Source organism: Lentzea sp. NPDC058436, from assembly GCF_042721515.1.
GTDB lineage: Bacteria > Actinomycetota > Actinomycetes > Mycobacteriales > Pseudonocardiaceae > Lentzea.
The window spans coordinates 1-56797 of the sequence record NZ_JBHXLF010000028.1 but is presented as its reverse complement, the minus strand read 5'-3'; the positions used below and the strand labels follow the sequence as shown (position 1 = coordinate 56797).

The following is a 56797-nucleotide window of genomic DNA, read 5'->3' as shown; positions in this document are numbered from 1 at the left end:
CACCGACCGGGCGCCACCCGATCAGTGATGATCATCAGCAGCCTGGTCCGAATGGCTGTTTACTAAGGCAACCGACATCGTCGAGCTCCGGTCACCGCGTCACGGGAGCTGGCACTGTATGGCGGAACCCGATGAGACCGAATTGCGTCAGATCGGGGACAAGGGGAGGCGAGCGATGTCCGGGTTCGGCGTACAGTCCGGCGATTTGACCAAGGCAGCGGGGACTTACGAGGCAGAGGGATCAGCACTGGTCCAGATGAAGCCCTCGGTCGTGCCGGGCGTGGGAGCCGGGCAGGTGGGCCGCAAGTTCCAGGGTGTCGCCGCCCAGTACAAGACCTTCTTCGACCAGTTCGGCACGAGCCTGGAGAAGTTCGGCAAGGAGGCGACCGGCATCGCCACGCGCCTGAAGGACGTCGCCAAGACGTACGAGTCGAACGAGGCGCAGACCTCGGGTCAGTTCAAGGGGTAACGAGTCGTGGCTGACCAGACCGAGATCAAGAAGCTCCTCGACGACCCGAACGTCACTCCGGAGACCAAGAAGCAGCTCGTGCGCGCCCTCGCCGGCGCCGGCGCTCCCCAGGAAGAGGTCGAGCGCTACGGCAAGGCGAACGGTGTCGACGTCCCCGACGACCCGAGCGTGGGCGACCACGTGGTGGGCGTGGTCCTCGCGCCGCTGACGCTCGGCCTCAGCGAGGGCAACAACATCCGCAAGGAAGCCCAGCACGCCGCCTTCACGATGGAGGGCGACGACGCGGACGACCTCGTCAAGAAGGCGGGCGAGGAACGCGAGCTCGGCGCCACGCAGAAGGTCCTGAACGAGCAGGGCGACGTTCCGAACAGCAACACGCTGCTCGACGCCGGCGCCCCCGGTCTCAGGTTCTTCGAGAAGTTCATCCCCGTCTACGCCAAGGCCGCGCCGGCCTGCGGGCACCAGGGTGCCGCCCCGAACCTCGAGGGCGACATCTACCGCAAGTACGACGAGGTCCGCGACATCGACTTCGCGAAGTTCCGCGAGGACGCGCACAAGATCACCGAGAACGTGAAGAAGGCGGAGGCGCACGACAACGCGCTGGGTTCCGCCTGGAACGGGCTCGGCTCCTGGGAGGGCCCCGCGGCCGAGGCCGCGCGCGGCTACCACGACAAGTTCGCGACCACCTCCAAGACGTTCGTGCAGACCGCGGGCAAGGGGCCCGGTGCGATCACCGGCGGCGTCGCGAACATGCAGAAGCACGTCAAGGAGTTCGCGCAGCAGATCCACGACCAGTACTCGGAGAAGTGCGGCGGTCTGACGGTCGAGGAGGCCGAGACCGCGATCCGCCACGCGAACGGCGACCTCTTCGAGAACGACGGCGGCATCCTCGACTGGCTCGGCGGTGTGCCGAACGCGGTCTTCGGCGGCGTGCTCGGCGCGGTCTGCGGCGGCCCGCTGGGCATGCTCGCCGGCCTGGGCTGGGGCAGTTGGATCTCCAGCACCCGCGAGAACATCATCAACAACGCCAAGGAGAAGCTGAAGGCTCTCTGCCAGGAGTTCGACGGCAAGAAGAAGGCGTTCGACGGCTACTGCCAGGCGGTGCAGACCGGTGTGGACGGCGACTACAAGGCCATGTTCACCGGCATGACCGAGGCGTTCGGCAACGACCCGTTCGGCAAGGTCGGCGACCCGCCCCCGTTCGCGGAGCAGGGCGGCGACCGCAAGAAGGTCGACAACGGCGGCGGTGGTGGCGGCAGCCCGAGTGGCGGCGGCGGTCCCAGCGGCGGTGGTGGCCCGAGCGGTGGCGGCGGTGGTGGCGCGCCGGAGATGCCGAAGCCGGAGAACCCGCTCGACAAGGACGGCGACGGCAAGCCGGACGTCCCCGGTGACACCGACGGTGACGGCAAGCCCGACGACCTCGACGGCGACGGCAAGCCCGACGAGCCGAAGCCGGAGGAGAAGCTCGAGACCGTCACGGTCACGGCCGGCGACAACACGATCAAGGTCACGGAGCCCGACTCGAACGGGCACGTGAAGATGACGATCGACACGCCGAAGGGCGAGCCGAAGACCTACGACCTCGACTTCAGCAAGAACCCCGAGGCCGCCAAGGCCCTCATGGGGCAGAACGGCACGCAGGCCATCACGAACATGGCCAACCAGCTCACCGCCTCGAACCCGACGGCGGGCGGGCAGACGCCGGCCGCGGGTGGCACGCCCGCACCCGGTGGCGGCGCGGCGCCGAACGCGGGCCCGCTCGGGTCGGAGTCGAACCCCATCCCCGTCGAGGTCGGCGAGGACGGCAAGATCCACATCGAGCAGGACGGCGTCAACTTCACCGCCGAGGTCGACACCGAGACCGGTCAGATCAACCTGACCGCCGACGACGGCGACGGCACGCCCGACAAGATCGGCGTCGGCTTCGGCGAGGACGAGAACCCTGCCGCGCAGGGCCCCGGCGGTGGCGGCTCCGACGGTGCCCGGCTGGAGGACGGCCTCCGCACGCCGGAGTCCGACTTCCCGCAGGCGGTCGAGGACGTCAGGACCATGCCGGCCGAGGCCGAGGCCCGGCCGATGCCCGCACCCGCCGAGTTCCAGACGATGCCCGCTCCGGCAGGCGACCAGGTCTGGAGCCCGCCGGGCGAGGCCGCGCCGAACGTGGCCGAGCGCTTCCAGGACTCCATGGCCCGCAGCTACATCGAGGACAACGGCATCATGCCGAGCCTCGGCGAGCCCCGGATCTCCGCGGAGAGCCCGCAGTTCGCCCAGGCCTCGGACAGCACCTCGACGTCCGGCGTCTCGTTCACGAGCGGCAGCGGCGGCGGGGAGTCGGTGCTCGGCGGTTCGAACGCCGACAGCGCGTGGAGCAGCCCGAACTCCAGCGACGGCAACGGCGGCTCGTTCAACACGAACGCGTCCGAGGCGGGCCAGCCGGGTTCCGCGAACCTGCCGTCCATGCAGGACGCCAACGGCCAGGCGCCGTCCGGTGCGTCGTCCGGCGGCATGATGGGCGGCGGCGGGATGATGGGTGGCGGCATGGCGGGTGGCGGAGCCGGTGGCCAGCAGGGCGGCGACTCCGAGCGCGGGGCCAGCCAGTGGCGCACCACGGGCACGTTGTTCGACGAGGACAACAGCAACCCGTTGAGCGCCATGCAGACCACGCTGGGTGAAGACCGAGGAGAGGCCGCCAACCCATGGCGATGATCGGGGAAGTGGACCCGCGCGTCCAGGCGCTGTTCGACGAGAACCTCGCGAAGACGCACCGCGCCACGGCCGAGGTCTCGGCGGAGCTGAAGGCGAACCAGGACAGGGTGGCCGCGGACGTCGCGGCCCGCGAGGACAAGCAGCAGCGCGACCTCTCCGCGGCGCGCGAGGCCGCCGAGAACATCGTCAAGCAGGGCGAGAAGCAGCAGCCGCGCAAGCCGCAGTGGGAACGCCCCGAGCGGGGCGCCGGAGAGATGGCGTTCGGCCCGGAGGACGACGACGGTGGCTACGCGCCGCAGACGTCCGCTCCGCAGGCCGTCGCGCCGCCTCTTCCGCCGCCTCCACCACCGGTCGTGCCGCCTCCGCCGGTGCATCGCCGCCGGCCTGCGCCGGTGGACGACGATGACGACCTGAGCGGCCAGACCTGGCTCAGCTGACGGGAGTGCGCGCCCGGCACCCGTCGTGGTGCCGGTGCGGTCACATCCGGCTCAGCCGACCCGATTCACGACGAGAGGCCCGCACCGACTCCGGTGCGGGCCTCTCGTCGTCAGGTCTGTCGTCAGCGCAGCGCTTCCCGCTGGAACACCAGGTTCGCGTTCTTCAGGTCGCTGTCCAGCAGGTCGTCGTAGGACCGCTCGCCGGTCAGCACCCGCAGCAGGAACGCCGTCACGAACGCGCGCCCCAGCTTCTGCGCCCCCCGCTCGCCGCTGCCGTCCAGCATGAGCTCGCTCCAGTGCCTGCCCTCGGTGAACCCGAGGTGCGAGGCCTTGGGCAGCAACCGCAGCTGCACGGGACCGGCCCACGCCTGCGCGATCGCCTCCGAGTGGCCGACGGGCGGTGCGATGCGGTCCTCACCGGCAGCGAGGTGCAGTCCGGGCGCCCGGACCTCCCGTGCTGCGTCGAGTGCCGAGGGGCGCGTCTCCGTTGCGGCCAAAGTCACAACGGCCCTGACGCGGTCGGAACCCGAGGCCGCCAGCACCGCCGCGCCGCCGCCCATCGAGTGCCCTGCCAGCGCGACCTTGGCAGGGTCGACGCTGATCTCCCCGGTGCCGAGCCGCACGCCGGTGCAGATGTCCAAAGTGGTCAGCAGGTTCGCCGCCAGCACCCGTGACGACAGCAGCGGCCCGCGCTCCACGGCCGGTGCCGCTGCGACCACGCCCCACGAGGCCAGGTGGCGCAAAAGTCCGTGGTAGCGGCGCACGGGCTGCATCCAGCCGTGTCCGAACGCGACAGCGGGCAGGCCGAGGCCGGACTGGGGCGTGAAGATCACGCCCGGCAGGCCGACGAGCGCGAGGTCTCCGCGCAGCACGGGGTGCGGGCCGGGCCTGCTGAGCTGCTCAAGGGCCTGTTTCGCGGTCAGCGTGATCACGCGGCGAGCCATGTGGTGAACCGTAGTCGATCCTGTCGCGCACACCACATCCGAGATTGGTCTACACCACATGTGCGCCTGACCTGCGCAAACGGAGGCCTCTCACTCATTAGGGTTAGTGGCGTGGTCTAGCTAGTCTGTTTCCCGTGTGCGGAATCGTGGGATACGTGGGTCACCAGTCGGCGCTCGACGTCGTGCTGGACGGGTTGAGGCGCCTCGAATACCGGGGTTACGACTCGGCGGGCGTCGCGGTCGTGACAGGCGACGAACTCGCCGTCGAACGCAAGGCCGGGCGGCTGCAGAACCTGGAGACGCTGCTCGACGAGGTGGGCCGCGAGAACTTCGTGGGCACCGTCGGCATGGGTCACACCAGGTGGGCGACGCACGGCGCGCCGATCGACAAGAACTCGCACCCGCACCGCGACACGACGAACCGTGTCGCCGTGGTGCACAACGGCATCATCGAGAACTTCCTCGCGCTGCGCGGCGAGCTGGAGGCCGCCGGCGTCGAGATGGCGTCCGACACGGACACCGAGACGGTCGCGCACCTCGTCTCCTTCGCCTACGCGGAGGGCGACACGAAGGGCGACCTGGTCGCCAGCGTGCGCAAGGTCGTGAACCGCCTGGAGGGCGCGTTCACGCTCGTCTTCACGCACGCCGACGAGCCCGACACCGTCGTCGCCGCGCGCCGCAACTCGCCGCTGGTCGTCGGTGTCGGCGACAACGAGTACTTCGTCGCGAGCGACGTGGCCGCGTTCATCGCGCACACCAAGGAAGCCGTCGAGCTGGGCCAGGACCAGATGGTCGTGCTGACCCGCTCCGGCTACGAGGTCACCGACTTCGAGGGCGAGCCCGCCGAGGCCAAGCCGTTCACGGTCAACTGGGACCTCAGCGCCGCCGAGAAGGGCGGCCACGAGTACTTCATGCTCAAGGAGATCGAGGAGCAGCCGGAGGCGTTGGCGAACACGCTGCGCGGCCACTTCGCGAACGGCCGGATCGTCCTCGACGAGCAGCGGCTGTCCGACCAGGACCTGCGTGACGTCGACAAGGTCTTCGTCATCGCCTGCGGCTCCGCCTACCACTCCGGTCTCGTCGCGAAGTACGCGATCGAGCACTGGACCCGCCTGCCCGTCGAGGTCGAGCTGGCCTCCGAGTTCCGCTACCGCGACCCGGTCCTCGACCGCGACACGCTCGTCGTCGCGGTGTCGCAGTCCGGCGAGACCGCGGACACGCTGGAGGCCGTGCGCCACGCCCGTGCGCAGAAGGCCCGCGTCCTGGCCGTCTGCAACACCAACGGCGCGCAGATCCCGCGCGAGTCCGACGCCGTGCTCTACACGCACGCCGGCCCGGAGATCGGTGTCGCGTCGACGAAGGCGTTCCTCGCCCAGATCGCCGCGAACTACCTGGTGGGCCTGGCCCTGGCGCAGGCGCGCGGCACCAAGTACCCGGACGAGGTCGCCCGCGAGTTCCACGAGCTGGAGGCCATGCCCGCCGCCGTGCAGCGCGTGCTCGGCACCATCGACCAGGTCAAGGCGCTGGGCCGGGAGCTCGCCGACTCGAAGGCCGTGCTGTTCCTCGGCCGCCACGTCGGCTACCCGGTGGCTCTCGAAGGTGCGTTGAAGCTCAAGGAGCTCGCCTACATGCACGCCGAGGGCTTCGCGGCGGGCGAGCTCAAGCACGGCCCGATCGCGCTGATCGAGGAGAACCTCCCGGTCGTCGTGGTCATGCCGTCGCCGAAGGGCCGTGCCGTCCTGCACTCGAAGCTGGTGTCGAACATCAGCGAGATCCAGGCGCGTGGCGCCCGCACGATCGTGATCGCGGAGGAGGGCGACGAGACGGTCCGCCCGTTCGCCGACCACCTGATCGAGATCCCGGCCGTTCCGACGCTGCTGCAGCCGCTCATCTCGACGGTGCCGCTGCAGGTGCTCGCGGCCGAGATCGCGACCGCCCGCGGCTACGACGTGGACAAGCCTCGCAACCTCGCGAAGTCCGTTACCGTCGAGTGAGTGAGAGGCGTCTGGCACACCGAACGCGTCAAGTTCGCTGAAGAGGAGCTCATGGCGGTCGTCCCGCCGGGCTCGCTGATGCGCAAGGCCGCGTTCGGTGTGGCCACCCACGCCCTCAGGCTTCTTGCCGGACGTCGCCGCGTGACGTTGCTCGTGGGTGCGGGCAACAACGGCGGCGACGCCCTGTGGGCCGGCTACTTCCTGCGCCGCCGCGGGGTCGCCGTGTCCGCCGTGCTGCTGAACCCGGCCAAGGCGCACACCGAGGGCCTCGCCGCGTTCCGTCGCGCGGGCGGCCGGATCGTGTCCGAGATCGGCACTCCCGACCTGGTCGTCGACGGCATCATCGGCCTCTCCGCACGTGGCCCGTTGCGGCCGGACGCCGCCGCCCTCGTCTCCTCGGTGACCGCGCCGATCCTGGCGGTGGACCTTCCGTCCGGCATCGACCCGGACACCGGCGAGACCTCCGGACCGTTCGTGCGAGCGCACACCACCGTCACGTTCGGCTGCCTGAAGCCGGTGCACGCGCTGGCCGACTGCGGCGACGTGCACCTGGTCGACATCGGTCTGCGGCCGTCCGACCCCGACTTCGTGCTGCTGGACCGCTCGGACGTTCGCTGGCCGGTGCCCGGCCCGTCCGACGACAAGTACACCCAGGGCGTCACGGGTGTCGCGGCCGGCAGCTCCACCTATCCCGGCGCCGCGGTGCTCTCGACCGGCGCGGCCGTCCTGGCGACGTCCGGCATGGTCCGCTACGCCGGTCCGGCCGCCGACGCCATCCGCGCCCGCTGGCCGGAGACGATCTGCACGGGCTCGATCACCGACGCCGGCCGCGTCCAGGCCTGGGTCGTCGGCCCCGGCATGGGCACCGGCACGTCGTCGGCCGAGGTGCTGCGGTTCGTGCTGGACGCCGGGGTCCCGGTGATCGCCGACGCGGACGCCATCACGTTGCTGGCCTCCCAGCCGTCGCTCTGGGACGCCCGCGACCCCGACGCGCCGCTGGTGCTGACGCCGCACGACCGCGAGTTCGAACGCCTGACCGGTCCGGTCGGCTCCGATCGCGTCGCGGCGGCGCGGAAAGCCGCGCAGCGGTTCAACGCCGTGGTGCTGCTCAAGGGCCACCGGACCGTCGTGGCGGCACCGGACGGACGGGCGCTGGTCAACTCGGCGACGTCGTCGTGGCCCGCGACGGCAGGCTCGGGTGACGTGCTGTCGGGGATCATCGGCGCGCTGCTGGCCGCGGGCCTCGACCCGTTCCTGGCGGCGGGGTACGCGGCGTACGCGCACGTCCTGGCCGCCGAACTGGGCGCGGACGGCGCACCTCTGCCCGCCTCGGGCCTGATGGAGGCCGTCCCCGACGCGATCCGCGCGATCAGGGCCCGTTAGATCGCGGAGAAGCCCGCCGCGAGGTCGCGCCTGCCGGTCAACGCCAGCAGGACGGCCTGACCGCTGCCGGTGACCGCCGCGATGCGCGCGGCCAGCGCGGCCGAGTCGGCGATCGCCTCGACGGGCGGCTCGAACGGCAGGCCGGCCGCGGCGGCGACGTCCATGCCGTGCACGACCAGCTCGAACGTCCTGGTGGGCAACCACCGCGCGAGCCGCATCCCGCCCGCCGACGTGGCGACCAGCGCGTCCGGCTCGGCCGAGGCGACGGCGGCCACGGCACGTTCGGTGAACTGCCGCACCTCGCCCAGTCGTGCGCCCCAGTTCCGCGCATCAACGGTGGAATGAGCGACAACGGCCTGGTAGACGGCCGGATCAACGGTCTTCGCCAGCGCGTAGTACCCCTCCGGCGTGGTGATGTCCTCGGTGCCGGCCCGCCGGCCGAGCGCCTCGACGACGCCGGCCAGCCCGGCGGAGACGGTGTGGCCGACCAGGTCCCGCAGGGCCCACTCGCCGAGACCGGGGCCGTCGAGGCTGTCCGCGGGTAGCGCGTCCACGAGGTCGGCGAAGGCGTGCGCGGTGGCGATGAACGTCCGTTGTGCGGCCATGGCCCCAGCCTGGCCGAGCGAGTGCCGCCGCGGTTCGCGCTTCGCGTTCGGCGAAACGTGACCTGGCGTGCGAGTTGCGCCATAGTCCCTGCTCGCGGCTGTCATGGCACGATGAACAGGTTATGGCTCGTTCAGAAGTTGTCGTCGACCTAGGCGCGCTGCGGCACAACGTCGCCCTGCTCGCCGGTCTCGCGCCGTCCGCGGACACGATGGCCGTCGTCAAGGCGGACGGCTACGGCCACGGCGCGGTCCAGGTCGCCCGCGCGGCCCTCGAAGCCGGCGCGACCTGGCTGGGTTCGTGCAGCACGGAGGAAGCCCTCGCGCTGCGCAGGGCGGGCATCCAGGCGCCGGTCCTCGCGTGGCTCGACGCCCCGGACGAGGACCTGGCCGCAGGGCTCGCCGCCGACGTCGACATGTCCGTGTCGTCGCTGTCGGACCTGCGCCGGATCGAGCAGGCGGCGGAGGAGGCCGATGCCCGGCCGCGCCTGCACCTCAAGATCGACACCGGCCTGAGCCGCAACGGCTGCCAGCCGCGCGACTGGCCCGAGCTGGTCGAGCAGGCGAAGAAGCACGAGGTCGTGGCCATCTGGTCGCACCTCGCGTCCGCCGACGAGATCGGCGACCCGTCCGTGGACCTGCAGGCCAAGCGGTTCGACGACGCCTACGAGGTGGCGCGGGCGCACGGCCTGGACCCGAAGCGGCACATCGCGAACTCCGCGGCCCTGCTGACCAGGCCCGACCTGCACTTCGACCTGGTCAGGCCCGGCATCGCGATCTACGGCCTGAACCCGGTGCCGACCGACCACGACCTGAGGCCGGTCATGAGCTTCCGGTCGCACGTGGCGCTCACGAAACGTATCCCCGCAGGGGAGTCCGTCTCCTACGGGATGACATGGACGGCGCAGACGGACACGACGCTGGCACTGGTGCCTGCGGGGTATGCGGACGGTGTCCCGAGGGCGCTCTCCGGCCGGATGGAGGTGCTCCTGGACGGGAGGCGCCGCCCGGTGGTCGGGCGTGTCTGCATGGACCAGGTCGTCGTGGACTGCGGGGACGACGAGATCGCGGAGGGTGCGGAGGTCGTCCTGTTCGGAGACGGCCGCCGGGGGGAGCCGACGGCGACGGAGTGGGCGGAGCTGACCGGGACGATCGACTACGAGATCGTCTGCGGGATGTACCGGCCGCGGGTGCGGAGGATCTACACGTGAAGCCGGTGTGGAAGGTCGTCGGGTGGGTCGGTGGCGCGGTCGGCGCCGTCGTGGCCGGTGCGGCCGTGGCGCAGACCGCGAAGGTCTCGCACGAGCGCAAGACCGCGTCCGACAGCCTCGCCGACGAACCGCTGGGCCAGCTCAGGCCCGACCGCGAGTCGACGGTGGCGGCGGAGGACGGCGTGCCGATCTCCGTCGAGGAGGTCGATCCCGCGGACGGCGGCGAGCCCGACATCACCGTCGTGCTCGTGCACGGGTTCGCCCTGGACCGCCGTTGCTGGCACTTCCAGCGCCGCGACATCGCCGAGCTGATCGACCCGCGCGTGCACCAGGTGCTCTACGACCAGCGCAGCCACGGCCGTTCCGGGCGTTCGTCGGTCGAGAACAGCACGATCGAGCAGCTCGCGCTCGACCTCGACTCGGTGATCCGCTCGGTCGTGCCGGAGGGCCCGCTGGTGCTCGTCGGGCACTCGATGGGCGGCATGACGATCATGGCGCTGGCCGAGAAGATGCCGGAGCTCTTCGAGGAACGGGTGCGCGGCGTCGCGTTGATCGGCACGGCCGCCGGCGCCGTGGGTGGCGCGGGGCTGCCGAAGTCCGTGCTGTCGCGCTACAACCCGGTGACGCTCGGCGTCGGCCGGCTCGCGGGTGTGCAGCCCGGTCTGGTCGAGTGGGTGCGCAAGAGCGCGAAAAGCCTTACGTGGAGCGGAATCCGCATGGGGGCGTTCGGTGACCGCAAGGTCGCGCCGTCCCTCGTGGACCTGATGGAGCAGATGATCAACGGGACGACGGTGAAGGTCCTCACCGAGTTTCTGGAGACCCTCGGCACGCACGACCGCTACAAGGCGCTGGCCGGACTGCGGCACTGCGAGGTGCTGATCCTGAGCGGCGACGCGGACAAGCTCACGCCGTTCTCGCACGCCGAGCGGATGGCGGAGGAGATGCCGCACGCCACCCTCGTGCGGGCCCCCGGTGCCGGGCACATGGTGATGATGGAGCAGGCTGATCTCGTCAACGACCACCTGGTCGCGCTGATCGAACGGTGCGCGACCGATCGCGGAGAGAGTCGGAAGAAGTGGTGGCGCCGAGCGTGAAGACCGTCGAACTGCCCCTGGTGGAGGACACCGAGGAGTTCGGCCGCAAACTGGGTGAGCTCGTGCGCGCGGGCGACCTGTTGCTGCTCGCCGGTCCGTTGGGGGCCGGGAAGACGGCGTTCGTGCGCGGTCTCGCGCGGGGCATGGGCGTGCGGGGCAGGGTGTCCTCGCCGACGTTCGTCGTCGCCCGCGTCCACGAGCCCGGTGAGGACGGCCGGGGCGTGCGGCTGGTGCACGTCGACGCGTACCGGCTCGGGGGTCACCTGGACGAGTTGGACGACCTCGACCTCGACACGGACCTGGTCGACGCGGTCGTCGCGGTCGAGTGGGGCGAGGGTGTCGCGGAACGCCTGAACGAAGATCATCTTCTGATCCGCCTCGAACGCGGAATCGACGACGTTCGCACAGCTCAGCTCGTTCCGCAGGGCGAATGGGTCGGTCGTCCCCTGCCTGTGTGACGAGGTCTGCCGCATGGGGTGATGTCCATTAAGGACAGAGCGTGACGGGCCGATTGAACACGCATGATCAAGAAGACGCTCTTCGCAACCGCAGTCATCGGTGGCGCGCTGCTCGCGGCCGCTGCTCCCGCTTCCGCCGGTGAGCACGACCGCTCCGGCGGCATCAGCGTTGCCGACAACCTCTGCGCCGCGCCGTGGCAGTGGAACGGCCCGTTCTCGCTGCTGCACGAGGGCCACGCCCCGGGCTACGCCGCGTGCAACGACAACCACACCGGCCACGGCGGCGACGGCATCAGCGTGCTGAACAACGCGTGCGTCGCGCCGTGGCAGTGGAACGGCCCGCTGGAGATCTTCACGGTCGACCACTCGCCGTCCTACGTCGCCTGCAACGGCAACTCGGCAGGCTGATCGACGGGCGTCAGCGGATGGCCGGACGAGCCCGTCGGCCATCCGCTGAAAGTCCTCCCGGGACTGCGCACGATCCGCGGCCGAGCGTCGCGAACCCCGTGACGGGACCGTTCGGAGCGGATGGTTTCGGCGCTTCGCCCGCTGGAACCACCCACCGGATGGTCGGCACGGGCTGGTACTACCCTGGTCAACCGTGCTAGTGCTCGCCGTCGACACGGCCACCCCCGCAGTCACCGCCGGTGTGGTCGAACTCGCGCCAGACTCCCCGCCGCGCCTGCTCGCGAAGCGGGTGACGCTCAACGCCAAGGCGCACGGCGAGCTGCTCACCCCGCACATCAGCGACGCGCTCGCGGAGGCCGGCAGGACGTTCGCCGACCTCGACGCGATCGTCGTCGGCGCCGGACCCGGCCCGTTCACCGGCCTGCGGGTCGGCCTCGCCACCGCCGCCGCTCTCGGCCAGGCGCTCAACCGCCCGGTCTACCCGGTCGCCACCACCGACGCGATCGCCAAGGACGCCGCCAGCGGCCACCCGCTGCTCGTCGCGACCGACGCGCGGCGCAAGGAGGTCTACTGGGCCGCCTACGACGCCGCCGGCCGCCGCACGGACGGGCCGCACGTCGAACGCCCGCAGGACCTCGCCGAGAAGCTGCCCGCGCTGGGCGTGCACCAGGCGACCGGTGAGGGCGCCGAGATCTACTCCGAGGTCCTGGGCCTCGAACTGCTCGACGCCAAGCATCCGAGCCCCGAAGGCCTGGTCGCCGCCGCGGCCGCCGAGGTGCTCGCGAAGGCCCGCCCGGCCGCGCTCACCCCGCTCTACCTGCGCCGTCCCGACGCCGTCGAGCCCACCGGGCGCAAGAGGGTGACCAGGGCATGACCACCGGCACCGTCACGCTCGCGCCGCTGCGGCACGCCGACGTGCCGAAGTGCCACGAGATCGAGCTGGCGCTGTTCCCCGGTGACGACCCGTGGAGCGAGAACGCGTTCCACACCGAGCTCGACAACGGCAACTACTACGTCGGCGCGTACGACGGCGACGAGCTGATCGGCTACGCCGGACTCGCCGCGTCGCAGTACGAGGCCAGCGTGCACACGATCGCCGTCATCGGGCACTGGCAGGGCAGGGGCGTCGGCAAGATGCTGCTGCGCGACCTGCTGACCCGCGTCGACGAGATCGGCGTGCCGGTCTACCTCGAGGTCCGCACGGACAACGAGCCCGCGATCGCGATGTACAAGGCGCACGGCTTCGACCAGCTCGGCCTGCGCCGCCGCTACTACCAGCCGTCGGGTGCCGACGCGTACACGATGGGAAGGCCAGCTCACAGTGTCTGATCGCCTGATTCTCGGCATCGAGAGCTCGTGCGACGAGACGGGCTTCGGGATCGTCCGCCTCGGCCAGGACGGCTCGCTCGAACTGCTCGCCGACGAGGTCGCCTCCAGCGTCGAGGAGCACGCCCGCTTCGGCGGCGTCGTGCCGGAGGTCGCCTCGCGCGCCCACCTCGAAGCGCTGGTCCCGACCCTGCGCCGCGCGCTCGACACCGCGAAGGTCGAGCTCTCCCAGATCCACTCCATCGCCGTCACGGCCGGACCGGGTCTCGCCGGTGCGCTGCTGGTCGGCGTGTCCGCGGCCAAGGCGTACGCGGCCGCGCTCGGCAAGCCGCTCTACGGCGTGAACCACCTCGCGGGCCACGTCGCCGCGGACACGTTGCAGCACGGCCCGTTGCCGCAGCGCTGCCTCGCGCTGCTGGTGTCCGGCGGCCACTCGCAGCTGCTGCTGATCGAGGGCGGCCTGGCGAACTCGATCACCGAGATCGGCTCCACCGTGGACGACGCGGCCGGCGAGGCGTACGACAAGGTCGCGCGCCTGCTCGACCTGCCGTACCCCGGCGGCCCGCCCATCGACAAGCTCGCCAAGCAGGGCAACGGCTGCGCGATCGCGTTCCCGCGCGGCCTCACCGGCCCGCGCGACGCGAAGTACGACTTCTCGTTCTCCGGCCTGAAGACCTCGGTCGCCCGCTGGGTCGAACGCGCCGAGCGCGCAGGCGAGGAGATCCCGCTGGCCGACGTCGCCGCGTCGTTCCAGGAGGCCGTCGCGGACGTGCTGACCGCCAAGGCGATCCGCGCCGCGAAGGACCTGGACGTCGGCACACTGGTCATCTCCGGCGGCGTCGCGGCGAACTCGCGCCTGAGCGGCCTCGCCGCCGAACGCTGCGCCGAGGCGGGCATCGAGCTGCGCGTGCCGAGGCCGCGGCTGTGCACCGACAACGGCGCGATGATCGCGGCGCTCGGCGCCCACCTGGTCGCGGCGGGCGCCAAGCCGTCCCCGATGGACATCTCGACCACGCCGGGCCTGCCAGTCAGCACGGTCCAGATCTTCTAGACGCGGTTCAGCCCGGGTTTCACCAGGTCCAAGCTCCGCTAGGCCTGGTGAAGCCCGGGACTCCGGTCCTCGATCACGAAGGACGCCTTCGTCGTGACGGGAGCTCCGGGCCTCGACACGTAATCGAGGCCGCGGAAGTCCGCCCGCACCTCACGGGCGGTGAAGCGGGTCCGCACGTACCCGCGCCGGTTGTTGAAGTACTTCACGTGCGGGTTCTCCGCGAGCAGCGCGGGAGTCTCCGCGCGGGTCTCCGAGCCGTCCCCGCCGGACGTGATCGACGTCGACACCAGCTCCGTCGCGACCGTGCGCGAAGCCGGGTCGTTCCAGCGCTCCTTCACCTCGGCCGCCCACGCCGCGTGCACGTCACCGGTGAGCACGACGGTGTTGCGCGTGCGTGCGAACCCGGCGACCACGCGGTCGCGGTTCGCGGCGTAGCCGTCCCACGCGTCCATGTTGTTGGTCTCGCCGGCACCGGGCGTGAAGTCGAGCTGCGAGAAGAACACCTGCTGCCCCAGCACGTCCCACCGCGCGTGCGACCGCTTGAGGCCGTCGAGCAGCCACTTCTCCTGCGCGGCACCGGTGATCGTGCGCGTCGGCTCCAGCCGTTCGGGACAGGCCTTCACGCCGTCCCCGCACAGCTGGTCGTCGCGGTACTGCCAGGTGTCGAGCATGTGGAAGTTCGCGAGCCCGCCCCACTGCAGCCGCCGGTAGAGCTGGAGGTCGATCCCGGAAGGCCTGGACCGGATCGGCATGTTCTCGTAGTAGGCCTGGAACGCCGCCGCCCGACGTGCCAGGAAGTTCGGCTGAGGGGTCTGCGGCTTCTCGTAGACCTCGTCCGCCCAGTTGTTGTCGACCTCGTGGTCGTCCCAGACCACGGCCCAGGGCGCCACGGCGTGCGCCTCCTGCAGGTCCAGGTCGGTCTTGTACTGCGCGTGCCGCTGCCGGTAGTTCGCGAGCGTCTCGGTCTCCGGGCCCTCGTGGTCGCGCGGGTTGCCGCCGGGCGCCACGTACGCGCCCTTCGTGTACTCGTACTGGTAGTCGCCGAGGTGCAGCACCAGGTCGGGCTGGTCCTCGGCCAGGCGCCGGTAGGCGGTGAAGTAGCCGTGCTCGAACTGCGAGCAGGAGGCGAACGCCATCGTGAGCCCGCTGCCCAACGCCCACGGTGCCAACGCCGTGCGCGTGCGGCCCACACGCGATACGTGACCCTCTGCGTTGAAGCGGTAGAAGTACTCGCGACCAGGCAGAAGGCCGCGCACGTCCACGTGCACGCTATGACCTTCCTCAGGCCGTGCGTAGGCCTTGCCGCGTTGAACGACGAGCCGGAATCGCTCGTCCAGTGCGATCTCCCACTTCACCTCGACGACGCGCGACGGCATGCCGCCAGCGCCGTCCTCCGCGAGAGGCGTGGGTGCCAGGCGGGTCCACAGGACCACGCTGTCGTAGGTCGGATCGCCGGAGGCGACGCCGAGGGTGAACGGGTCGATGAGCTTCGCCGACCCCGCGCCGACGGTGGTGAGCGCAAGTCCCCCGACGAGGAGAGCGCGTCGCGTCACTTGAGTCATGCGGTCGACCCTCACGCACCAGGGTGGCTGTGAGGTGAACGCTTCACCTAGAGCCTGTGAAGCCCTGGGACGCGGTCCTCCACCGCAAAGGACGCCCTGGTGCGCACCGGCGAACCCGGACGCGTCACGTAGTCCAGCCCGCGGAAGTCCGTGCGCAGCTCATCGGGAGTGAACCGGGTCACCGTGTACCCGCGCCGGTTGTTGAAGTACTTCACGTGCGGGTTCTCGCGCAGCCACAGCGGTGTCTCGGCGTACTCCTCCGAGCCGTCGCCTCCTGCCGTGATCGAGGTCGTCACCAGCTCGGTGGCCAAGGTCTTCGACGACGGGTCGTCCCACCGCTCCTTCACGTCCGCGCCCCACGCCGCGTGCACGTCCCCGGTGAGCACGACCGGGTTCCGCACGTCCGCGAACCCCGCCACGACCCGGTCGCGGTCGGCGACGTAGCCGTCCCACGCGTCCAGCAGGAACTTGTCGACCTCGCCGGGGATGTAGTCGTACTGCGAGAAGAACACCTGCTGCCCGAGCACGTCCCAGCGGGCCCGCGAGCCGCGGAAGCCGTTGAACAGCCACTCCTCCTGCGCGGCGCCGAGCATCGTGCGTTCGGGTTCGAGCCGCTCGGGGCAGAGCTGCAGCCCGTCGCCGCAGGCCTGGTCGGTCCGGTACTGGCGGGTGTCGAGCATGTGGAACGTCGCCAGCGAGCCCCACCCGATCCGCCGGTACAGCCTTGATGACCTGCGCAAAGGCATGTTCTCGTAGTAGGCCTGGATCGCCGCGGCCCTGCGCGCGGGGAAGTTCGGCTGCGGCTTGTCGGGCAGCAGGCCGGCCCAGTTGTTGTCGATCTCGTGGTCGTCCCAGATCACCGACCAGGGCGCCACGGCGTGCGCTTCCTGCAGGTCGGGGTCGGTCTTGTACTGGGCCTGCCGGCGGCGGTACCCGGCGAGCGTGACCGTGGTCGGGCCTTCGACGTGGCGGACGTTGCCGCTCGGGGCGACGTGGATGCCGCTCTCGTACTCGTACGTGTAGTCGCCGAGGTGCAGCACCAGGTCGGGCTCGTCCTCCGCGAGTCTTCGGTAGGCCGTGAAGTAGCCGTGCTCGTACTGCGCGCACGACGCGAAGGCCATCGTCAGCGGTACGTGCAGCGCGCCGGGAGGAGGCGCCGTGCGCGTACGGCCCGTCCGCGAGAGGTGGTTGAGGGCCTTGAAGCGGTAGAAGTACTCGCGGCCGGGCTCCAGGCCGACGAGCTCCACGTGGACGCTGTGCGCCTCTTCGGGTCGCGCGATGGTGGAACCGCGTTGCACGATTCGGGTGAATCGTTCGTCCTGCGCGACCTGCCACAGGACCTCGACCGGACGGGACGGCATGCCTCCCAGACCGTCGTCGGCGAGCGGTTCGACGGCCAGCCGCGTCCACAGGACCACCCCGTCGGGTGCCGGGTCACCCGAGGCCACACCGAGTGTGAAAGGGTCGCCGGGCGGGGCCGAGGCGGTGACCGAGAACGCTGTGACTCCTGCCACGCCTGCGAGCAGCAGCGTTCGGCGCGTCAACGGGGACATGCCCTGAATACGGCTCCCGGATGGTGATCGGTTCGGGGGTCTCGTTGAAGGCTTGGCACTCTCGTGGGTAGAGTGCCAACTGCACGGCACCAGCACCGCCCCGACCCCCGCGACGGCGGGGTGGCAGGAGCCGTTAATTCGAACCTGCCAACGACCCGTGGAGGTCATCCCGGTGAGCGTGAACATCAAGCCGCTCGAGGACAAGATCGTCGTTCAGGCCTCCGAGGCCGAGACGACCACTGCCTCCGGCCTCGTGATCCCGGACACCGCGAAGGAGAAGCCCCAGGAGGGCAAGGTCCTCGCGGTGGGCCCCGGCCGCATCGACGACAAGGGCAACCGCGTCCCGCTGGACGTGGCTGTCGGTGACGTCGTCATCTACTCGAAGTACGGCGGCACCGAGGTCAAGTACAACGGCGAGGAGTACTTGATCCTCTCCGCTCGCGACGTGCTGGCCGTCGTCAACTAACGACGCTCGGCTGTCATGCCTGACGCCCCGGCGCCCCATCCGGGGCTTCCGGGGCGTTTCGCTACCCAGAGAGGCTTCAAGCAATGCCCAAGCAGATCAGCTTCGACGAGGACGCTCGTCGGGCGCTCGAGCGCGGCGTCAACAAGCTCGCCGACACGGTCAAGGTCACCCTTGGCCCGCGTGGGCGACACGTCGTGCTCGACAAGAAGTTCGGTGGCCCGACGGTCACGAACGACGGTGTGACCATCGCTCGCGAGATCGAGCTGGACGACCCGTTCGAGAACCTCGGCGCGCAGCTCGCCAAGTCGGTCGCCACCAAGACCAACGACGTCGCGGGTGACGGCACCACCACCGCCACCGTGCTGGCGCAGGCGCTGGTCAAGGAAGGCCTGCGCAACATCGCCGCGGGCGCCAACCCGACCGCGCTCGGCCGTGGCATCCAGGCCGCCTCCGACGCCGTCGTGGACGCGCTCAAGGGCAAGGCCACCCCGGTCAAGGGCCGCGAGAACATCGCGCAGGTCGGCACGGTCTCGTCGCGTGACGAGTCCATCGGCGCCCTGCTCGGCGAGGCCATCGAGCGCGTCGGCGAGGACGGTGTCATCACCGTCGAGGAGTCGTCCACGCTCGCGACCGAGCTCGTGATCACCGAGGGCGTGCAGTTCGACAAGGGTTACGTGTCGACGCACTTCTCGACCGACCTCGAAGCGCAGGAGGCCGTCTACGAGGACGTCCGCATCCTGCTGCACCGCGAGAAGATCTCGGCGCTCGCCGACGTCCTCCCGATCCTCGAGAAGGTCGCGGAGTCCGGCAAGCCGCTGCTGATCCTCGCCGAGGACGTCGAGGGCGAGGCCCTGTCCACCCTGGTGGTCAACGCCGTCCGCAAGACCCTGAAGGTCGTCGCCGTGAAGGCGCCGTTCTTCGGCGACCGCCGCAAGGCGTTCCTGGACGACCTCGCGGTCGTCACCGGCGGCGAGGTCATCTCCTCGGAGATCGGCCTCAAGCTGTCCGAGACCACGCTCGACCAGCTGGGCACCGCCCGCCGCGTCGTCGTGACCAAGGACGACACCACGATCGTCGACGGTGGCGGCACCAAGGCCGACATCGCCGGCCGCGCGGAGCAGCTCCGTCGCGAGATCGAGGCCACGGACTCCGACTGGGACCGCGAGAAGCTCCAGGAGCGCCTCGCGAAGCTCTCCGGCGGCATCGCCGTGATCAAGGTCGGCGCCGCCACCGAGACCGAGCTCAAGGAGCGCAAGCACCGCATCGAGGACGCGGTCGCCGCTACGAAGGCCGCGGTCGAGGAGGGCATCGTCCCCGGCGGTGGCTCCGCTCTCGTGCACGGCTCCAAGGTGCTCGACGGCGGCCTCGGCCTGACCGGTGACGAGGCCACGGGTGTCGCGCTCGTCGCGAAGGCCCTGTCCGCGCCGCTGTTCTGGATCGCCACCAACGCGGGCCTCGAAGGCGCCGTCGTGGTGAACAAGGTCCGCGAGGGCGAGTGGGGCTTCGGCATCAACGCCGCCAAGCTGGAGTTCGGCGACCTGCTCGAGCAGGGCATCATCGACCCGGTCAAGGTCACGCGTTCCGCCGTGGCGAACGCCGCCTCGATCGCGCGCATGGTGCTCACGACCGAGAGCGCCGTCGTGGAGAAGAAAGCGGAGGAGCCGACCTCGGCCGCCGCCGGCCACGGCCACGGGCACGGCCACTGAGCCTGTTCTTCGAGCTCGAACAAAACCGGCTCGGCACCATTTCGTTTGGTGCCGAGCCGGTTTTGTTGTTCAGACTATTGCCAGTTGTCGCTTTCGTGCCTTGATGATGTGGTCGCGCTCGGATTCCGAGAGTCCACCCCAGATTCCGTACGGTTCCTGCACCGCCAGCGCGTGTTTGCGGCACATCTCCAGCACCGGGCAGGCGAGGCAGACAGCCTTGGCGCGAGCTTCCCGGCGTGATCTCGCCGGGCCCCGTTCACCGTCGGGGTGGAAGAAGAACGCACTGTCCATGCCCCGGCACGAACCGCGCATCTGCCAGTCCCACAGATCTGCGTTGGGACCGGGGAGCCTTCGGGTGTCCGCCATCGAGACCGCCTCCGTGACGACTGCTCCATTCGGCTTAACGATGATCCACCGTAGAACCGCGTCAAAACTTGTTCAAGAGGCTGAAGACCCTTATCAACTGATGGGTGACGGCACGCGTGTTCGATCACTCACCGCCCGGAGTTGCCGACCGGATGAGGTGAACGGAACATGGCTCTCGTGATGACACCACCGGAGATCAAATCGACCGGTAGTCACACGAGTGAGCCCCTTCTCTCAGTGGCCGCGGTGGCCAGGCGACTCGGCGTGGCTCCTGCCACCCTCCGCACCTGGGACCGCCGCTACGGACTCGGGCCGACCGGCCACACCACGGGCAGGCACAGGAAATACGGGCCACCCGACGTCGCCAGACTCGAATTGATGCAGCGCGCACTTCTGCGCGGCGCGTCATCGGCGGAAGCGGCCCGTTTCGCTCTCGACTCGAAATCGTCGATGACGCACGGAGAGGTGCCCGTAGCTCCAACGGGTGGACGTGGCCTGAAATTGCCAGGAGCGTCTCGTTTGGCACGTGGTCTCGGCCGCGCCGCACTGGCGATGGACTCCATCGCCGTCCAGGAGATGCTCGCCGACTCACTGGCCGCAGACGGCGTGACCGCCACCTGGAACGAGGTGGTCCGCCCGGTCCTGACGGCCGTCGCGGCCCGCTGGCAGCTCTCCGGCGCTGGCGTGGAGGTCGAGCACCTGCTGAACGAGTGCGTGCTCGCGGCGTTCGTGCGCGCCACACCTCTGGTCAGCGGCGGGCGCAACCACCGGCCCGTGCTGCTCGCCTGCATGCCGGAGGAGCGGCACAACCTCCCGCTCTACCCGTTGGCAGCAGAGCTCGCGCAACGCGGCATCGTCGTACGGCAACTCGGCGCGGCCCTGCCGATGGACGCACTGGCCGCCGCCGTGCGTCGAACCGCACCCTCCGCGGTGGTGCTGTGGGCGCAGCTCCCGCGGTACGCCGATCCGGGGGTGATCTCCGCGTTGCCGCGGACCCGGCAGCAGGTGCGGGTGTTCGTGGGAGGGCCGGGGTGGCGGCGCGGGGTGGTGACGTCGCCGGCGGAGCGGGTGGAGGACCTGGCGGCGGCGGTGGACGCGGTGGAGGCTGCCGTCACCTGACGCTCCGTTCGTGGCGCTCGTGGCGCTCGTGGCGCGCTTGTGTGGGGTGTGGGCTGCCGTGTGACTGCGTCGCGCCGCTCGCCGTGCGATGTGTCGTGCTGCTGCGCCGCGCCGCTCGCTGCGGAGTGCTGTCGCGCCGTGCGGCTGTCTCGCGCCGTGCGGCCGTGTTGTGCCGCCCGTGTGTGTGGCGCCGTCCTGCACGTCGTGGAGCTCGCCCTGCTCCGGCTCGCGCCGCCCCGAGCCTGGCTGCCCCTCCTGGGCCTGGATGGCCCGCCGCATCCCGCCTGCCGCGCCTTCTCCGCTGCCTTCCCCGCCCTGCCGCCCCGCCCCTCTCCACCACCGCCGCGCCCCCACCCACCCCCACCTGAAGGCAGACTCCACCTCGTGAAGGAAGAGGACCTCCGCCGCGCCGCCTTCGGCGACTCACCCCACCTCGACGTCTGGCCGGCGCTCTCCGCCCAGAGCCCCCGAGCCCGCTGGCTCGCCGCCGTGACCCTGGGCGGCCAGGGCCACTACGCGGCGGCCGCCACGCTCCTGGACGCGCTCCGTCACGACCCCGACCCGGTGATCGCGTCCCTGTCCCTCTCGACTCGCGCGTCCCACCACCGTCAGCTAGGAGCCCACCACCTAGCCCGCCCCCTCGACGGAGCCGCCCTCGCGCGCGTCCAAGAGAACGGTGCGACCGACCCGGATGGGATCGACGCGGCAGGTGCCCGGACCGACGCCCTGCTCGGGCTCGCCGCCGACTCGCTCGGTGCTCAACGCCTGGACGAGGCCCGCAGGTTGCTCGCACGAGTTGAGACGCGGTCGTGGCGCGGTGAGGTCCGCAAGGGCTGGGTGACCGCCGAGATCGCGCTGGCGTCCGGCCTCCCGCAGGACGCGGTGGCCCCCGCGGAGGCGGCGCACAGGAGGGCGACGAGCAGAAAGGCGCTGCGGCACGAGCTCAAGTCGGCACTCGTCCTGGGCACCTCGTTGGTCGTGTGGGGGACACCCGACGGCCTGAATCGCGGGCTTGAACTGGTCGAGTGTGAGCTAAATCACAGCGCCTTGAAAGGGCTCCAACCGTTGATCTGGCCGAGCGCTCTCGTCCTGGCGGGCCATGCCCCCACGAAGGGCGCAGTCGCCATCGACCGGGCGACGGAGGCTCTGAGCTGCGTGTTACGGAGAGCTGATGCCGTCAGCCGTCGGGTCGCCCTTGATTCCCCGTGGGTGCCGAGTGGGCTGCTCCGTTCCGGGGAACCCCCGAACGCAGACCCTCAGACGAACTTCTTGACGGATTAAGCACCGGATCGTGTCAAGGTCCGGCCTCCAGCGTCCGATAGGGGAGATGGAACGTCACTCGGCTGCAGGAAAGGAGTCCCCGTGACCACGGTCCTTATTTGCGACGACCGGCGCAGTGTGCGGGAGGGTCTCACCCGCGTGATGTCGGCTGTCCCCGGGGTTAGCCGCATCGACTGCGTAGCGCACGGTGACGAGTTGTTGGCTCGCTTTTCAAGGCAGCCGGTCGACGTCGTCCTGGTGGGAACCCAGCGCGCCGTCCCGACCGGGGTTGAAGCAACCCGTCGGCTCGTCTCCGCGAATCCGCAGGCAAACGTCATCGTCTTCGGAGCACCCGACGACGCCGGGAGCATCGCCGCGGCGATCGCCGGCGGTGCACGCGGCTACCTGAGGTGGGACGCGTCGCGTCCCGAGCTTGTGGCAGCCCTCGCGCACACGCTCGCCAGCACTTCGGTGCCGGCGCCTCGTCAGCCCTCCGACCCCGGAGTGCAGCTCACGGAGCGTGAGCTCCAGGTGCTGCGGGGCATGAGCCAGGGCAAGAGCAACGGCCAGATCGGCCGCGAGCTCTACCTGTCGGAGGACACGGTGAAGACGCACGCTCGTCGTCTCTTCCGCAAGCTCGGTGTTCGTGACCGCGCTCAGGCGGTCGCGCACGGCTTCCGGCGAGGCCTCGTCCAGTAGGTCGCACTTGCCGCACCGGCCCCGTGTCCTCATATGCCGCATGTGGGGAAGCGGGGCCGGTGGCGTGCGTGAGGCGGCTCACCTGTGCAACTGGTGATCCTCCGGGTCGCGCATTTAGCCCAGCCCGGTGACAATGTCGCCGGGCTGTCAGCCGTTCGGACGTGCTGGCTGTTCACGCGTGGTGTCCATACCCCACCTATGAACAGAACGCCGGAAGACCGGTACGGTGAAGCTGCTGCATCGGGTCGCTGTGAGTGACTCGTGTTGTTTCCTGTCGGTACGCCAACAAGTAACACCAGGGCTGTTGTCTGCGATGACCAACTTGGGGGACGGACTGGACGCCGAAGTGGGCGCGGCCGTCGACGGCGACCGCCAGGCGATCGAACGCCTGCTGGCCTCCATACGTCCTCTGGTGGTGCGGTACTGCCGCGCCCGAGTTGGCAGGCAGGAGCGGAGCTTCGCTTCGGCGGACGATGTGGCCCAGGAGGTGTGTCTCGCGGTGCTCACGGCATTGCCCAGCTACCGCGACCAGGGTCGGCCCTTCCTCGCGTTCGTCTACGGGATCGCGGCGCACAAGGTCGCCGATGCACATCGGTCCGCCGCCAGGAACCGCTCCGAGCCCGTTCCTGAGGTCCCCGACGCGCCGGAGACCGAAGCTGGTCCCGAGCAGCGGGCGATGCAGGGAGAACTCTCCGACCGGATGGCGGTACTGCTGCGCGTCCTGCCGGAGAAGCAGCGGGAGATCCTGCTGTTGAGGGTGGTGGTCGGACTCTCCGCCGAGGAAACTGCCGAGGCGGTCGGTTCGACGCCGGGTGCGGTACGGGTGGCGCAACACCGCGCGCTCGCTCGTCTGCGCAAGTCGCTGGCAGCGGAGGAGGTGGTCTGAGTGGCCGACGAACACGGGAAGGACGACGAGGAAGTGCGCGGACCGGACGACAGAGCCCCGCACGAACCCGTCGCCGACGATCTTTCGGCAGTGCAGGCCGATGACAAGCTGCTGGACGCGCTGGGGTCGGCGACCCCGAACGCGGCCGGCTCACTCGTCGACGACGAGTTGAACGCGTTGCTGCTCGCATGGCGCAACGAGGTGGAGACGGAGCCGTTCGGCGAGCTCGTCGACACCGACACCGCGATCGCCACGATCCAGGCCGCACGCCCGCAGCCGGTGAACAGGCATCGCTTCCTGATCCCGCTGGCGAGCGCCGCCGCGGTCCTGGCCATCGCCTTCACCGGCGTGAGCCTCGTGGCCCGCGACGCACAGCCCGGCGACGCGCTCTGGGGCCTCACACGAGTGCTCTACTCCGAGCACGCGAAATCGATCGAGGCCGCGGCGATCATCAACACCGACCTCGACGCCGCCCGTCTGGCGCTGCGCGAGGGCAACGTCACCGAGGCCCGCGAGAAGCTGGACAAGATCGGGGCCAGCCTCGGTTCGGTGTCCACGGCCGACGGCAAGGCGCAGCTCGAGGAGAAGCACAAGGAGCTGGAGAAGCAGCTCGACACCAACACCTCGACCGCGCCGCCGACCTCGACGACCACGAAGCCGACCAAGCCCCCGAAGTCGTCGGAGCCGTCGACCACCCCGTCGACGTCGTCCACGCCGCCCTCCACGACGGAGCCGTCCACGCCCCCGTCGTCCGAGACCCCGGCACCGCCGACGTCGAACGGCGAGGAGAACCCGCCGCCGCCTCCGCCGCCGGACCCCGGCACGGGTGAGAACCCCGGCTCGACCGGGACCGGGACGAACGGCGAGACCGCCGGGCAGACGACCGGCTCCTGAACCATCTGAGACGCAGTGTGAACGGCCCCTGATCCTTCGAGGTCAGGGGCCGTTCACATGCTCGGGCGTTCACACGTCAGGTGGAATGTGACCGGATCGGGCGACCAGCTGCCCGCGGCCGGGTGCGTCCGACCTCACAGGCCGGGCGCGACGTCAGCGCGCCGACTCGGTCGCCGTCACGCCGTCCGCGTACCCGCGGCAGTACTCCCAGCTCACGTAGGCCCCGGGATTCGGATCGAACGCCGGCTCGTGCGGGCGCATCCGTCCGTCGGCGAGCAGCTGTTCGAGTGAGGCTCGTAACAACGCCCAGTCGTGGTAGTGCGGCTCCTGGCACTCACCGCAGTCCACGACGATGCCTCTGACGCCGCGATGTTCGAGCAACGCCTGGTAGACGGCGAGGTCGCTCAGGTCGCTGACCAGCTCCGTCCGTTCGTCGTCGTCCATCGGGGGATGGTCGTGGTCGGGCTCGCCCAGGGACAACGCGGGGTCCTCTGGGTCGCCTGCGAAGGGGTCTGGTGGCAACGCGTCGTGCGGCACGACCCCGCACGGTACCCGCCGTACCCCCTGACCCGTCCAGATACCATGGGTCGCACCGCCTCCGCCTGCGGAAACCACGCTCGCAGGAGGGGGAGCAAACCGCACGACGGAAGGCATGTCACCCGCTATGACCAGCGAGCTCAACGCTGACGGAGTCCCGGGCAAGTTCGCCATGCTGGGACTGACCTTCGACGACGTGCTCCTGCTGCCTGCCGAGTCCGACGTCGTTCCGAGCGGCGTCGACACGAGCACCAGGATCTCGCGCAACATCACCCTCAAGATTCCGCTGGCCAGCGCCGCCATGGACACGGTCACCGAGGGCCGGATGGCGATCTCGATGGCACGTCAGGGCGGCATCGGCGTGCTGCACCGCAACCTGTCCATCGAGGACCAGGCCCGTCAGGCGGAGACCGTCAAGCGGTCAGAGGCCGGCATGGTCACCGACCCGGTCACCTGCTCGCCCGACGCCACGCTGGCCGAGGTGGACGCGCTGTGCGCGCGGTACCGCATCTCCGGCGTGCCGGTCACGGACGCGAACAACAAGCTGGTGGGCATCATCACGAACCGCGACATGCGGTTCGAGCTTGACCACAGCAAGCGCGTGAGCGAGGTCATGACCAACGGCCCGCTGGTCACCGCGCAGGTCGGCGTGTCGGCCGAGGCCGCGCTGGGCCTGCTGCGCCGCCACAAGGTCGAGAAGCTGCCGATCGTCGACGGCGACGGCAAGCTCAAGGGCCTGATCACGGTCAAGGACTTCGTCAAGACCGAGCAGTACCCGATGGCCACCAAGGACCCGGACGGCCGCCTGCTGTGCGCCGCCGCGGTCGGTGTGGGCGAGGACTCGTTCGTCCGCGCGATGACGCTGGCCGAGGCGGGTGTCGACGTGCTGATGGTCGACACGGCGCACGGCCACTCGCGCGGCGTGCTGGAGATGGTCGCCCGCATCAAGAAGGAGCTCGGCGACTCGACGGACGTCGTCGGCGGCAACGTCGCGACGCGCGCCGGCGCCCAGGCCCTGGTCGACGCGGGCGCGGACGGCGTGAAGGTCGGCGTCGGCCCCGGCTCGATCTGCACCACGCGCGTGGTCGCCGGTGTCGGCGTGCCGCAGATCACCGCGATCTACGAGGCCTCGCTCGCCTGCCGCGCGGCCGGTGTGCCGGTGATCGGTGACGGTGGCATCCAGTACTCCGGCGACATCGCCAAGGCCATCGCGGCCGGCGCGTCCGCCGTGATGCTCGGGTCGCTGCTCGCGGGCACCCAGGAGGCGCCCGGCGACCTGATCCTGGTCAACGGCAAGCAGTTCAAGACGTACCGGGGCATGGGCTCGCTGGCGGCCATGCAGTCCCGCGGCGAGAACAAGTCGTTCTCCAAGGACCGCTACTTCCAGGACGACGTGCTCAACGAGGACAAGCTCGTCCCCGAGGGCATCGAGGGCCGCACGCCGTTCCGCGGCCCGTTGTCGCAGGTCGTGCACCAGCTCAACGGCGGTCTTCGTGCGGCCATGGGCTACACGGGCTCCCGCACGATCACCGAGCTGCAGGACGCGCAGCTCGTGCGGATCACGGCGGCGGGGCTCAAGGAGTCGCACCCGCACGACATCACGATGACCGTCGAGGCTCCGAACTACACCACCCGTTAGGGTGTTCGGGCTGCTTACAGCACGTTCTTAGAGCTCTGGAGAGGAACCACAGGTGCGCGATCTGGTCGAGATCGGCATGGGCCGGACCGCGAGGCGGGCCTACGAGCTGGACGACATCGAGATCATCCCGTCGCGTCGGACGAGGTCGTCGAAGGACGTCTCCACGACGTGGCAGATCGATGCCTACCGCTTCGACATCCCGCTGATCACCCACCCGACCGACGCCATCGTGTCGCCGGGCACGGCGGTCGCGATCGGTGAGCTCGGTGGCCTCGGTGTGCTGAACGCCGAGGGCCTCTGGGCGCGGCACGGCGACGTGGACGAGGCGCTGTTCCGCCTGGTCCAGGCCACCGAGGACAACGAGGACCCTGCCGCCGCGGTCAAGGTGCTGCAGGAGCTGCACGCCGCCCCGCTGCGGATGGACCTGATCGCCGAGGCGGTCAAGCAGGTCCGCGAGTCGGGCGTCACCGTGGCCGTCCGCGTCAGCCCGCAGCGCGCCGCCGAGCTCACGCCGGACCTGCTGGCCGCGGGCGTCGAGATCCTGGTCGTGCAGGGCACGATCATCTCGGCCGAGCACGTCACGCGCGGTGGCGAGCCGCTGAACCTCAAGTCGTTCATCGCGGACCTCGACATCCCGGTGATCGCCGGCGGCGTCGGTGACTACCGCACCGCCATGCACCTGATGCGCACCGGCGCGGCGGGCGTGATCGTCGGCTACGGCTACACGCCCGGCGTCACCACGACCGACCAGGTCCTGGGCATCGGCGTGCCGATGGCCACCGCGATCGCCGACGCCGCGGCCGCGCGCCGCGACTACCTCGACGAGACCGGCGGCCGCTACGTCCACGTCATCGCCGACGGCGGCGTCACGACCTCGGGCGACGTGGCGAAGTCCATCGCCTGCGGTGCCGACGCCGTGATGCTCGGCGAGCCGCTGGCCGCCGCGACCGAGGCGCCGGGCCAGGGCCTGTACTGGACGGCGGCGTCCGCGCACCCGTCCGTGCCGCGCAGCCTCGTCGCCGAGGCGGTGGACCAGGAGCTCGACCTGCGCAAGCTGCTGTTCGGCCCGTCGGCCGACCCGCGCGGCGTGACGAACCTGTTCGGTGCCCTCAAGCGGGCCATGGCCAAGACCGGCTACTCGGACCTCAAGGAGTTCCAGAAGGTCGGCCTGACCATCCGCGGCTAGAGATCGATTCCAGAAAGGGCGCGTTCCGACCGGGACGCGCCCTTCTGCTTTGCTGGGCGCCGTGCCGCTCGTCGAGATCAACTACGCACCCCACGTCCCGCACGCAGTGCTCAGGGAACTCGCGGCGATGCTCCCGCACGCCGTCTCACTCGCCGTGGAGTGCCCCGAGGAGCCGTACGACGGCGACCTCCAGCCCGGCGACGTGGAACTCCGCTTCCGCCCGCGCGGCCCGTTCGACGTGAGCGGCATGGACGTCGTCGTCGAGGTCCGCTCGAAGTGGTTCGAGAGCCGCGAGAAGAACCGCCAGGAGCGCGTCGACGACCTGTGCGCCGCCATCTCCGACGCAACGGGCCTCGCTGACGTGGGCGTATATCTGAGTCTGCCGATCGCCGCTTGGGCCCAAACCTGATCCTGCAACCGAACGGGCACCCCGCGCGTCCACTTGAGCGTGGATTTGGATTCCTTGTTCGGCGACGGCAAGAACAGTGATGTGGACACGATCGACCCGGACGCCGACGTCCCGGAGTTCGAGGACGCTCCCGAGGAGGACGAAGGTGTCGGGGGCATCGGCTGGAAGATGCTGACCCTGTTCGTCTGCGGCGGGCTGGTGATCACCGGGCTGGCCGTGGCGTTCACGGTGTGGGTCATCGAGGGCCTGGTGCTCTGAGTCGAGGGGCGTCTCTCCAACAGGCGGTCGACCTCTGGACCGACTTCATGACCGCGTCTCGCCCGTCTGAACCGATAGGGGACTAGGCGTTACCGGAAGTAACGCCTACTCTCCGGTTCATGGGTGAACTCGCCGGTAACTTCGATGTCGTCATCGTCGGCTCCGGGTTCGGTGGCAGCGTGGCCGCGCTCCGCCTGACCGAGAAGGGCTACCGCGTCGCCGTCCTGGAGGCGGGGCGCCGGTTCGCCGACGACGAGTTCGCCAAGACCAGCTGGGACCTCCGCCGCTACCTGTGGGCGCCGCAGCTCAGGTGCTTCGGCATCCAGCGCATCCACACCCTGCGCAACGTCATGGTGCTCGCCGGTGCGGGGGTCGGTGGTGGCAGCCTCGTGTACGCGAACACGCTGTACCGGCCCCTCAAGCCGTTCTACGAGGACCGGCAGTGGGCGCACATCACCGACTGGCAGGACGAGCTGGAGCCGTTCTACGACCAGGCGAGCCGGATGCTGGGTGTCGTCACGAACCCCACGACGACCCCGAGCGACGTCGTCATGCAGAAGGTCGCGAAGGACATGGGGGTCGAGGACAGCTACCACCCGACGCCCGTCGGGGTGTTCTTCGGCGAGCCCGGCAAACCCGCCGCCGACCCGTACTTCGGGGGCGCGGGGCCGGAGCGGACGGGCTGCACCGAGTGCGGCAGCTGCATGTCCGGGTGCCGGGTCGGCGCGAAGAACACGCTGGTCAAGAACTACCTCTACCTCGCGGAGAAGCTCGGCGCGAAGGTCTTCCCGCTGACCACGGTCACCGAGCTCCACGAGAACGACGGCAAGTGGACCATCGACACGAAGATGACCGGCGGCAAGGCCACGAGGACGTTCACGGCGGACCAGGTCGTGGTGGCCGCCGGCACGTGGGGCACGCAGCAGCTGCTGCACAAGGCCAAGTCGACCACCCTCCCGAAGATCTCGCCCAAGCTCGGCGAGCTCACCCGCACCAACTCCGAGTCGATCATCGGGGCCGCGCGGTACACGGTCGACCCGAAGACCGACTACACGCAGGGCGTTGCGATCACGAGCTCGATCCACCCCGACGAGATCACGCACATCGAACCCGTCCGGTACGGCAAGGGCAGCAACGCCATGGGCATGCTGCAGACCCTCGCCACGGACGGCGCGCTGAGCACGCCGCGCTGGCTGCAGTTCATCAAGCAGGCCATCAGGCACCCGCTCCGCCTGCTACGGCTCCTCAGCGTGCACCGGTGGAGCGAGCGGACCGTGATCCTGCTGGTCATGCAGAGCCTCGACAACTCCATCACCACGTTCCTCAAGCGCGGCAAGCTCACCAGCAAGCAGGGGCACGGCGAGCCGAACCCGGCGTTCATCCCGGCGGGACACGAGGCGAACCTGCTGGCGGCCAAGCACATCGACGGCATGGCGGGCGGCACGTGGGGCGAGCTGTTCAACATCCCGCTGACCGCGCACTTCATCGGCGGCTGCGCGATCGCGTCCGGGCAGGACCAGGGCGTCATCGACCCGTACCACCGGGTGTTCAACTACCCCGGACTGTCCGTTGTGGACGGTTCGGCGATCAGCGCGAACCTCGGTGTGAACCCCAGCCTCACCATCACCGCCCAGGCCGAACGGGCGTTCTCGCTGTGGCCGAACAAGGGTGAACGGGACGAGCGGCCCGCCCAGGACCAGCCCTACAAGCGGATCAACCCGACGAAGCCGAAGAACCCGGCGGTTCCCGATCAAGCTCCAGCCGCTTTGCGGTTGCCGATCGTGAAGGCGTCCTGACACGGTGGAGGCATGGCCAAGAAGCCGTTCGCCTCCAGCGCTGACCTCGCCCCGAAGGACGAGGTCTTCGTCGAGCTCGCCGAGGGCGTCTACACCCTGACCGCCGAAGGCGACCCCAACGTCGCGGCCATCGAGGCCGAGGACTTCCTGATCTGCTTCGAGGCGCGCGCGACCCCCGCGGCCGCGCGCAGGTGGCTCGCGCAGCTGCGCAAGCACACCAAGAAACCGGTCCGGTACCTCGTGCTCAGCCACTACCACGCCGTGCGCACGCTCGGGGCCAGCGCGTTCGACGCGCAGGAGATCGTCGCCCACGAGATGACGCGGGTGTTGATCGCCGAACGCGGGCAGCAGGACTGGGAGAGCGAGTTCGGCCGCATGCCGCGGCTGTTCGAGTCCCCGGAGGAGATCCCCGGCCTGACCTGGCCGACGCTCACGTTCTCCGACCGCATGACGATCCCGCTGGGCGACGAGCGCGGCGACCTGGTGCTGCAGTTCCTCGGACGCGGGCACACGGCCGGCGACATCGTGGCGTGGCTGCCGCAGCAGCGCATCCTGTTCGCGGGCGACCTGGTCGAGTCGCAGGCCGCGCTCTACACCGGTGACGCGTTCCACGACGAGTGGGCGACGTCCACTTTGGACGAGATCGAGGACCTCGGCGCGGAGGTCCTGGTGGGCGGACGCGGCAAGGTCGCCCGTGACCGCATGGAGGTCGAGGCCGCGATCAACCAGAGCAGGCACTTCCTCAACGAACTGCGCCGCACCGTCGGCGGGGTGCACGGAGAGGGCGGCACGCTCAAGCAGGCCTTCGAACTGGCGCACAGCACGCTCGTGGGCCGCTACGGGCGCTGGCCGATCTTCGAGCACTGCCTGCCGTTCGACGTGAAGCGCTACTGGGACGAGTGCGACGGCAAGGACTGGCCGGAGATCTGGACGGCCGAACGCGACCGCGCCGTGTGGGACGCCCTGCAATGACCGTCCTGGTCGTCGGTGCGGGGCCGGTGGGGCTGACCGCCGCGCTGTTCCTCGCGCGAGCCGGCGTCCCGAGCGTCGTCCTGGAGGCCCAGGAGCAGCGCGACAAGGCCGGCAGCCGGTCGATCTGCGTGCAGCGCGACGTGCTGGAGATCCTCGAACGGATCGGCGTCGGGCAGGCCGTCGCCGACGCGGGCGTCACCTGGTACACCGGCCGCACCTACCACCGCGACCGCGAGGTGCTGACCCTGACCTTCCCGGAGGGCAAGGGTTTCCCGCCGTTCGTGAACACCCCGCAGACCGTCGTGGAGCAACTGCTGGAGGAGCGGGTCCGCGCCGAGCCGTTGATCGAGCTCCGCTACGGGCACCCGCTGGAGGCACTGGCCCAGGACGTCGACGGAGTGTCCACTCAGGACGGAATCAGGGCCACCCACTGCATCGCTGCGGACGGCGCGCACTCGAAGGTCCGTCAGCTGCTGGGCATCCCGTTCGAGGGCTTCTCGTTCGACGACAGGTTCATCATCGCCGACGTCCGCGTCGACCTGGACTTCGAGGCGCCCGAACGCCGCTTCTACTTCGACCCGCCCTGGAACCCCGGCCGCCAGGTCCTGCTGCACCCGCAGCCGAAGGGCGTCTGGCGGATCGACTGGCAGGTCGCCGAGGACGTTCAGCTCACCGACGAGCACGTCCGCGCGATCGTGGGCGACAGGCCGTACGAGGTCGTCTGGCAGTCCACCTACCGCTTCCACCAGCGCAGGGCCGCGCGGTTCCGCGACGGGAGGGTCCTGCTCGCGGGCGACGCGGCGCACGTGATGAGCCCGTTCGGCGCCCGCGGCCTGAACTCCGGGATCTGCGACGCCGACAACGCGGCCTGGAAGATCGCCGCCGACCGCCGCGGTGAGGCGGGCCCGCACCTGCTCGCCTCCTACAACACCGAACGCGGTGCCGCCGCCGACGAGAACCTCCGCATCACCGGCGAGACCATGCGGTTCCTCGTCCCGGGCACGCCCGAGGAACGAGAGCACAGGCGGCGCGCGCTCGACACCGGCGAGGGCATCGACTCGGGCAAGCTCTTCACCCCGTTCGCCTACGAGGACGGCGGCGTGTTGATCGCCGGTTCACGCACGGCAGGCCCAGGATTCACTGTCAGGGACGGCCTGTTGATCCGACCGGACGGCCACGTCGCCGGACCGGACGGCGAGGAGACGAGACGGCGTGCACTCGGCTGGTGATCCGCAGAACACCCTGTACGCGCACCGGAAACCGCTCGCGGTGGTGAGGTGCGCGCGGGTCGAGGACGTCCAGGCGGGCCTGGAACGCGCGGCACGCGCAGGCATTCCGGTCGCCGCGCGCAGCGGTGGCCACAGCTACGCGGGTTACTCGTGGCCGGACGGAGGTCTCGTCCTCGACCTCGCGGGGTTGTCGGACGTGCGGGTCAACGGTCGGACGGCGACCATCGGTGCCGGCGCGCGGATGCACGACATCTACGAGGCGCTCGGAGCCGCGGGTCAGGCGTTGCCCGCGGGCACCTGTCGTTCGGTCGGCATCGGCGGACTTGCGCTCGGCGGCGGAATCGGCGTGACCGCGCGCAAGTACGGCCTGACCTGCGACCACCTCGTCGACGCGCGGATCGTCACCCCGGACGGCGTTCTGCGCACGGCCTCGGAGGAGCCGGACCTGCTCTGGGCCTTGAAAGGCGGCGGTGGCGGCAACTTCGGCGTCGTCACGGAGTTCACGTTCCGCACGGATCCGGCACCGGACCTGACCGTGTTCGGCCTCGACTACCCCGAGGGCACGGCGGACGTGGTCGACGCCTGGCAGGAGTGGATCGCGGACGCGCCGGACGAGTTGTGGACGAGCCTGCGCGTCGACTCCGGCCCGAAGTCGGTGCCGAGCGTCAGAGGCGCGTACGTGGGAGCTGCGAAGGACCTGCACCGGCTTCTGGACCGGATGCCGCCCGCCGAGCGCGAAGTCGAGGAGATGACCTACCTGCAGGCGATGCGCCACTACGCGGGACCTGCGGAAACCGGCGAGCCGTACGTGGCGTCGTCGCGGATGTTGCACGCGCCCGTGCCGGGGTCGAAGGTCGCCGCGCTGATGGACGGGCGGCCGCCGTGCATGATCCAGTTCGACTCGTTCGGCGGCGCCATCGAACGGGTCGCGCCCGACGCCACGGCGTTCCCGCATCGCGACGCCACGGCCAGCGCCCAGGTCTACGTGCTCCTGGGCGACCTGACCGAGGCGCGGGCCCGCGCGCTGCTCGCCGGCATCCGCGACGGGCTCGGCGCGGGCACCACCGGGTACGTGAACTACATCGACCCGGAGATGCCCGACTGGCCGACCGCCTACTACGGCCGCAACCTGGTGCGGCTCAAGGAAGTCGCGGACCGGTACGACCCCGATCGCGTGCTGGCGTTCCCGCAGGGCCTGTAGCTGGATTCCTGGCCTAGACCTGGATTCCGGTCAGCACGGTGATGCGTTCCTCGGTGAAGTCCTCCATCGCCGACCGCACGCCCTCGCGTCCGGTACCCGAACCCTTCACTCCGCCGTACGGCATCTGGTCCGCGCGGTAGGACGGCACGTCACCGATGATCACGCCACCGACCTCCAACTCGGCCGCCGCCTCGAACGCCACCTGCACGTCGCGGGTGAACACCCCGGCCTGCAGCCCGTATTTGGAGTCGTTGGCCTGTGCGAACGCGTCCTCGACACCGTCGGCGACCGACACCACGAGCACCGGCCCGAAGATCTCCTCGGTCCAGACCTTGGCGGTCTTCGGCACGTCCACGAGCACGGTCGGCTCGACCGTCGCCCCGGTCCGCTTGCCGCCGAGCAGCACACGGGCGCCGACGTCGGTGGCCATGTGGATCCACTCCTCGACGCGCTTGGCGTTGTCCTCGTCGATCAACGGCCCGACCTCGACCTCGGGGTCGTGCGGATCGCCGGTCTTGAGCGCTCCCACGGCTTCCACGAGCTTCGGGACGAACTCGTCGGCCTTCGAGCGGTCCACGACCACCCGCTGCACGGCGATGCACGACTGCCCGGCCTGGTAGTTGCCGAACGTCGCGATGCGCTGTGCCGCGTGGTCGAGGTCCGTCCAATCAGGACAGATGATCGCGGCCGCGTTGGAGCCCAGTTCCATCACGACGTGCTTGCGCGGCGCGGCGTCCATCAGCGACCAGCCGACCTTCGTGGACCCGGTGAACGAGATGACCGGCAGCCGCTCGTCCTTCACCAGCGCGTCCATGTCCTTGCCGCGCACGGGAAGGATCGAGAACGCGCCCTCCGGCAGGCCGGTCTCGGCGAGGATCTCGCCGAGCAGCAACGCGGACAGCGGCGTTGCCGAGGCGGGCTTCACGATCACCGGCGCACCCACCGCGAGCGCCGGCGCGACCTTGTGCGCCACCAGGTTCAGCGGGAAGTTGAACGGCGCCACCGCCAGCACGGGCCCGCGCGGCACGTGCCGGACGATCGCCATCCGCCCCACGCCACCGGCCTCGGTGTCGAGCCGCTGCAGCCCACCGGTGAACCGGCGCGCCTCCTCGGCGGCGAACCGGAACGTGTTGACCGCGCGCTGCACCTCGATCTCGGCCCACCTGAGCGGTTTGCCGTTCTCGGCGGTGATCGTCTCGGCGATCTCCTCCGCGCGTTCGGCAAGGGCCTTGGAGACCTGCAGCAACGCCTCCGCCCGCACGTGGGCGGGTGTTCGCCGGAACTCCTTGCCCACGGCCGCCGCCGCGGCGATCGCACGTTCCACCTGATCTCTGCCCGGCACGGCCACCGAGGCGACCTCGGTGCCGTCGAACGGGTGGAGAACCTCTAACGCCTGCTCGCCCTGCTCGGGGCGGCCGGCGACCCAGCAGGGCCGGGGTTGCGGGGTGAACGCGTCCATGGGCCCCACGTTAAGCCCTGGTGGCCTGCACGTACCTGATGAGACCCAGGTAGTGGCCGACATGCCCTTCCGCGCGTTGGAGCACGAACGCCGGATGCTCCCGGATCGTCCGGATCATGTCCTCCAACCGGATCAGCACGTGCTCGGGTTCGTACTCGATGCCGTACGTCTCGCAGAACAGCTCCGTGCGCCGTTCGCGGTCGTCCGGCAGCGCCAGCACGAACTGGATCAACGCCCAGCTGACGTCCCACCAGCGCGGACCCGGATGCGCGCTGTCCCAGTCGAAGACGCCCGTCGGCAGGCCGTCCTGGAACACGATGTTGTACGGCGCGAAATCACCGTGCAGCAGCACCTCCACCGGCTCGCGTGCGGGGTGCTGCCAGCCGTCCCGCAACGAGACGAACCGTCTCGTCTCGTCGTGCAGCCGCCGCAGCAGCAGTGCCGACTCGATCAACGCCCTGTCGTCGTCCGGCGGCACGTGGCCAACCTCACCCGGCAGGTAGCTGAGCAGCTCGTGCCCGTCGTCCAGCCCCAGCGGCACCGGCGCGATCCCCAGAGGTGCCAAGCCGCGCAACAACTCGTGCACCCGAGGCGCCCACGGCCCGGCGGGCCTGCGCACCGCGTCACCCACCCTGAACACCTGGTTCAGCCCGCCACCGGTCAGCAGTTCACCGTCCACGCATGAGATCCTTGGCGACGTGTCCGACACCAGCAACCGCCCTGTTCTCGTCGTCGACTTCGGCGCCCAGTACGCGCAGCTGATCGCCCGCCGCGTGCGCGAGGCCCAGGTCTACTCCGAGGTCGTCCCGCACACCGCGAGCGTCAGCGAGATCCTCGACAAGAACCCGCTCGCCATCGTTCTGTCCGGTGGCCCGTCCAGCGTGTACGCGGAGAACGCCCCGCAGGTCGACCCGAAGCTGTTCGAGACCGGCGTCCCGGTCTTCGGCATCTGCTACGGCTTCCAGGCGATGGCACGCGCACTCGGCGGCGCGGTGGAACAGACCGGCACCCGCGAGTACGGCCGCACGGACCTCGGCGTGGCCGGGACGGGTGGCGCGCTGCACGAGGAACTGCCCGGTTCGCACCCGGTGTGGATGAGCCACGGCGACGCCGTCACCAAGGCGCCGGAGGGCTTCACCGTCACCGCGACCAGCGAGGGCGCGCCGGTCGCCGCGTTCGAGGACACCGAGCGCCGCTTCGCCGGCGTCCAGTACCACCCCGAGGTGCACCACTCGCCGCACGGCCAGGAGGTGCTGCGCCGGTTCCTGCACGACATCGCGGGCATCCGTCCGCAGTGGACGACGTCGTCCATCGTGGACGAGCAGGTCACCCGCATCCGCGAGCAGATCGGTGACGGCAAGGCGATCTGCGGCCTGTCCGGCGGCGTCGACTCCGCCGTCGCCGCGGCACTGGTCCAGCGCGCGATCGGCGACCGCCTCACGTGCGTGTTCGTCGACCACGGCCTGCTCCGCTCCGGCGAGCGCGCCCAGGTCGAGCGCGACTACGTGGCCGCCACGGGCATCCGCCTGGTCACGGTCGACGCCCGCGAGCGCTTCCTCGACGCCCTGGCCGGCGTGACGGACCCGGAGGAGAAGCGCAAGATCATCGGCCGCGAGTTCATCCGCGTCTTCGAGCAGGCCGAGCGCGACCTCAAGGCAGAGGGCGACTACAAGTTCCTCGTGCAGGGCACGCTCTACCCGGACGTCGTCGAGTCCGGCGGCGGCGCGGGCACCGCGAACATCAAGTCGCACCACAACGTCGGCGGCCTCCCGGACGACCTCCAGTTCGAACTGGTCGAGCCGCTCCGCGCGCTCTTCAAGGACGAGGTCCGCCGAGTCGGCACCGAACTGGGCCTGCCCGAGACCATCGTGCAGCGCCAGCCGTTCCCCGGCCCGGGCCTCGGCATCCGCATCATCGGCGAGGTCACGCAGGACCGCCTCGACACGCTGCGCCAGGCCGACGCCATCGCCCGCGAGGAGCTGACGGCCGCCGGTCTCGACCGTTCCATCTGGCAGTGCCCGGTCGTGCTGCTCGCGGACGTCCGCAGCGTCGGCGTCCAGGGCGACGGCCGCACGTACGGGCACCCGATCGTGCTGCGCCCGGTGTCGTCCGAGGACGCGATGACCGCGGACTGGACGCGCCTGCCGTACGAGGTGCTGGAGCGGATCTCGACCCGGATCACCAACGAGGTGGCGGAGGTCAACCGCGTGGTGCTGGACGTGACGTCCAAGCCGCCGGGCACCATCGAGTGGGAGTAGAGACGTGAGAAGGGCCCCTGGGAGACCAGGGGCCCTTCGCGTTTCAGGAGTTCTTGCGTCTCAACGAGTTCGTCAGCAGCACCAGGCCGACCAGGATGGCCGTTCCTCCCAGCGCCCACCGCAGGTCGAACCAGAACGTCCCGTTGCTCAGCACGTAGGCCGCCATCAGCCCGCCACCGATCCCGAAGACCAGCCCCAGCGGGTCGATCCGCCTGCGCATCACCGGCTGCTGCTCAGTCACGGAGCACCCTCACCTCTCCGACGCTCGTCAGAACGTCCAGGTCGATCTTCAAGCCACCCTCGCCGTTCGCGCCCAGGTCCGTGCCGTCGACCTGCACGCCGCTGCCGTCCGCCTTCCTGTCGAGGCAGTCGAGTTCACCGATGGAGTCCGCCTCGCACCGGAACGTCACGTCCGCGTTCGCCGGCACGTGCACGATCACCTCACCCAGGTTCGTCTCGACCTGGGTCTTCACCGAGCCGGAGTCCGGGAGTTCACGGAGGTCCAGCACCACGCTGCCGACGCCCAGCTCGTAGCGGGACTTGACCTCGTCGAGCGTTTGCGGTGTCGCGTCGAGGTTTCCCACGTTGGCCGGGCCGTCGAACTTCACCGCGGTCAGGCCGAAGCCGACCACCGACAGCGGTACCAGCAGCCAGATCAGGCCGCGGCCGCCGCCGGTGAACGCGCCGACCAGCAGGCCCGCCGCCAGCACCGCGATCACGAGGCCGATGACGTGCGGCGCGGTGAACCACGGGATCCACGTTCCGGCGATCGCGGACGCAGCTCCCACGAGCAGCGCCACGCCCAGCGTCACGCCGCTCACGCGCGGCTTGCGCGGGCGGGGTGCCGGCGGCTGCGGCCTCGGCGTCGGTTCCGGCAGGTCCCACGCGAACGGCGCAGCCCCCAGCGGGTCCCAGGCCGGTGCCCCCGGCACCGGTGGCGTCGGCGGCGGGTCGGCGAGCGTCGTGGCCGGCTGCAGGTGCCCACGGTTCTTCTGCAGCAGGTAGATGCACGCGACCGACGCGGCGATCGTCACGAAGACCTGGAACCCGCCGCTCCCGAACGTGAACGCGAGCGCGGGGAACATCAGGAAGCCCAGCAGGACCGTCTGGCCCTGGGACACCGAGCTGTGGCCCTTGTTGATCAGTGCTTCGAGCGGCGACACCTGGTCGCCCTCCTCCGGCAGCAGCAGCCAGCCGGCGAGGTACATCGGCAGACCGACGCCACCCGACAGCGCGAGCGCGACGAACGCGATCCTGACGATCACCGGGTCGATCTGGTAGCGCAGGGCGATCCCGGTGGCGACGCCTCCGAGCTTGCGCCCTGCACGGGGCCGCACCGGACGGTGCGCCCAGAACTCTCTGAGCGTGTCCGCCACGCCCTGCATTGCCTTCTCAGTCCCGCTCACGAGAACAAGGTTGCTACGGCAAGCTCTCAGCCACATCAGGGACCAGCCCTGATTCAGGGAACCGGGGTCATCCCTGATGAACAACTCACGAGGACGTGTGACGATCGGATGGTGAGTGCACGGATTGAGCCGATGCGCCGTCGCCGCACCGGCCGGGTGGTCGCGGGCGTCGCGAGCGGACTGGCGGACCACCTCGGCGCGCCCGTCTTCTGGGTGCGCGCGGTGTTCGCCGTGTTCGCGGCGTTCAGCGGGGTAGGGATCATCGCCTACGGGCTGCTCTGGATGTTCGTCCCGCAGTCGGCGGTGGCGGAACCGGAGACCGACAACGACCGCAAGGAGTGGCAGCAGGCCGTCGGCCTGGCGGCGCTCGGCGTCGGCGTCGCGGTGTTCACCGGCCTGCTCGGGGGAGCGTGGAGCGGGTGGATCACCGGGCCGATCGCCGTGGCGCTCATCGGCGCCGCGGTCGTGTGGCGCGAGGCCGACGAGGCGCAGCGGCGCCGCTGGCGGGACGGCGCGTTCTCGCAGGGGAAGGCGGGAGTCGTGCGAACGGTGGCGGGAGGTGCGCTGGTCGTGGCGGGGGTCGCCGCGTTCCTCGTGGTGAACGACTCCATCGCCAACCTCTCCACCGTCGTGCTCTCCGTGATCGCCACGCTGGTCGGCGTGGCCGTGCTGACCGTGCCGCTGTGGATGAGGCTGGTGCGGGACCTCGACACCGAACGCCGTGCGCGCATCCGCACCGAGGAACGCGCCGAGATCGCCGCCCACCTGCACGACTCGGTGCTGCAAACGCTTGCCCTGATCCAGAAGCAGTCCGAGTCGTCGCGGGAGGTCAAGCGACTGGCCCGCGGCCAGGAACGCGAGCTGCGCAGCTGGCTCTACGGCCGTGAGGTCGGGGAGCAGCCGCACTCCATCAGCGTCGCGATCGCCCAGGTCTGCGCGGACGTCGAGGACGACTTCGCCATCGCCGTTTCGCAGGTCGTCGTCGGGGACTGCGAGCTGGAGGACGGCATGTTCGCGCTGGTCCAGGCCTCGAAGGAGGCGATGGTCAACGCGGCCAAGCACGCGGGGGTGGCCGAGGTCAGCGTCTACGCCGAGGTCGAGCCGGAGAAGGTCACGGTGTTCGTGCGCGACCGCGGCAAGGGCTTCGACCCCGAGACCGTGCCCGAGGACCGGCATGGCCTCGCGGGGAGCATCCGGGGGAGAATGACGAGGCACGGCGGGGAGGTGCGACTGCGCACGGCTCCGGGAGAGGGGACCGAGGTGCAGCTCGAGATGCCGAGGAAGCAGGAGGCCAGGACGTGAGCGTGAGGGTGTTCCTGGTGGACGACCACGCGTTGTTCCGCGCGGGGGTGCGTGCCGAGCTCGACTCGATCACCGAGGAGATCGAGGTCGTCGGCGAGGCCGGAAGCGTTGGTGAGGCGGTCGCGGGGATCGCGCACCACAAGCCGGACGTCGTGCTGCTGGACGTGCACATGCCCGACGGCGGCGGCGCCGAGGTGCTGCGGCAGATCCGCACCAAGATCCCCGAGGTCACGTTCCTCGCGCTGTCGGTCTCGGACGCGGCCGAGGACGTCATCAACGTCATCCGCGCCGGTGCCCGTGGCTACGTGACGAAGACGATCTCCAGCCAGGAGCTGGTCAGGGCCGTCGTGCGGGTCTCGGAGGGCGACGCGGTGTTCTCGCCGCGCCTCGCGGGGTTCGTGCTGGACGCGTTCGCCGACCGGCCTGGTGCCGCGCCGATCAGCGACCCCGAGCTCGACCTGCTGACGCCGCGCGAACGCGACGTCCTGCGGCTGCTCGCCCGCGGATACGCTTACAAGGAGATCGCGTCCGAGCTGTTCATCAGCGTGAAGACGGTGGAGACGCACGTGTCGAGCGTCCTGCGGAAGACCCAGCTCTCCAACCGGTACGAGCTCTCCCGCTGGGCGACGGATCGCAGACTGGTCTGAGGGGCTTTGATCAAAAAGGTCGCCCGCGGTGCCACCGAGGTGTTGGCGCCGTGGGTCTGGGTGATTTTGCTGCCGTTCGGTGTTGCAGCCGCGACGGAGAGCATCTGGGGAACGTTGCTGTGGGGGTTCGTCGTCGCGTTGACGGCGTCCGTGATCCCGATGGCCGTCATCGTGCGTGGAGCGCGCAAGGGCAAGTGGGACGGCCACCACGTCACGAACCGCGAGGGCAGGGTCGTCCCGCTGGTCACGGCGGGTGCGTCGCTGGCGGCCGGCACGGTGATCATGTTCCTGGGCGACGCGCCGCGGAACATGCTCGCGCTGGCGGGCAGCATGTTCGCCTCGTTGATCGTCAGCATGGCGATCACGTTCGGGCTGAAGTGGAAGATCTCGCTGCACGCCGCCGTGGCGTGGGCCGCCGTGGTGACGCTGGCGATCGTCTACGGGCCGTGGTGGCTGCTTCTGGCGCTGCCGGCCGCGCTGGTGGCGTGGTCGCGCGTCGAGCTGGGTGACCACACGACGGCGCAGGTGCTGGCGGGGTCGGTGATGGGCGTGGTCGTCGGAGGCGGCAGCTTCTGGCTGCTCAGCTGACCCGCTTGGTGCTGACGATCTTCATCTGGTTGTCGACGTTGCCGACCTCGATGTCGTAGACGCCGTTCTCGGTGACACCGGCCTTCGTGGTGATCAGGCCGATCTTGACCACCCAGTTCGCACCCTCCGACCGGACCTCGCCCGGCCCGGCGAGTGAGACCTCGGAGTAGTCGTTCCACCTCTTGCGGTACTCGCCGATGGGCTCGGTCGCCTTGCCCCTGAGGTTCTCCCACGCCTGGTCGGGGCTCTCCGGCAGCAGGCGGTAGTGCTCCTGGACGAAGTAGTTCGCCTGGTCCGCGGAGTAGTAGACCGCCGGCTGCTGCTGGAACCCACCCTGGTACCGGGGGTTGACGCCGCCTTCGGTACCGCCCCAGTACGCGGCCGCCGCGCCACCACCGATCCCGAGCAGTGCGATGACCGCGAGGATGATCAGGATCCGCTTGTTCGGCGGCTTGAGCCTGGGCTGCTGCTGTGGGATCTGCAAGGGCTGCGACGGCTGCTGCTCGGCGGCCAGCAGGTCGGCGGCCTCCTGCGCGGTCGGCCGGTCCTTGGGGTCCTGCGCGAGCAACCGCACGAGCAACGGCGTGAGCTCGCCCGCGCCCTTGGGATCGCGGATCTGGCCGCTCGCCGCGCGGTAGATGAGGCCGAAGCTGTTGTCGCTGGGCCCGAAGACGGACTCGCCCTCGATGGCCGTGTAGATGGTGGCGCCGAGCGAGAACACGTCGGACGCCTCGTCGGGCTGCTCACCGCGCGCCACCTCGGGAGCGAGGTAGGCGGGGGTGCCCGAGATCATGCCGGTGTCGGTCATCGTGCCGTCGCCGGACGCCTTGGAGATGCCGAAGTCGGTGATCTTGACCGTGCCGTCGTGGCCGATCAGGACGTTGCCGGGCTTGATGTCGCGGTGGACCAGACCGGCGGTGTGCGCCGCCGCCAGCGCCGAGGCGACCTTGGCCCCGATGCTCGCCGCCTGGGCCGGCTTGAGCGGCCCGCGCTCGGCGATCAGCGCCGAGAGGCTGTGCGAGGCGAGGTACTCCATGACGATCCACGGCTGCTCTTCGTCGGTGCTCACGACGTCGAACACGGCGATCGCGTGCTGGTGGTGCAGCCGCGCGGCGTTGCGTGCCTCCCGCATCGCGCGCTGGTGGTCGCCGGTGATGAGCTCCTTGACCGCGACCTCGCGGGCCAGCACCTCGTCGCGTGCTCGCCAGACCACCCCCATCGCACCGCTGCCGATGCGCTCGAGCAGCGTGTAGCGGCCGCCGATGGTTGTCACACCCTGAGACTAGTCAATCGCTCAGACGAGCATCCGGCGTTCCCGCACGCGGGGTGGTGCAGATCGCTTCGAGCCGAGTTCACCGGTGGGGACTTCCGTCTGGAACCCGCTCAGCCTGTTGAGACGTGCCGCCGTCGCTGCCCACGACGCCGAACACCGCGTTCCGGTGGTCTCCGGTGACGAGCTGGTCGGCCACGCTGCCCCGCGTGCCGGCACCTCGTCCCGCGCCCGTACGACCACCGAGGTGGATCGCCAGTGGACTAGTCGATCGTCGAGACCAGCTTCTGCAGCTCGCGGTCGAAGTCGATCCACAGGTCCTCCTCGCCCGGCTGGACGACGTCGTAGGAGGCGTCCAGGAACTCCGCCACGTCCTCGGCGACGGCGCTGAGGATGGCGAAGCCGGTCGGGGCGTTCAGCTCGACCAGGACGCGCTCCGGGTCGTCGGAGGCGGGCCTGACGAGGATGTCGCCCTCACCGGACGGCGTCAGCAGGCCGTCGGCCAGCAGGTCGCGGGCGAACATCCACTCCACGCGGCCGGAGCCCGTGAAGAAGATGACGGCGACCGCGTAGGGGTCCTCCGGGTCGTAGACGAGTTCGGCCTCGACGGGCGCTGGAGGCGCGCCGGGGGCGAGGAGCTGAAAAGTCGTCCGCGTGGTGACCTTCAGGTTTTCGTTGTTCATGTCGATGTCCCTTTCAGGCTGGTCTCCATGTCCGCTCACAAAGAGGAGACGGCCAACCAGCCCGATAAGGACGCGATTCGTCTCGGATCCATCCTATTGGGGGAGACGTGCGTCTCACCGTTCAGCGTTTGACCAGGTCGCGTGTCTCGTTTGGTGAGACGGTCTGACCTGCCGAGACGGACCTCCGCCGGGTCAGTGCGACGCCCAGGAGCACCACCAGCATGCCGGCGACGACCCTTGCGTTGAGTTGCTCCCCGAGGAAGATCGCTCCAAGGAGTACCGAAACCACGGGCAGAAGGTAACCGACGGTAGTCGCCGTCGTGGCTCCCTCGTCGGCGATGACGCGGTAGTTGAGGATGAACGCGACGCCCGTGCCGAAGACGCCCAGGATGATCACGGCGGCGACGCCGACCCAGTGCAGGTGCAGCGGCTGCAGGCCGCCGAACGGCGTCGCGAGGATCAGCATCCCCATCGCGGTGGTCAGCTGCATCGCGGCGAGCTGCGTCGAGGTGGCGCCCGTGCCGACCAGGTAGCGGCCGGCGTAGGAGTAGCCGATGGCGTAGCTCGCGGCGCCGATGAGGCACAGCACGGCGCCCCAGCTCGCGATGCTGTTGGCCGACTGCCACGGCGCGAAGATCAGCAGCACGCCCGCGAAGCCGAGCCCGAGGCCGAGCATCCGGACCAGGTCGCTGATCTTCTCCGACCCGAGCACGAGGCCGATGGCCAGCGCGAACAGCGGCGTCGTCGAGTTGAGCACGCCGGAGACGCCGGAGTCGACGGTCTGGCCGCCGAACGCGAACAGCGTGAACGGGATGGCGCTGCCGAACAGCGCCACGAAGAGCATGTGACCCCAGATCCGGCGGTCGCGCGGCAGGGACATCTTCGCCAGGGCGAGCACGACGAACAGCACGAGCGCTCCGAAGAACGTCCGCACGAGCGAGATCTGCAGGGGCGCGAGACTGCCGAGCGCGAGCTTCATCCACAGGAAGCTGGATCCCCACAGCAGGGCGAGCACGCCCATCCTGATCAACGTTCCGCGTTGGTTCACACGTCAACCATGCGCCCTCCAACACGTGAAAACAATTTAATAGTTGTGGGCAACCTTTAAGCGCAACTGTATGGTCGGAGCATGCTGGACGTGCGACGAATGCAGGTGCTCAGGGCCGTCGTGAGCACGGGTTCCATCACCGCCGCGGCGACGAACCTCGGCTACACCCCGTCCGCCATCTCGCAGCAGGTCGCGGGCCTGGAGAAGCAGGCGGGACTGCCGCTGCTGGAACGCGTCGGCAGGGGCATCAGGCCCACCGCGGCCGGGCGCCTGCTCACCGAGCACGCCGCCCGCCTCGCCGAGCAGCTGGCCGAGGCCGAGAGCGCCCTCACGGCGTTGCGCAACGGCTGCGCGGGCACCCTGCGCGTCCGCTACTTCGCCACGGCCGGTGCGGCTCTCGTGCCGCCCGCGGTGGCGACGTTCCGGGCGGAGCGCTCCGGTGTCGAGCTCGACCTGAAGCTCACCGAGCCGACCGACCCGTTCGTCGAACTGGCGGCGGGACGCGCGGACGTGGCGATCACCGTGCTGGAGCAGGACGCACCCGCGCCCGAGGGAATGATCGCCCGGCACCTGCTCGCCGACCCGTTCTACGCCGTGCTCCCGCGCGGCCACGCCCTGGCCCGCAAACGCGTGCTGGACCTCGCCGAGCTGGCCGACGAGCCGTGGATCGACGGGGACTGCGGCGCGCCAGGACCGTGCGGGGACCTCGTGCGCAACGCGTGCGCAGGCGCTGGGTTCTCACCGAAGGTCGCCGTGGAGAGCGACGACTACACGACGGCACAGGGGTTCGTGGCGGCCGGACTGGGCGTCACGATCATCCCGAGGCTCGGGCTGGGCTTCGCGCACCCCGGCGTCGTCCTGCGCAAGGTGCGCAACCCGGAACCGGTCAGGCACATCCACGTCGTCTACCGCGAGGACGCCGCGTGGAACCCGGCCGTGCTGACGCTGGCAGAGGCTTTGGAGAAGGCCGCGCGGGCGAGTTGACCCGCGCGGGTCCTCAGGCGCTGCCGAACGGCTTGTCGTAGCTCAGCAGGAAGTTCGGCGAGCGCCACTCCAGCGAGACCTGCCGCTGGATCGTCGACTTCGACCCGTCCTTCTTCTCGATCTCGACCGTCACCACGAAGTAGTAGGGCTGCCGCTCTTCGACGTTGGTGACCTTGGCCTTCTTGACGCCGCCCCAGAACGACTTGAAGCCGTCCATGCCGCCGGGGTACTGGCCCTGGAAGTTCCCGTTGCCCATCGCCCAGGCGTCGCCCGGGCTGCTCGGCGCCGTCTGGAAGTAGTCCTCCAGCAGGCCCTTCTTGTCCTCGTCGGTCGGCGTGTCGGTCCACTGACCGGCCTTGCCCGCGGACTTCGGCGGCGTTGACGGGCCCGCGGAGTCGTTGCCCTGCGTCTGCTGGGTCGACGTGTTGGAGCCGGCGTTGTTGTTGCCCGTGCCGTCGTCCCCGCCACCGCTCGAGATCATGCTCGCGAACATGATGCCGATGACCGCCGCGGCCACGATGGCGAGCGCGGTGTAGACCGTCGACTTCTTGCTCTTCGACGACGACAGCGGTGACGGCCTCGGCTGCTTCGGGCGCTGCGAGTACTGGGGCGCGGCGGCCGGGCGGTGGTTCGGCGGCTGCTGCTGCGTCGGCACGGCGCGCGGCGGCGTGTGCAGGTCGACGCGCGTCGCGTTGGGCGGCGGCGCCTGCTGCTGTGCCTGCGGGGGCGTCAGTGCCCTCGTGGCTGCCACCTGCGGCTGCTGGATCGGCGCGCCACGCCACGACGGCGGGTGCGTCGGCGCGACCACGGCGGGCGTGAACGCGGGTGCGGCCTGGCCGTTCGCGACGGCGGCGAGCGCGTCACGGGCCTCGGCCATCGTCGGGCGGTCTTCCGGCTCCGCGCGCAGCAGGCGCATCAGCAGCGCGGTCAGCGGACCGGCGTTGCGCGGCGGGTTGACCTTGCCGGACGCGACCTTGTGCAGCAGCGCGATCGTGTTCTCGCTCAGCCCGAACGGCGGTTCGCCCTCGATCGCGGCGTACAGCGTCGAGCCCAGGGAGAACACGTCCGACGGCGAGCCGGGGTCGTAGCCCTTGGCCACCTCGGGTGCGAGGTAGGCAGGGGTGCCCGCGAGCATGCCCGTCGCGGTGACGGTGACGTCACCGGTCGCGCGGGAGATGCCGAAGTCGGTGATCTTGACCGTGCCGTCGTCGCCGAGCAGCACGTTGCCGGGCTTGATGTCGCGGTGCACGATGCCCGCGTTGTGCGCGGCGGCCAGCGCCGAGGCCACCTGCATGCCGATCGACGCCACGTCGCGCGGAGGCAGCGTGCCTCGCTCGGAGAGCACTGCGGACAGGCTCTTCGAGGGCAGGTACTCCATGATCAGCCACGGCTGGCTGTCGTCCTCGGCAACGTCGTAGACGGCGACGGCGTGCGGGTGCTGCAGCCGGGCCGCGATGCGACCCTCCCGCATGGCCCGTCTCTTCGCCTCGTCCGTGTCAGCTTCGGCCAGTCCGGGCTGCAGGAGGAGTTGCTTGACCGCGACGGTGCGGTGCAGGCGTTCGTCGTGTGCCGTCCAGACGACGCCCATGGCGCCGCTGCCGATCCGCTGGCTCAATCGGTAGCGACCAGCGACCAATCGGCCATCGTCGGTCACAGTTGCTCCCCGCTGTGCGGTCACTTGCTCTCTGTTCAACGGCTGATCACACCTTCGGGTTCAGATCACCCATAGGTGCGGGTACCCACCATACGAGATTTCTACGGCGCAATGATGCTTAGCCCGCCGGAGGCGGTGGCGGCACTGTCGTCGTCGTAGTGGTCGTCGTCGTCGTAGTCGTCGTTGTGCTGGACGGCTTCGAAGGCGGCGGCGTAGTTGTCGTCGTCGTGGTGGTCGTAGTGGTGGTCGTCGTCGTTGTAGACGTCGGTTCCTGCGTTGTCGTTGCCTCAGGCGTGGTTGTCGTCACCTCAGGTGCCGAAGTCGTCGTGGGCACCGTCTGCGACGAACTCGCGGGCGGCACCACCGGGGTCTTCTGCTCCTTGTTGAACACCCCGAGCGCGACCATCAGGCCACCGATGACCAGCAACAACGCCAACACCACCGCCGCGATCACCAGCGGCCTGTTGTTCTCCTGCCCCCTGGGCGGCGCCATCGGCGGCGCGGTCCTCGGAGGCGAGGTGCGGGGCGCCGCCCGGACCACGCGGGTCCGCTCGGGCTCCACGATCGTCGTCGGGTCGGGGCCGGCGATCACCGCGAGCCCGTTGAACGACGGCGAACGGCCGTTCGTGACGGCGTTGAGCACCTCGCGCGCCTGGGCCATGGTCGGCCTGTCGTCCGGCTCGAAGTTGAGCAGGTACAGCAGCGTGTCGGCGAGCGGGTGGTCGACGGTCGGCGGGTTGATCCGCCCGGCCGCGACGGCGTGGAGAACACCGAGAGTGTTCTCGCTCACTCCATAGGGCGGCTCGCCCTCCATCGCGGCGAACAGCGTCGAACCGAGCGAGTAGACGTCGGAGGCCGGCGTCGGGTCCTGGCCGCGCGCGATCTCCGGCGCGAGGTACGCGGGCGTGCCGGCGATCAGGCCGGTCTTGGTGACCGTGATGTCGTCGGACGCGCGCGAGATGCCGAAGTCGGTGATCTTGACGACGCCGTTCTCGGCGATCAGCACGTTGCCGGGCTTCACGTCGCGGTGCACGATCCCCGCCGCGTGGGCAGCGGCCAGCGCCGCCGCGCACTGCGCTCCGATGCTCGCGACCTCGACCGGGTCCATCGGCCCGCCCTCCGCCAGCGCGTCCGCGAGGCTGTAGGACGGCAGGTACTCCATGACCAGGCACGGGACGCCGTCTTCCTCGACGACGTCGTACACGGCGATGGCGTTCGGGTGGTGCAGCTTGGCGGCGATGCGGCCCTCGCGCATGGCGCGCTGGATGGCCTCGTCCTGCTCGGCCTCGTCGAGGCCGGGTGCGAGCAGCAACTGCTTGATCGCCACCTCACGGCCTAGGCGTTCGTCGTGGGCCCGCCAGACGATGCCCATCGCGCCGGAGCCGATGCGGTCGAGGAAGCGGTAGCGGTCGGCGATCAGACGGCCGTCCGAGGTGCCGGACGTCGTCACAAGCCCACCCCGTGGGTGCTCGAAGGCGTGACTGCGGCTGCGGCAGCAGATCCCACGCTCGTGCTCCTCGTGCGGTAGTCAGCGGGTCGTCCGGAATGCCCGCACAGGGTACCTGCCGGGGGCCGTCGCTGAGCTACCTGTCGTACATCAGTTCGCCGGGGCGAAGAAGTCGAATCCGCCGACGACGTCGCCCACGGTGTCGAGCACCGGGTCGAGGACACCGAGGTCCACGCTGACGTCAGCCGGGTTGGACGGCGGGGGAGTCGAGTTGTCCGAGCTGGGCGGCGTGCTGGTGCTGTTGCTCGGCGGGGGCGTGGTGGACGAGCTGGGCGGAGGAGGCGTCTGGCTCGACGGCGGCGTGCTGGTCTCCGTCGACGACGACGGGGGCGTCGAGGTCGAGGTCTCCGAGCTGGGCTGCTGCGTCGGTTCCTGGGTCTGCGTCTGGGTCTGCTGCTGCGTCGGGCGCTGCTGCTGGGTCTGGACGTACGGGGCGACGCGCGTCGTCTCTTCCGTGGTCGGCGCGGCCTCGGTCTCGCTCGTCTCGGACTGCTGCGTCTTGTTCGACGGCAGCTTCACGACGCCTTCGGTGCCGGCGCTCGCGCTGCGGGCCTGGCCGCGCTCGTCGAACCGCACCTCGGCGAGCGGGCGCTCGTCCGGCGAGGACAGCCAAGAGGAGGCGGCGAACGCCACGGAACCGCAGATGATGACGCCACCGCTGGCGGCAGCGGCCAGCTTGCCGACGGTGAAACCGCCGCGCTGGGTGTCGTCGGAACGACCCTCCCTGCGCAGGAGCTCGGTGATGTGCAGCTCCTTCATGGGCTGCTTCTTCTTGCCGCCGGACTTGACCGGCTTGAACTTCACGGTCGGCTCGAAAGCCTCGGGGGTGAAGTCGTCGGTGATCACGGGGATCTCGACGGTCTCCGCCTCGCGGCGGGCGATCAGCTCGGCGACGGACAGCTGCCCGGTCGACTCGGCCGAACCGCTCAACCGCCGACGATGGTCCTCAATCGACACCGCTCGTTCACCCTTCCAAGTTCGCGTTCGCGCACTGGCGGGAACATGGATACCGAATCGTGACCCGAGATGTAACCCCTATGGGGGAATTTTCACGACCGGAGACCGGTTTTCGCGACGAGCGGTCACCGTTCGACTGCGAACGGCGAACCAGTTGGGTGCGACCTAACTTCCGGTGCCTAGCTCCGCTGCGCCGAAAGGACTTCAGTTCCGATGATCCGCGGCTGCGTCGTCTTCGTGAGCCAGAAGATCTGCTCGATCCGCAGCCAGCTCCCGTCCGCCTCCTGCATCGAGACGACCGCCAGCACCGAACCGTCCGGGCGCACCGACGTCTGGTCGACGTTCACGACCTTGACCGTCCCCCACGACCTCACGAAGTCCGCGGGGTTCGCGCCGACCAGGTCCGGCGAGAGCAGCTTGGCCGCGGAGCCGGGCTTGGTCGTCAGCAGCTCGTAGAACTTCTTCACCACGTCCACCTGCGGCAACGGGCCGACCGACACCTCGGGCGTCGACGGCTCTGCGCTCGTCGGTGCCGGAGCGCCGGTCTCCAGCAGCAGTGCGGACGGCTGCGGCATCGGAGCCGCGGCGGCGGCCGGGGTGGTCGGCGCAGGCGGGCGTTCGTTCGGCAGCTGGGCCGAGAGGACGTCGGGACGCAGCGCGCTCGACCCGGACAGCGCGACCGGGCGGTCGGTGACGGGGACGCCGACGTTCGCCGGGCGGTTGCCGGCCAGGATCGCCGCGCCGGCGACGGAGGAGACGAGCACGATCGCGCCGGTGAGCAGGCCCGCGACCTTGGCGGTGCGGCTCGACTTCGTGCGGCGGCGACGGCCGGGTGTGACGGGTATCACCGCGGTGGTCGCGGTCATGTTCTCGGTCGGGCCGAGCAGTGATGTGACCAGAGCGTCGGTGGCGGCCTCCTCGTTGGAGAGGATCCGCATGGGGCCAGGCTGCTGCTTGATCAGCTCGGCCACGCTGATCGAGCCGACGCGGGTGTGTCTCCGGCCGGTCGTCGCGGGACGCTGCACTGCTCTGGTCCTCCGTACTGTCCGTGTGCACCTGAAGACGTACCGTGGCCGTGCATGAAGACGCCAGTGTCTGCGTGGACTTCACCCGTCCGTGGCGACCAGCGGTCTTCAGGGGTTCGCTCGATGGTGCTACTTAGTACGTTCGGTAGGTCCGGCCGCGACCTTTAGCCACTTCAGCCGCCGACCTTCAACCGTTCACCGTTGATCAGCGGCAGGTCGCCGAGCGTGAAGCTGAGCTCGCGCTTCTCGGTGCTCACCGAGCCGTCCTTCTTCGTCACCTGCAGCAGGCTCACCGTGAGGCCCTTGCCGGGATCGACCGCGATCTCCTTCACCTCGATCAGCGAGATGTCGGCCAGCCTGCCTTCGAGCAACGCGTCGGCGTTCGAGCGCACGGTGTCCGTGGTCATGGCGAGCGCCGTGTCCGCGTTCGACGCCATCGCGCTGTAGAAGTGCTCGGTCTGCTGGGCGATCTTGCCCCCGTCGACGACGGGGGCCTGGGTGACCGGCACGGTCGTGATGACCGGCGGGGCCGTCGCGGACGGCTGGGGGTTCGGCGCGGAGGCCTGACCGCTCGTGCCGGGAGCGCTGCTCGACCCGGTGCTCCTGCCGGTGCCGGGTGCGGGCGCGTTCTGACCCGTCCTCGCGGCCGACGGCCTGGTGCCCCCGGTGGCCGACGTGGTCGTGCCGCCCGTGGGCAGCGCGGAGATCATCGGCACGTCCGAGGGGTAACCGGGCAGCCCGACGGTCTCGACGTCACCGCTCCCGCTGACCAGCTTGGCCGCGGCGACGCTCAGGCCGACCAGCACGAGCACCGAAGAGACGACGGCGAACCAGGCCGCCCGCCTCCAGGTCCGCGGCGGCGTGACCGAGGCGGGCACGAGCCCGATGTTGAACTTGCGCAGGCCGTCGGTGTCCTGCAGCGGGTCGATCTGGCGGCGGCGGGGCAGCGGGATGCTGTCGCCCCCGACGAGGGGCCGCGCCCGCGGCGGCTGCGGCCCGTCGTCCAGACGATGTTTGCCCGGCAGTTCGTCCATCCCCGACACCCCTCTGCGACGCAATCAGAGTAGGGCCGTCCGGAGGTACCGAAGCAACCAAAAGGGGGTGTTCAGGACGAGTGACACTCTTTTGTGTGAAGTTGTCAGCGAGGCGGAAGTTGCGCTTGACCGCTGTTGAGCTGCTTGCGCGTGTTCTGCACGCCGTTGAGCGCGACCAGACCGCTGCCGCCCGCGATCAGCGCGCCGATCACGTCGGCGCCGAGCGAGTCGCCGCCGGTGATCAGCAGACCGATCACCGCGCCCGCGGTGGTGATGATCGCGGTCTTCCAGCGGCTGCGGACGAACTGCGAGACGGGCGCTCCGGAGATGCCCTTCTTGTTCGCGGCCGAACCGAGCAAGCCCAGGTAAGCGTCGTGCGCCAAGGCGGCGATCAGGCCGGCGATGGCGATGAGTGCGGCGATGAGGCCCATGCCTCCAGTGTGCCCTCAGATTTTTCCAGTGGACCATCCGTGATCGCCCTGATATCCGATTCGGGTGGACATGTTCTGGCACGACGACTGCCTTGAGCACGACGCGGGCGAGGGCCTGTGGGAGCTGCCCGGCTCTTGGCCCTGGCTGGACGTCGCCGAACCGCACCCGGAGAACGCGGCGAGGCTGCGCACGTTCCGGCACGCGCTGACGCACGGACCGGTGGCGCCGTACTTGAGATGGCACGAGGGGCGCCATGCGTCCGTGGACGAGCTTCTGCGCGTGCACACGGCGGGGTACTTGGACTCGTTGCGCGTCTCGGAGCGTGTGGCGCTGGAGGTGAACACGGTCGTGGGGCCGGAGACGTGGCGTGCGGCGTCAGCGGCGGCGGGCACGGCGTTGGCGGCGCTGGAGTCCGGCGCACCGCTGGCCTACGCGCTCGTGCGTCCGCCGGGACACCACGCGCAGCCGGACATGGCCGACGGCTACTGCTTCGTGAACAACGCGGCGCTGGTGGCGGAGACCGCGCGACGGCAGGGGCTGCGGGTCGCCGTTCTCGACTGGGACGTGCACCACGGCAACGGCACGCAGGAGGTGTTCTACGACCGGCCGGACGTGCTGACCATCTCGGTGCACATGCGGCACGGGTCGTGGGGCACGAACCACCCGCAGACGGGCGCGCCATCAGAAGTGGGCGCCAACGGCAGGAACGTGAACATCGAGCTGTCGCTCGGCGCGGGCGACACGACATATATACGTGCGCTCGATGAAATCGCGTTCCCGCTGCTGCGCGATTTCGAGCCGGACCTGCTGGTGTGCGCGTCAGGGTTCGACGGATCGGCGTTCGACCCCAACGGCAGGCACAACCTCACGGCAGACGGGTACCGCGAGATCGGCCGCCGGGTGGCGTCGTTCGGGACGCGGGTCGTGCTCACCCAGGAGGGCGGCTACCTGCGCGGGTACTCGGCGCTGTGCCTGCACGCGCTGGTCGAGGGCCTGCTGCGGCTGCCGGAGCCGTTGCTGGAGGACCCGCTGGCCTACGTGCCGGACGACTCCCAGCTCGCGGACGCGGACTTCGAGCGCGTTCGCGCCGCCCTGGCGCCTCATTGGCCCGGCGTCCTGTGACGCCGGGCCGGGCGTTGCCTACCTGCCGAGCGGGCCGCGGCCCATCTTGAGCAGGATCATCGCGAGGTCCTTGCCCTCGGGACCGAGCGGCTTGTAGCGGTTGAGGACGTCGATCTCGCGGTTGTGCACGATCTTCGTGCCGCCGGCGGCCATGCGGGCGGCGCCGATGATCTTCGACACGTCGACGCGCCGCTGGACCAGTCGGAGGATCTCCGCGTCCAGGTGGTCGATCTCCTCGCGCAGCTGGTTGATGTCGGGTTCGGTGGTGGTATCCATCGTCATGACCTCTCGAGAACTTCGAGTCCCGGCCCGGAAGCAGCGAAGCCCCGGTGTCCGAGGACTCCGGGGCTTCGCGGTGGCTTTGTCTGCGCTAGACGACCACGGGAGCCGGAGTCCGGGTCCCGTAGAAAAACTCGAAGAACGTCGCGCGCACGGACCTAGTGTGCCACAGGAAGCCGACCTAGGCTGCTCCAGTCTCATCCACGACCGTTTGGGGTCACCGTGAAGCGCGTACTGGGTGTGGCTTCCGCTCTCCTGCTTTCAGCGTCCGTCACCACCTCCGCCGGCGCGGCGGAGACGGGGTGGGCCGGCGTCGAGCTGACGCCGTCGGCGGGGTGGAAGGTCCTGCAGTCCGGGTACTGGTCGATGCGGGGTGGCTGGCCGGGCACGTTCGACATCAACATCACCAACCGGTCCGACCGCGACGTCACCGACCTCCACGTCCGCATCTCGCTGCCGCCGAAGAAGCTGGCGGTCACCGGGTACGAGGGCGAGTACTGGAGGTGCTGGGACGTCGAAGGCGGCGCGGGTGCGGAGGGCGTGCACTGCGCGGCGGCCTTCATCGCCGTGCCGGGCGAGGCGTTCCCGACGCTGAAAGTCCACACGAACGGGCTCGAGCACCACAGCGACACGATCGACGTCTACGCCGAGTCGAGCGGCACGGAGGCCACGCACGCGGGCGTCCCGTACCGCATCGATCTGAGCACCTGATCGAACACATGGTCGGGCGGTACCGGATTCGTCGGTGCCGCCCGGTACCGTGGATGGACGATGAGCGCCTTGTTCGACTTGCCCTCAAGTCCCCCCGTTTCCCGCGCGGGTCACCTGCTCGACGATCTGAACCCCGCGCAGCGCCGTGCCGTCGAGCACGCCGGTTCACCCCTGCTCGTGGTGGCCGGCGCGGGCTCCGGCAAGACGCGCGTCCTCACCCGGCGGATCGCGTACCTGCTCGCGGCTCGTGACGTGCATCCCGGCGAGATCATGGCCATCACGTTCACGAACAAGGCCGCCGCCGAGATGAAGGAGCGCGTCGCCGACATGGTGGGCGCCCGCGCCCGCTCGATGTGGGTGTCGACGTTCCACTCGATGTGCGTGCGCGTGATGCGCCGCGACGCGAAGACCCTCGGCATGTCGTCGAACTTCTCGATCTACGACAGCGACGACACGCGCCGCCTCATCACCCTCGTCGCGAGGGACCTCGACCTCGACCCGAAGAAGTACGCGGCCCGCACCCTCGCCGTGCACATCTCGAACCTCAAGAACGAGCTGGTCGACGCGGAGACCGCCGCGGCCCAGGCCACGAACGACCTGGAACGCCGCGTGGCCGAGGTCTACGCGGTCTACCAGCGCCGCCTGGCGGAGTCGAACTCGCTCGACTTCGACGACCTCATCATGAGGACCGTCGAGCTCCTGCAGCGCTTCCCGGAGGTCGCGGAGCACTACCGCCGCCGCTTCCGGCACGTCCTGGTCGACGAGTACCAGGACACGAACCACGCGCAGTACACCCTCGTGCGCGAGCTCGTGGGCAAGGCGGGCGGCGAGATCCCCCCGGCGGAGCTGTGCGTGGTGGGCGACGCGGACCAGTCGATCTACGCCTTCCGCGGCGCCACGATCCGCAACATCGTGGAGTTCGAGCGCGACTACCCGGACGCCACCACGATCCTGCTGGAGCAGAACTACCGCTCCACCCAGAACATCCTGACCGCCGCGAACGCGGTGATCTCCCGCAACCCGAACCGCCGCGACAAGTCGCTCTGGTCCGACCTCGGCGAGGGCGAGAAGATCGTCGGCTACGTCGCGGACCACGAACACGACGAGGCCGCGTTCGTCGCGAACGAGATCGACCACCTGGTGGACAGCGGCGAGGTCAACAACTCCGAGATCGCCGTCTTCTACCGCACCAACAACCAGTCGCGGGTGTTCGAGGAGATCTTCATCCGCCTCGGCCTCCCGTACAGGGTCGTCGGCGGCGTCCGCTTCTACGAGCGCCGCGAGGTCCGCGACGCCCTCGCCTACCTCCGCACCCTGGCGAACCCGGAGGACACGGTCTCCCTCCGCCGCATCCTCAACGTCCCGAAACGAGGCATCGGCGACCGAGCGGAAGCGTGCGTCTCGGCCTACGCGGAACGCGAGCGGATCAGCTTCGCCGCAGCCCTCCGCGACCTGGACAACGTCCCGATGCTGAACCCGCGCTCCCGCAACGCGATCGCCGGTTTCGTCGAGATGATGGACGAGCTCGGCGAGATGGTCGCCAGAGAAGACGACGTGGCCGACATCCTCGAAGCGGTCCTGGACAAGACCGGCTACCGCACCGAGCTGGAAGCCAGCGAGGACCCCCAGGACCACACGAGGGTCGAGAACCTCAACGAACTGGTCACCGTCGCCCGCGAGTTCACAGAACTGGAACTCCCAGAAGGCGCGGACCCGGTCCCGTCCCTACCGGCCTTCCTGGAACGGGTCTCCCTCGTCGCAGACGCGGACTCGATCCCGGACGCCGACTCCGACGGCGTGGTCACCCTCATGACCATCCACACGGCCAAGGGCCTCGAATACCCGGTCGTCTTCAGCACGGGCTGGGAAGACGGCGTCTTCCCGCACATGCGAGCCCTCGGCGACCCAGCCGAACTGGCAGAAGAACGCCGCCTCGCCTACGTGGGCATCACCAGAGCCCAACGCCGCCTCTACCTCTCGCGAGCCCTGGTCCGCTCAGCCTGGGGCCAGCCCTCGGCGAACCCGGCCTCCCGCTTCCTGGACGAGATCCCCCAGGACCTCATGGACTGGCGCCGAGTGGAGCCCTCCCGCTCAGGCCCGGCGGCAGCCACGACCTGGGGCCGCTCAGCCTCAGGCGGCATAGCCTCCCGAGGCCTCACCCGCCCAGCGCCAGGCAAGGCGGGCTGGAAGGACGCCCCGGCCATGAAGCTGGAAGTGGGCGACCGAGTCACCCACGACAAGTACGGCCTGGGCAGAGTGGTGGCAGTGGACGGCGCGGGCCTGAGGGCAACGGCGACGATCGACTTCGGCGGCTCAGGCACAGTCCGCCTGATGCTGATAGGCAGCGTCCCGATGACAAAACTCTGACAAGGGCAGGCTCAAGCAGGGGTACCCCCTGAAATTGCATCCCCCACAGCCCAACGTAGCGACGAGGTCTGACACTCCCGCGAAGCCGAAGGCGAGCAGGATGATCGCCCGCGAAGCCGAAGGCGAGCCGTCCTTACCAAGAGGCCTGGGTGAGGTGGTTTCGTCACGAGTCGTGCCATAGCTCTTGCTGCACCTGAGTAGGGGGGTGTTTAAACAAACCCGAAATGAAGGTTGTGTAGACGA

General features: G+C 69.9%; 55 protein-coding genes. 35 read left to right on the top strand and 20 right to left on the bottom strand.

Features of this window, described 5'->3' with window-relative positions; all coding sequences use genetic code 11:
- The first annotated feature begins 205 nt into the window (after positions 1-205).
- Genes ACFWN2_RS42670 through ACFWN2_RS42660 form a run of 3 tightly spaced genes read left to right on the top strand, consistent with a single transcriptional unit; the run spans position 206 to position 3612 of the window.
- A complete protein-coding gene (locus ACFWN2_RS42670) occupies positions 206-469 on the top strand; it encodes a hypothetical protein (RefSeq protein WP_382436359.1) in 264 nt (87 codons plus the stop codon).
- Positions 470-475: 6 nt separating this feature from the next.
- On the top strand, positions 476-3175 hold the full coding sequence (locus tag ACFWN2_RS42665) for a hypothetical protein (RefSeq protein ID WP_382436358.1): 2700 nt from the start codon (positions 476-478) through the stop codon (positions 3173-3175).
- On the top strand, positions 3166-3612 hold the full coding sequence (locus ACFWN2_RS42660) for a hypothetical protein (protein WP_382436357.1): 447 nt from the start codon (positions 3166-3168) through the stop codon (positions 3610-3612). Before ACFWN2_RS42665 ends, ACFWN2_RS42660 begins: the two co-directional genes overlap by 10 nt.
- Positions 3613-3734: 122 nt before the next feature.
- Here the strand turns inward: ACFWN2_RS42660 and ACFWN2_RS42655 are convergent, their stop codons facing one another.
- Positions 3735-4556 carry a dienelactone hydrolase family protein gene (locus ACFWN2_RS42655; RefSeq protein ID WP_382436356.1) on the bottom strand — a complete coding sequence of 274 codons (822 nt, stop codon included), beginning with the start codon at positions 4554-4556 and terminating at the stop codon, positions 3735-3737.
- Between the two features lie 134 nt (positions 4557-4690).
- On the opposite strand from ACFWN2_RS42655, the gene glmS reads away from it, so the two are divergent.
- Positions 4691-6550: a glutamine--fructose-6-phosphate transaminase (isomerizing) gene (gene glmS / locus ACFWN2_RS42650; protein ID WP_382436355.1), complete on the top strand. Its 1860-nt coding sequence runs from the start codon at positions 4691-4693 to the stop codon at positions 6548-6550.
- Positions 6551-7933 (top strand): NAD(P)H-hydrate dehydratase, encoded by a 1383-nt coding sequence (locus ACFWN2_RS42645; protein WP_382436354.1) that lies wholly within the window; start codon positions 6551-6553, stop codon positions 7931-7933.
- On the opposite strand, the gene ACFWN2_RS42640 is transcribed toward ACFWN2_RS42645, so the two are convergent.
- Entirely contained in the window at positions 7930-8538 is a 609-nt protein-coding gene (locus tag ACFWN2_RS42640; protein ID WP_382436353.1) for a maleylpyruvate isomerase N-terminal domain-containing protein, read from the bottom strand. The two genes, ACFWN2_RS42645 and ACFWN2_RS42640, sit on opposite strands and share 4 nt — an antisense overlap.
- Before the next feature lie 122 nt (positions 8539-8660).
- Here ACFWN2_RS42640 and alr point away from each other — a divergent pair, with 122 nt between their 5' ends.
- From alr to tsaD, 7 genes are all read left to right on the top strand, one after another.
- Complete coding sequence (gene alr / locus ACFWN2_RS42635; RefSeq protein ID WP_382436352.1) at positions 8661-9746, top strand: alanine racemase; 1086 nt, start codon at positions 8661-8663, stop codon at positions 9744-9746.
- Positions 9743-10840, top strand: coding sequence for an alpha/beta fold hydrolase (locus tag ACFWN2_RS42630; RefSeq protein WP_382436351.1), 1098 nt, complete (start codon positions 9743-9745; stop codon positions 10838-10840). Before alr ends, ACFWN2_RS42630 begins: the two co-directional genes overlap by 4 nt.
- Positions 10837-11298 carry a tRNA (adenosine(37)-N6)-threonylcarbamoyltransferase complex ATPase subunit type 1 TsaE gene (gene tsaE, locus ACFWN2_RS42625; protein ID WP_382436350.1) on the top strand — a complete coding sequence of 154 codons (462 nt, stop codon included), beginning with the start codon at positions 10837-10839 and terminating at the stop codon, positions 11296-11298. The genes ACFWN2_RS42630 and tsaE overlap by 4 nt, the downstream gene beginning before the upstream one ends.
- Positions 11299-11361: 63 nt before the next feature.
- Positions 11362-11706, top strand: coding sequence for a hypothetical protein (locus ACFWN2_RS42620; protein ID WP_382436349.1), 345 nt, complete (start codon positions 11362-11364; stop codon positions 11704-11706).
- A 193-nt stretch (positions 11707-11899) separates the two neighbouring features.
- A complete protein-coding gene (gene tsaB / locus ACFWN2_RS42615; protein WP_382436348.1) occupies positions 11900-12580 on the top strand; it encodes a tRNA (adenosine(37)-N6)-threonylcarbamoyltransferase complex dimerization subunit type 1 TsaB in 681 nt (226 codons plus the stop codon).
- Positions 12577-13035: a ribosomal protein S18-alanine N-acetyltransferase gene (rimI, locus tag ACFWN2_RS42610; protein ID WP_382436347.1), complete on the top strand. Its 459-nt coding sequence runs from the start codon at positions 12577-12579 to the stop codon at positions 13033-13035. The genes tsaB and rimI overlap by 4 nt, the downstream gene beginning before the upstream one ends.
- Entirely contained in the window at positions 13028-14083 is a 1056-nt protein-coding gene (gene tsaD, locus ACFWN2_RS42605) for a tRNA (adenosine(37)-N6)-threonylcarbamoyltransferase complex transferase subunit TsaD (protein WP_382436346.1), read from the top strand. The genes rimI and tsaD overlap by 8 nt, the downstream gene beginning before the upstream one ends.
- Before the next feature lie 38 nt (positions 14084-14121).
- On the opposite strand, the gene ACFWN2_RS42600 is transcribed toward tsaD, so the two are convergent.
- Positions 14122-15645: an alkaline phosphatase D family protein gene (locus ACFWN2_RS42600; protein WP_382436345.1), complete on the bottom strand. Its 1524-nt coding sequence runs from the start codon at positions 15643-15645 to the stop codon at positions 14122-14124.
- A gap of 47 nt (positions 15646-15692) precedes the next feature.
- Positions 15693-17198, bottom strand: coding sequence for an alkaline phosphatase D family protein (locus ACFWN2_RS42595; RefSeq protein WP_382436344.1), 1506 nt, complete (start codon positions 17196-17198; stop codon positions 15693-15695).
- Between the two features lie 172 nt (positions 17199-17370).
- Here ACFWN2_RS42595 and groES point away from each other — a divergent pair, with 172 nt between their 5' ends.
- Positions 17371-17664 (top strand): co-chaperone GroES, encoded by a 294-nt coding sequence (groES, locus tag ACFWN2_RS42590; protein ID WP_030478362.1) that lies wholly within the window; start codon positions 17371-17373, stop codon positions 17662-17664.
- A gap of 83 nt (positions 17665-17747) precedes the next feature.
- Positions 17748-19370, top strand: coding sequence for a chaperonin GroEL (gene groL, locus ACFWN2_RS42585; protein ID WP_382436343.1), 1623 nt, complete (start codon positions 17748-17750; stop codon positions 19368-19370).
- 69 nt (positions 19371-19439) lie between these two features.
- Here the strand turns inward: groL and ACFWN2_RS42580 are convergent, their stop codons facing one another.
- The gene (locus ACFWN2_RS42580; RefSeq protein WP_112262300.1) at positions 19440-19736 is read right to left on the bottom strand and encodes a WhiB family transcriptional regulator; all 297 of its coding nucleotides are present in this window, start codon (positions 19734-19736) and stop codon (positions 19440-19442) included.
- A 180-nt stretch (positions 19737-19916) separates the two neighbouring features.
- Here ACFWN2_RS42580 and ACFWN2_RS42575 point away from each other — a divergent pair, with 180 nt between their 5' ends.
- From ACFWN2_RS42575 to ACFWN2_RS42555, 5 genes are all read left to right on the top strand, one after another.
- Positions 19917-20855 carry a MerR family transcriptional regulator gene (locus ACFWN2_RS42575; RefSeq protein WP_382436385.1) on the top strand — a complete coding sequence of 313 codons (939 nt, stop codon included), beginning with the start codon at positions 19917-19919 and terminating at the stop codon, positions 20853-20855.
- Between the two features lie 384 nt (positions 20856-21239).
- Positions 21240-22136: a hypothetical protein gene (locus ACFWN2_RS42570; RefSeq protein ID WP_382436342.1), complete on the top strand. Its 897-nt coding sequence runs from the start codon at positions 21240-21242 to the stop codon at positions 22134-22136.
- Between the two features lie 81 nt (positions 22137-22217).
- Complete coding sequence (locus tag ACFWN2_RS42565; RefSeq protein WP_030471988.1) at positions 22218-22814, top strand: response regulator transcription factor; 597 nt, start codon at positions 22218-22220, stop codon at positions 22812-22814.
- Between the two features lie 313 nt (positions 22815-23127).
- A complete protein-coding gene (locus ACFWN2_RS42560) occupies positions 23128-23700 on the top strand; it encodes a sigma-70 family RNA polymerase sigma factor (RefSeq protein ID WP_030471987.1) in 573 nt (190 codons plus the stop codon).
- Positions 23701-24594 carry an anti-sigma-D factor RsdA gene (locus tag ACFWN2_RS42555; RefSeq protein WP_382436341.1) on the top strand — a complete coding sequence of 298 codons (894 nt, stop codon included), beginning with the start codon at positions 23701-23703 and terminating at the stop codon, positions 24592-24594.
- 153 nt (positions 24595-24747) lie between these two features.
- Here the strand turns inward: ACFWN2_RS42555 and ACFWN2_RS42550 are convergent, their stop codons facing one another.
- Positions 24748-25131 (bottom strand): DUF5319 domain-containing protein, encoded by a 384-nt coding sequence (locus tag ACFWN2_RS42550; RefSeq protein WP_382436340.1) that lies wholly within the window; start codon positions 25129-25131, stop codon positions 24748-24750.
- Positions 25132-25258: 127 nt separating this feature from the next.
- On the opposite strand from ACFWN2_RS42550, the gene guaB reads away from it, so the two are divergent.
- The 8 genes from guaB to ACFWN2_RS42510 all read left to right on the top strand — a co-directional run bounded on the left by guaB (position 25259) and on the right by ACFWN2_RS42510 (position 33821).
- On the top strand, positions 25259-26770 hold the full coding sequence (gene guaB / locus ACFWN2_RS42545) for an IMP dehydrogenase (RefSeq protein ID WP_382436339.1): 1512 nt from the start codon (positions 25259-25261) through the stop codon (positions 26768-26770).
- Between the two features lie 52 nt (positions 26771-26822).
- The gene (locus tag ACFWN2_RS42540; RefSeq protein WP_382436338.1) at positions 26823-27956 is read left to right on the top strand and encodes a GuaB3 family IMP dehydrogenase-related protein; all 1134 of its coding nucleotides are present in this window, start codon (positions 26823-26825) and stop codon (positions 27954-27956) included.
- A 61-nt stretch (positions 27957-28017) separates the two neighbouring features.
- Positions 28018-28365: a hypothetical protein gene (locus ACFWN2_RS42535; protein ID WP_382436337.1), complete on the top strand. Its 348-nt coding sequence runs from the start codon at positions 28018-28020 to the stop codon at positions 28363-28365.
- A gap of 39 nt (positions 28366-28404) precedes the next feature.
- Positions 28405-28623: a hypothetical protein gene (locus ACFWN2_RS42530; protein ID WP_382436336.1), complete on the top strand. Its 219-nt coding sequence runs from the start codon at positions 28405-28407 to the stop codon at positions 28621-28623.
- A 119-nt stretch (positions 28624-28742) separates the two neighbouring features.
- A complete protein-coding gene (locus ACFWN2_RS42525) occupies positions 28743-30419 on the top strand; it encodes an FAD-dependent oxidoreductase (RefSeq protein ID WP_382436334.1) in 1677 nt (558 codons plus the stop codon).
- Between the two features lie 12 nt (positions 30420-30431).
- Positions 30432-31391, top strand: a complete 960-nt coding sequence (locus tag ACFWN2_RS42520; RefSeq protein WP_382436333.1) for an MBL fold metallo-hydrolase — start codon at positions 30432-30434, stop codon at positions 31389-31391.
- Complete coding sequence (locus tag ACFWN2_RS42515) at positions 31388-32620, top strand: FAD-dependent monooxygenase (RefSeq protein WP_382436332.1); 1233 nt, start codon at positions 31388-31390, stop codon at positions 32618-32620. The genes ACFWN2_RS42520 and ACFWN2_RS42515 overlap by 4 nt, the downstream gene beginning before the upstream one ends.
- Positions 32604-33821, top strand: a complete 1218-nt coding sequence (locus tag ACFWN2_RS42510; RefSeq protein ID WP_382436331.1) for an FAD-binding oxidoreductase — start codon at positions 32604-32606, stop codon at positions 33819-33821. The genes ACFWN2_RS42515 and ACFWN2_RS42510 overlap by 17 nt, the downstream gene beginning before the upstream one ends.
- 13 nt (positions 33822-33834) lie before the next feature.
- Here ACFWN2_RS42510 and ACFWN2_RS42505 read toward each other — a convergent pair whose 3' ends face one another.
- The gene (locus ACFWN2_RS42505) at positions 33835-35280 is read right to left on the bottom strand and encodes an aldehyde dehydrogenase family protein (RefSeq protein ID WP_382436330.1); all 1446 of its coding nucleotides are present in this window, start codon (positions 35278-35280) and stop codon (positions 33835-33837) included.
- A 10-nt stretch (positions 35281-35290) separates the two neighbouring features.
- Positions 35291-35959, bottom strand: a complete 669-nt coding sequence (locus ACFWN2_RS42500; RefSeq protein WP_382436329.1) for a phosphotransferase family protein — start codon at positions 35957-35959, stop codon at positions 35291-35293.
- 19 nt (positions 35960-35978) lie between these two features.
- Here ACFWN2_RS42500 and guaA point away from each other — a divergent pair, with 19 nt between their 5' ends.
- Entirely contained in the window at positions 35979-37538 is a 1560-nt protein-coding gene (gene guaA, locus ACFWN2_RS42495; protein WP_382436328.1) for a glutamine-hydrolyzing GMP synthase, read from the top strand.
- A 43-nt stretch (positions 37539-37581) separates the two neighbouring features.
- Here the strand turns inward: guaA and ACFWN2_RS42490 are convergent, their stop codons facing one another.
- Together ACFWN2_RS42490 and ACFWN2_RS42485 are read right to left on the bottom strand one after the other, a co-directional pair.
- On the bottom strand, positions 37582-37779 hold the full coding sequence (locus ACFWN2_RS42490; protein ID WP_382436327.1) for a hypothetical protein: 198 nt from the start codon (positions 37777-37779) through the stop codon (positions 37582-37584).
- Positions 37772-38944: a PspC domain-containing protein gene (locus ACFWN2_RS42485; protein ID WP_382436326.1), complete on the bottom strand. Its 1173-nt coding sequence runs from the start codon at positions 38942-38944 to the stop codon at positions 37772-37774. The genes ACFWN2_RS42490 and ACFWN2_RS42485 overlap by 8 nt, the downstream gene beginning before the upstream one ends.
- Before the next feature lie 132 nt (positions 38945-39076).
- Here ACFWN2_RS42485 and ACFWN2_RS42480 point away from each other — a divergent pair, with 132 nt between their 5' ends.
- Genes ACFWN2_RS42480 through ACFWN2_RS42470 form a run of 3 tightly spaced genes read left to right on the top strand, consistent with a single transcriptional unit; the run spans position 39077 to position 41481 of the window.
- On the top strand, positions 39077-40246 hold the full coding sequence (locus ACFWN2_RS42480) for a PspC domain-containing protein (RefSeq protein WP_382436325.1): 1170 nt from the start codon (positions 39077-39079) through the stop codon (positions 40244-40246).
- Positions 40243-40893, top strand: coding sequence for a response regulator (locus tag ACFWN2_RS42475; protein ID WP_382436324.1), 651 nt, complete (start codon positions 40243-40245; stop codon positions 40891-40893). The genes ACFWN2_RS42480 and ACFWN2_RS42475 overlap by 4 nt, the downstream gene beginning before the upstream one ends.
- A 6-nt stretch (positions 40894-40899) precedes the next feature.
- Positions 40900-41481, top strand: a complete 582-nt coding sequence (locus ACFWN2_RS42470; protein ID WP_382436323.1) for a hypothetical protein — start codon at positions 40900-40902, stop codon at positions 41479-41481.
- On the opposite strand, the gene ACFWN2_RS42465 is transcribed toward ACFWN2_RS42470, so the two are convergent.
- The 3 genes from ACFWN2_RS42465 to ACFWN2_RS42455 form a co-directional block, all read right to left on the bottom strand.
- Positions 41474-42754, bottom strand: coding sequence for a serine/threonine-protein kinase (locus tag ACFWN2_RS42465; protein ID WP_382436322.1), 1281 nt, complete (start codon positions 42752-42754; stop codon positions 41474-41476). The two genes, ACFWN2_RS42470 and ACFWN2_RS42465, sit on opposite strands and share 8 nt — an antisense overlap.
- Before the next feature lie 260 nt (positions 42755-43014).
- Positions 43015-43434 carry an SsgA family sporulation/cell division regulator gene (locus tag ACFWN2_RS42460; RefSeq protein WP_382436321.1) on the bottom strand — a complete coding sequence of 140 codons (420 nt, stop codon included), beginning with the start codon at positions 43432-43434 and terminating at the stop codon, positions 43015-43017.
- Positions 43435-43555: 121 nt separating this feature from the next.
- The gene (locus ACFWN2_RS42455; protein ID WP_382436319.1) at positions 43556-44482 is read right to left on the bottom strand and encodes a DMT family transporter; all 927 of its coding nucleotides are present in this window, start codon (positions 44480-44482) and stop codon (positions 43556-43558) included.
- A gap of 81 nt (positions 44483-44563) precedes the next feature.
- Between ACFWN2_RS42455 and ACFWN2_RS42450 the strand changes: the two genes are divergently transcribed.
- A complete protein-coding gene (locus tag ACFWN2_RS42450) occupies positions 44564-45466 on the top strand; it encodes a LysR family transcriptional regulator (RefSeq protein ID WP_382436318.1) in 903 nt (300 codons plus the stop codon).
- A 13-nt stretch (positions 45467-45479) separates the two neighbouring features.
- Here ACFWN2_RS42450 and ACFWN2_RS42445 read toward each other — a convergent pair whose 3' ends face one another.
- From ACFWN2_RS42445 to ACFWN2_RS42420, 6 genes are all read right to left on the bottom strand, one after another.
- Positions 45480-47120, bottom strand: a complete 1641-nt coding sequence (locus tag ACFWN2_RS42445) for a protein kinase (protein ID WP_382436317.1) — start codon at positions 47118-47120, stop codon at positions 45480-45482.
- Between the two features lie 118 nt (positions 47121-47238).
- A complete protein-coding gene (locus ACFWN2_RS42440) occupies positions 47239-48570 on the bottom strand; it encodes a serine/threonine-protein kinase (RefSeq protein ID WP_382436316.1) in 1332 nt (443 codons plus the stop codon).
- A 147-nt stretch (positions 48571-48717) separates the two neighbouring features.
- Positions 48718-49557 carry a hypothetical protein gene (locus ACFWN2_RS42435; protein WP_382436315.1) on the bottom strand — a complete coding sequence of 280 codons (840 nt, stop codon included), beginning with the start codon at positions 49555-49557 and terminating at the stop codon, positions 48718-48720.
- Between the two features lie 206 nt (positions 49558-49763).
- Positions 49764-50609, bottom strand: coding sequence for a hypothetical protein (locus ACFWN2_RS42430; protein ID WP_382436314.1), 846 nt, complete (start codon positions 50607-50609; stop codon positions 49764-49766).
- 173 nt (positions 50610-50782) lie between these two features.
- Positions 50783-51643 carry a hypothetical protein gene (locus ACFWN2_RS42425; protein WP_382436313.1) on the bottom strand — a complete coding sequence of 287 codons (861 nt, stop codon included), beginning with the start codon at positions 51641-51643 and terminating at the stop codon, positions 50783-50785.
- A gap of 104 nt (positions 51644-51747) precedes the next feature.
- Positions 51748-52074, bottom strand: a complete 327-nt coding sequence (locus ACFWN2_RS42420; RefSeq protein WP_382436312.1) for a hypothetical protein — start codon at positions 52072-52074, stop codon at positions 51748-51750.
- 70 nt (positions 52075-52144) lie between these two features.
- Between ACFWN2_RS42420 and ACFWN2_RS42415 the strand changes: the two genes are divergently transcribed.
- Complete coding sequence (locus tag ACFWN2_RS42415; protein ID WP_382436383.1) at positions 52145-53197, top strand: histone deacetylase; 1053 nt, start codon at positions 52145-52147, stop codon at positions 53195-53197.
- Between the two features lie 18 nt (positions 53198-53215).
- Here the strand turns inward: ACFWN2_RS42415 and ACFWN2_RS42410 are convergent, their stop codons facing one another.
- Positions 53216-53479, bottom strand: a complete 264-nt coding sequence (locus tag ACFWN2_RS42410) for a chorismate mutase (protein WP_382436310.1) — start codon at positions 53477-53479, stop codon at positions 53216-53218.
- Positions 53480-53698: 219 nt separating this feature from the next.
- On the opposite strand from ACFWN2_RS42410, the gene ACFWN2_RS42405 reads away from it, so the two are divergent.
- Both ACFWN2_RS42405 and pcrA read left to right on the top strand, forming a co-directional pair.
- On the top strand, positions 53699-54187 hold the full coding sequence (locus ACFWN2_RS42405) for a hypothetical protein (protein WP_382436309.1): 489 nt from the start codon (positions 53699-53701) through the stop codon (positions 54185-54187).
- Between the two features lie 60 nt (positions 54188-54247).
- Positions 54248-56554 carry a DNA helicase PcrA gene (pcrA, locus tag ACFWN2_RS42400; RefSeq protein ID WP_382436307.1) on the top strand — a complete coding sequence of 769 codons (2307 nt, stop codon included), beginning with the start codon at positions 54248-54250 and terminating at the stop codon, positions 56552-56554.
- Positions 56555-56797: the final 243 nt, after the last annotated feature.

Excerpts from the sequence above, each read along its gene's own strand:
- ACFWN2_RS42575 (WP_382436385.1), top strand. The coding sequence starts at position 19,917 with ATGACACCACCGGAGATCAAATCGACCGGTAGTCACACGAGTGAGCCC.
- ACFWN2_RS42580 (WP_112262300.1), bottom strand. The coding sequence starts at position 19,736 with ATGGCGGACACCCGAAGGCTCCCCGGTCCCAACGCAGATCTGTGGGAC.
- ACFWN2_RS42480 (WP_382436325.1), top strand. The coding sequence starts at position 39,077 with ATGCGCCGTCGCCGCACCGGCCGGGTGGTCGCGGGCGTCGCGAGCGGA.
- ACFWN2_RS42425 (WP_382436313.1), bottom strand. The coding sequence starts at position 51,643 with ATGGACGAACTGCCGGGCAAACATCGTCTGGACGACGGGCCGCAGCCG.
- ACFWN2_RS42420 (WP_382436312.1), bottom strand. The coding sequence starts at position 52,074 with ATGGGCCTCATCGCCGCACTCATCGCCATCGCCGGCCTGATCGCCGCC.
- ACFWN2_RS42595 (WP_382436344.1), bottom strand. The coding sequence starts at position 17,198 with ATGTCCCCGTTGACGCGCCGAACGCTGCTGCTCGCAGGCGTGGCAGGA.
- ACFWN2_RS42415 (WP_382436383.1), top strand. The coding sequence starts at position 52,145 with ATGTTCTGGCACGACGACTGCCTTGAGCACGACGCGGGCGAGGGCCTG.
- ACFWN2_RS42525 (WP_382436334.1), top strand. The coding sequence starts at position 28,743 with ATGGGTGAACTCGCCGGTAACTTCGATGTCGTCATCGTCGGCTCCGGG.
- ACFWN2_RS42660 (WP_382436357.1), top strand. The coding sequence starts at position 3,166 with ATGGCGATGATCGGGGAAGTGGACCCGCGCGTCCAGGCGCTGTTCGAC.
- ACFWN2_RS42450 (WP_382436318.1), top strand. The coding sequence starts at position 44,564 with ATGCTGGACGTGCGACGAATGCAGGTGCTCAGGGCCGTCGTGAGCACG.
- groL (WP_382436343.1), top strand. The coding sequence starts at position 17,748 with ATGCCCAAGCAGATCAGCTTCGACGAGGACGCTCGTCGGGCGCTCGAG.
- rimI (WP_382436347.1), top strand. The coding sequence starts at position 12,577 with ATGACCACCGGCACCGTCACGCTCGCGCCGCTGCGGCACGCCGACGTG.
- ACFWN2_RS42640 (WP_382436353.1), bottom strand. The coding sequence starts at position 8,538 with ATGGCCGCACAACGGACGTTCATCGCCACCGCGCACGCCTTCGCCGAC.
- ACFWN2_RS42655 (WP_382436356.1), bottom strand. The coding sequence starts at position 4,556 with ATGGCTCGCCGCGTGATCACGCTGACCGCGAAACAGGCCCTTGAGCAG.
- ACFWN2_RS42515 (WP_382436332.1), top strand. The coding sequence starts at position 31,388 with ATGACCGTCCTGGTCGTCGGTGCGGGGCCGGTGGGGCTGACCGCCGCG.
- ACFWN2_RS42460 (WP_382436321.1), bottom strand. The coding sequence starts at position 43,434 with ATGAACAACGAAAACCTGAAGGTCACCACGCGGACGACTTTTCAGCTC.
- ACFWN2_RS42520 (WP_382436333.1), top strand. The coding sequence starts at position 30,432 with ATGGCCAAGAAGCCGTTCGCCTCCAGCGCTGACCTCGCCCCGAAGGAC.
- pcrA (WP_382436307.1), top strand. The coding sequence starts at position 54,248 with ATGAGCGCCTTGTTCGACTTGCCCTCAAGTCCCCCCGTTTCCCGCGCG.
- guaB (WP_382436339.1), top strand. The coding sequence starts at position 25,259 with ATGACCAGCGAGCTCAACGCTGACGGAGTCCCGGGCAAGTTCGCCATG.
- ACFWN2_RS42410 (WP_382436310.1), bottom strand. The coding sequence starts at position 53,479 with ATGACGATGGATACCACCACCGAACCCGACATCAACCAGCTGCGCGAG.
- ACFWN2_RS42600 (WP_382436345.1), bottom strand. The coding sequence starts at position 15,645 with ATGACTCAAGTGACGCGACGCGCTCTCCTCGTCGGGGGACTTGCGCTC.
- ACFWN2_RS42560 (WP_030471987.1), top strand. The coding sequence starts at position 23,128 with ATGACCAACTTGGGGGACGGACTGGACGCCGAAGTGGGCGCGGCCGTC.
- ACFWN2_RS42505 (WP_382436330.1), bottom strand. The coding sequence starts at position 35,280 with ATGGACGCGTTCACCCCGCAACCCCGGCCCTGCTGGGTCGCCGGCCGC.
- alr (WP_382436352.1), top strand. The coding sequence starts at position 8,661 with ATGGCTCGTTCAGAAGTTGTCGTCGACCTAGGCGCGCTGCGGCACAAC.
- ACFWN2_RS42620 (WP_382436349.1), top strand. The coding sequence starts at position 11,362 with ATGATCAAGAAGACGCTCTTCGCAACCGCAGTCATCGGTGGCGCGCTG.